Here is a 43,288-nt window from a genome sequence, read left to right as displayed (position 1 = left end):
GGATCCGCTGGGAACGACGTGACGACATGCACGAGGCCTTCCTCGGACTTGCCGTCTGTCTGATCACCCACCGGCACGTCCAGAGGCTTTGTTAGAGGCCGTTCTCTTTCCGAACCTCGTGTGCGGATTCCGCTGGTCAGACATTGGGATTGCGGCCGTTGCGGAAGCCTCGACTCGTTGCTGAGCGAGTTGCGGTGGAGGTGGCGGATGCCGTCGATGCGGGCGGTGTTGGAAGCGCGGCGGAAGGCCGCGGCCGTGCGAGTGGAGGAACTCGAAGCCGAACTGGTGCGGGTGCGGACGGATTTGGCGGAGGCGGAAGAGGTACTCAGGCGTCGGGTGATCGGCCTGGAGCAGTATCTGGAGGCGCTGGCCGAGGAGGAAGCGCCCGCCGTGGTGGCTGTCGGGTCGTCGTCCCGGAGGAAAGCGGTCGGGCCGCGACGCGCGGTGCCTCACCGGGAGAACGCGGCCGGGGTGGATGACCTGTCGGTGGACTACCAGGCGTTGATGGCCGCCGCCCTGGACGCCGGAACCGATGGGCTGGGTGCTCGGCGTGCGGCGGTGGTGCTGGGCTGGGACAGCGCGTCCGTCTCCCGCGTCGAGGGCGCGAGGGCCCGGCTGAAACGGCTGGTGGAACGGGGCTGGCTGGTCGAGGAGAAGCCGGGCAGGTTCATGCCGTCCGCGCTGGAGCAGGACGCTGCTGATGTTGGGCGGCCAGACGGCGGCTCATGAGTGTGGTCATCGACCACCGGATGACGGCTTCGCTGGTGTCGGTGCGCCGTTCGTAGTCACGGACCAGGCGCCGGCTGCGCAGGAACCAGGCAAAGGATCTTTCCACGACCCAACGGCGGGGCAGGACCTCAAAGCCGCTGACGTCGTCGCTTCGGCGGACGACGTCGAGAACGAGTCCGAGGTGCTGGGCAGCCCAGTCCTGGAGGTGGCCGCGGTAGCCGCCGTCGGCCCAGATCCGCGAAAGCCGCCGGAAGTGCTTCTTTGCCGCGGGCAGCAGGATGCGGGCGGCGTCCCGGTCGGTCGTGGACGCCGGCGTGACCAGCACGTCCAGCAGGAGCCCGAGCGTGTCGGTGAGCAGGTGCCGCTTGCGTCCGTTGATCTTCTTCCCGGCGTCGTAACCCCGTGAAGCGAAGGAAACGGTGGCGTCCGCCTTCACCGACTGCGAGTCCACGACCGCCGCACTCGCCTCCTCCTCACGGCTTTCTGCCTCACGGACGGCTCCGCGCAGCCGGTCGTGCAGCTCAGCCACCAGGCCCGCATCCCGCCAGCGGGCGAAGAAGGCATACACGCGAGGCCAGGGCGGGAAGTCCGCGGGCATCGCCCGCCACTTGATGCCGTTGTCGACGAGGTAGCGCACCGCGTCGATCATCTGCCGCTGGCAGTAGCTCTCCGGCCGCCCGCCCCTGCCCGCCAGCCATCCCGGCACCGGCAGCAGATCCCGCACCAGGGTCCATTCGGCATCGCTCATGTCGGAGTCGTACCGCGGCCGACGGCCCGGCCGGTCGGCCGCGTTCCCGAACCTGTGGGCGAGACAGTCACACCCAGGGGTGGACCGACTGGACCCGTCGGCCACCACCACGCAACACTTCAGCACCAGGGCCTCTTGCAACTCGCTGGATTCGACAACCGCGAGCTACCAAGAGGCCCTTCCTTCATGCCTCAACACCGCTCAACTCACCCGAACCAGGCCTCTGTTCGAACCCCACCGACCACACGAGCGGATAGAGAACAGCCAGTCAGGAGCCCACCGCCTGCCATATGCATTGCGACAGGACAGACAGCGAGACGGCAGTTGTGTCCTGTCGCACTCAAGCTGGCGGCGGCCTGTGGCGGTACCGATGGGCAGGCCAGGCCCACCTCGGTCCCGCCACCACGGCAGCCCTTCTCACAGGAGCTCCGCACCAGCCGCCCGAACAGCTACCGGGGCGTCAGCTCTCCGCCCAGTACAAGGTGGGGACGAGCGTCGGGTTACTCTGATAAAGCAGCTCCGTCACGGCGTCGTAGTCAAATTCACCCTGTTTGAAGTTCTTGACGATGAGCCCGGCATCCTGGGAGTACTTGGCGTCCTTGGAGCTGAACTCGGTGAGCCACCAGTTCTCATCCAGGATGAGCGGAAGATAGTTCTCCCCGCTGGCCGGGTCGGTTAGGGCTTCGAGGAGCGCCGAGCCTTCGCTGAAGTCTTTGCCGGGCAGAAGCCAGAAGACCTGCTTCTGATCTTCCTTGTGCCGGATGAGGGACTTGAAGTCCTCATCGAATTCGAGGTACTTGGCCGACTGCTTCCGGGCTTCGAGCATCTCTTCCCTGGTTGCCGGGAACAGCCAGCTCCTCTTCGACCCGAAGAAGAAGACCGCGTTTTCAAGCGCCTCGACAGGAATGGACTTGTACTGCTTCGAAAGGAAAGTTGCACTCAGGAAGACATAGCGCCGATTATCGTCGGTCACGACCGATCCCCTCATCCTTGGTTGGACTGCCGTCGCTCAGCTCTGCCCTGGGTGGCAGCAGGGAACCGTCCGAGCCCTGATGCCACCCGTTCGAGTGACTTCCGTTGCCTGCCGACTGTGGACATCAACACCCGAGCAGACGACCCTCCCACCCAGCTCGCCTGTACGGTGCTTCGCTGGGCGAGGCGTAGCGGAGCACGGCGCCGGCCGTTCGCGTCAGGCGCCGACGAACCGGTCGTGAATCCAGTCGGCGAGGGCGGGGGCGTCACGGTTGATGGTGGCGAAGTGCACGCCCAGCGGCTCGGTCAGGGGGACCTGCAGCGGGCCGTACCGCTTGTACTCGACCTCGATCCCGTGCTTCTTGTTGGTCTCGTTGAGCTCGTCCACGAGAACGTCGGTGCCCTTGAGCGGGAGCGGCAGTGCGGCGAACACCCGCATGTCGGCAGCGGCCTGGGCGATGCGTACCGGAACCCTGATCTCCACGTTGGGGTTCATCTTGGCGAGCTGATCGTCGAAGAGCTGCTGGTGCGGGTTGGGGTCCTCGGGGTACGTGCCCCTGAACTGGTCGGTGCCCTTGATGCCGCCCCAGGATTTGTCGTCGCTCAGCTCGGCCCGGGAGAGGTGCAGGGACTGCGGCCACAGCAGCAGCGCCGCGTCGGTGAGGACCTGGGCGGGTTCGATCGACGGGTTTCCGCCGATGGCGCCGGCCAGGAACAGCGGGGTGAACGCGAAGCCGTCCCCCGTCTTGTCGTCCTCGGCGCCGGCCTGCACCAGGTTGAGGGAGTGGTTGGCCGGGGCGATGGCGGCGACCCCGACCAGGCCGTTGATCCGGTCGTGGGCGTGGTGGGCGGCGAACAGCGCGGCCTGGCCGCCCTGCGAGTGCCCGACGATCGCGAACTTCTCCCCGATCGCGCCCCGGAAGATGCGCCGGGCGGCCAGGACGATGTCCAGTACCCCGTTCGCCTCCGAATGCCCGAGGAGGTAGGGGTGGATGTGCTCCTCGGTCCCTGTCCCGAGAGCCTCGTAGTCGGTCATGGCCACCGCCCAGCCGCGGCGCAGGAACGAGTTGAGCAGGTCGTTGGGGTAGGCGTTCATCGGGGAGGCCCCGGTGTCGCCCCGGTCCCGGGACGGCGCGACGCGGTTGGCGACGCCCACCGTGCCGTGGGCCCAGCTGATCAGCGGGTAGCCGCCCTTGGGCATCGTGTGCTGGGTGCGGTCCGGCAGCGCGATGATCCCGGAGGTCGCCACCTCCCCGCCGTGCGCGTCCTTCGAGCGGTAGAGGACCAGCCAGTTCTCGCCCGCCTCCAGCTCCGCCGCGGGGTTGTCCAGCCGCCGCACGTAGACCGGGTCCCCCGAAACCGCTCCAGGCCCGGGCAGCAGGGGCGGCGGGGTGTACAACGCGTCTCCGGCCGGGGCGTTCTCCACCGGGTCGATGACCGGCGAGGTGTCGTTCAAGGGCTTCCTTCCGTCGACTTCTCGAACACTGCAACGCCCATGCCACACTGCGTGCGGCACCCCGCGGCACACCCAACCTCCCCTGCCCAAAGGCCGGCCGGGGACAGCCGGGCCACCACCGGCCGAGCGCCGTACCGCCGGCCCAGGCCCACGGCAACGCCCGAGCAGCTACCCGCGCACATCCGAGGCCATGCACTCACGCCCGCCATGTCCCTCGAACGAGGCAACCAGCCAGCGCACGATGTGCGTGCCTAACGGTCACTGACCGGAGCCGAAGGGACAAGATCGTGAGACAGAGAATGCTGTGGCCCTTGAGTGAGACGGCTGATAGAGCCCAGGTCGCCAGAGCGGGATGGGACATTTCCAATGCGGGCCTACATACGCGCTGGACACGGTCCGGCTCTACAAGCACATCGTGGCGGCCGACACGCTGTACGCCTTGGAGATGACCACCGAGGTGTGCGAGACGCTCGGGCTGGCGACCGTGCCCCGGGAGGTGACGCCGGGCCTGCGCCCGGTGATGGAGATAGCCGGGGTCGACCAGGAGCTCATCGACTGGTCTTCCACCCGCCGCCGGCGGATCGAGGACGTCCTGGAGGGCATCACCGACCAGTACGTGAAGAAGCACGGTCATCTGCCCGGCGAGCGCGCCAGCCACGGTCTGGCGTGGTGGGCGGCGCAGGAGACCCGCCCGGAGAAGAAGACCCCGCGCCCGCTGGACCAACTGCTCGCGTGGTGGCGTGTCTCCGCGCTCCTGAGGTTCGGGCAGCGGATGGTCGACGGGCTACTGGAGCGGTGCCAGGCGGCCGGTGCCGCGATCCGGGCCCGGGTGGGGCCACGGGTGGACACCGCGCTCGCCATCGTTGATGTCGCGGCGGTCGTCTTCACCGTGCGCGGGGTCTTCTTCCGCCGCCATGTCCTGGCCGAAGCGCGACGGCATCTGATGGAGACCCTGCGCGGCCGCGCCTACGTGCCCGGTATCGACAGTCATATCGCCGACCGGGCACTGGAGCGCTACGGCCGTCAGCTGACCGTGCCGCAGAAGGGCCGGCGGATTCCGGCCCCGGATCAGCTCTCCTACACCGCGGACTTCGTCTGGCCCATCCGCTGCTCAGCGCGGCCGTGGGTTTCTGGGCGTTGGCGCTGGCTGTCCGGCGTAGGAAGTAGCGGGCCCGCGCAGGGCATGGGGATGGCCTCGACCGGTTCGCTGGTCGGGGCCATCGTCGTGTTCGACGACGGTGAACTCAGCCACGGACAAACCGTCCGGTCAAGGGGTGGTCAAGGGCCATAACGGACACCCGGGAGCGGTGGCCGTCAGGTCGCGGACAAGGGGTGCTTCCTCAGGGTGGCTTCGGCCCGTACGTCTCGTGCGTGCGGGCCGGACCTGTCACCGATTCGGCCGCGTGAGGCCGGAGAATCCCGAGGACGCGATGACCACCGCACCCCTCCCGCCCCTCCCACCGGCTCCGACGGCCGGGCCGGACGACGCTGCGACAACAAGCCCCGCGCCGAGCCCTGCACCAAGCCCCGCGCCCAGCCCCGCAACCTTCAGCCGCCGTCTGGCGGTTGTCGCTGATCAGACCCCCGATTCGTACGCCCGGGCCGGTTGCAACTCCTCTTCTCCCAGCACTGATGTGCCTGGAGAAGCGTCCCGGGCCCGGAAGGCCGTGGCGGTGAAGGCTGGGGCGGACATCTGCGGCGAGGTCCTGCTCACGCTCGCTCAGCTGCGCCTGGCCACACCCCGTCAGCTCAAGGCGCTGCTGCTGCCCCGCCAGCAGGGCACTGACCACGTCCGGCGTGCGCTGCGCAATCTGCTCGCTGAATCCCCGGCTCTGGTCGGCCGGGCCCACCGCAAACAGCAGAGCTACTGGTACTGCACCCCGGCCGGTCTCGCCGAAGCCGCCGCGTCCGGCGAACTCGCACCCAGGGCCGGCCGGACCACCGGGAAGCGCGTCGCCGCCGGCAAGACGGGTCTTCGGGAACACGGCCTCGCCCTGGTCGACACCGTCGTCGCCTTCCACGAGGCGCAGGCGGCCGACCATGCCGACTGGCAGGTGGAGGTCGCCCACCCCACCCCGGCCGGAAACCTGGTGCCCGACGGCGTGGTGCTCCTGGCTACCGGCTCCAGCGCGTTCGTGGAGATCGACCGCACCATGTCGTATGCCCGGCTGGTCGCCAAGCTGGAGCGCTACGACGCCTACCGCAACGCGCCGCCGTCCGGACGCGGCAACGCCGCCCGGGCCCCGCGCAGCCACTGGCAGGAGACCTACACCCGGTCGTCCATGGACCGGCCCTTCCCGCCGGTGCTGTTCGTCTTCGCCCCGGCCCCGCGCCGCGCGGCCCCGGCAACGAGGGAAGCCGCCTTCCACGAGCGAGCCCGCCGCGTCCACAGCGTGAACTACCGGATCATCGTGGCGACCACGACCCTGGCGCAGCTGACCGAGCACGGGCCCGATCAGCCGGTGTGGCGTGTCGTCGGCGACGGCGAGACCGCCTTGCCCTGGCTGCGCTGCCCAAAGCCCGCTGAGCCCAGGGACGGGACAGCGGCGGCTGGCCAAGGCTGCGCAGAACCCTTCGGTGAATCCGGCGATCGGTTGGCAGCCCTTGCTCGGCTGCCGGGAAGGGCGGGGGCTGTTGCTCACTTTCGGGTGACGGCCCGCGCGGCGCCAGGTGCGCGGTGCGGCGGCTGCGGGGGCGGGGGTCAACTCCTGCACGGGGCGGGATCATGACGGGTCGTCAACCTCGGGCATCAGCGGCATACATGGCTGAGGCAGGCGAGAGTCACAGGAATATGGGCAACAGGTAACACAGTCCATGTTTTCTACCCAAGTCCTGCGCGGGGTGGACAGGGTGTGGGTGTGCGGCCAGTCCGGCCGCCACCCGCACACCGCACCGACTCCCACGGCAGCCGCAAGGCCGCTCACGGGGGCAGGGTGCCTGCACTTCTGGGGGACTTCTTGTCCGCTTCTGCTTCTGTCACCGCCCGTCGTCTGGCCGCCGCGGCGCTCGCGGCCGGTGCTCTGGTTTCGGTGGCGGTGCTGCCGGCGTCCGCTGCCGGATCTGCCCGCCCGCAGCACCCGAAGGTGGAGATCTCGGCGGTCCAGTACGACTCCCCGGGACGCGACGACCGTTCCAACCGGTCGCTGAACAAGGAGTGGGTGGACCTCACCAACACGACCCGTCACACGGTCAACCTCGACGGCTGGACCCTCGAGGACGCCTCCGGCCACACCTACACGTTCGACCACTACCGCCTGGACGGCCGTGCCACGGTCCGTATCCACACCGGTGAGGGCCGCGACACCCGTACCGACCTCTACCAGGACCGCCGTAACTACGTGTGGAACAACGACCGTGACACGGCCACCCTGCGCAACGACCACGGCCGCTTCATCGACGACGAGTCCTGGGGCCGCGACCGTGACCGCGACCACCGCCACGGCGACGCCCGCCGCTGACACCACCCACCACCCGGGCGGCTGACCAAGCCACCCACCTCCGCAACTGAGATGACGGCGCGTCCGGCCTACAACGGCCCGGGCGCGCCGTCGGCGTGAGGCGTGACGCTCGCGCACCCGACCACGGCCTGAGGATCGCCGACCGCCCCGACCCCGGCCCGCTGCCGCACCAGACGTACACCGCACAGCTGGCCACCAGTTCCTCGGACGGCTACGGGGGGCCAGCGTCGCGTGCTGCCGGTGGCTGTCAGTGGCGTGTTGTAGCTTGATCGGTAGGTGCGGGGCCTGGGCGGTCGGGGTACGACCGCTGCAAGAGTCTGGGAGGACTCGTGCCTGTAGGCCGCGTCAACGCCGCGAAGTTCATCGCTCGCCTTCTACCGGAACCGCACGAGACGGATCTTGGCAGCGAGCCCGCCCACCACCTACTGGCCACGGTTCACGCCGACCGGGTGTGCCCGCCATCAGGCCACAGCATCGGCTGGACGGACTGTTACGCCAGCGCCGACATGCTGCCTCTGCCCCACAAAGCGGATCTGCTGCTTGAGCCGAACGACGAACCCAAACCGATTCCGGATCACCTGGTCGGCGAGGCACGTGAGCGGGCGGAGGAGGCCGGCAGCCAAGCGGCGTGGATCCGTCGGGAAGCTCACCGTCGCGGACTTCACTGAAGCCGCTTGTCGTCCAACGGCCGCCTCACCCGAGTACAAGCGGTACGGCCCGCTGCAGGTCCCCCTGAGCTCGCTGGCTTCGGGCGTCCTCACTCGCGCCTCTGATCAGAGTGCCATTGATGGCAATCCGTACTGGTAAGCCTCGTCAATGCTTCGATGCACTGACTCGCGTCGTGATCCACAGGAAACGGCCTATAAGGGTTGTCCCGTAACTGCTGGTCACGGAGTTGGCCAGGTGCGGAAACTGCGTAGCTGCCGAGTTCGCGGTGCCGGTATCGTCCGGTCTCCCGACCTGCCGTACCAGCGGCCAACGTTCAGAGAGCGATGCACATGACCAGCCAGCAAGCAACGACGACCCTGTGGCGCCCCACCGGCCCCAAGGAGCTGGATCTGGTTCGGGAGCTGAACTGGAGTGCGTGGCCGCCCCGGCTGCCCGAGCAGCCGATCTTCTACCCGGTCCTCAACGAGGACTACGCGGTCAGGATCGCGCGGGACTGGAACGTGAAGCACGATGGCGCAGGCTTCGTCACCCGGTTCGAGGTCGAGTCGGAGTTCTTGAGCCGGTATCCCATCCAACAAGCGGGCGGGCAGACGATTCTCGAGCTCTGGGTTCCGGCCGAGGAGCTGGATGACTTCAACGCCCACATTGTCGGCGAGATCCAGTTGGTCCACGAGTTCCGCTGAGGCGGGGAAGCTTGCCGACAGGGCAGGTCGGCCCAGTGCGATGATCCCGACGTGGCTGGTGTGATCACGGCGTCGGAGCCGTCCTGGATAGCCCCGTTCACCGGGCTGAGCCCGCGTGCCTTCGGGAAACTGGTGACCGTGCTGCGGCGCGAGGGTGCCGAAGCGGTCCGCAAGGGTCGGCCGTGGGGCCTGTCCCTGGAGGACCGTGCGCTGCTGGTTACGGCGTACTGGCGCACAAATCTGACGATGCGCCAGCTCGCCCCGTTGTTCGGGGTGTCGAAGTCCGCGGCAGATCGCGTAATTGACCATCTCGGGCCGATGCTCGCGCTCCAGCCCCGCAAGCGGTTTGCCAAGGACACCGTGCTCATCGTGGACGGCACCTTGGTCCCCACCCGCGACCACGCCATCGCCGAGCAGTCGAAGAACTACCGGTACTCCACCAACCACCAGGTCGTGATCGATGCCGACACCCGGCGAGTCGTCGTGGTCGGCCGACCGCTGCCCGGGAACCGCAATGACTGCAAGGCGTGGGAAGAATCCGGCGCCAAGACCGCCGTCGGCAGGACACTCACGATCGCCGACGGCGGCTATCCCGGCACGGGACTCGTCATGCCCCATCGTCGACGCAAAGGCGAAGAACTGCCCGACTGGAAGGAAGCACACAACAAGTCCCACAAGCAGGTCCGCGCCCGCGTCGAGCGCGTCTTCGCCCGCATGAAGACCTGGAAGATCCTCCGCGACTGCCGTCTCAAAGGCGACGGAGTTCACCACGCCATGCACGGCATCGCCCGTCGGCACAACCTCGCCCTCGCCGGATGAACGAACGAACCACACTGCGGCGAAGCGCACCCGAGGTGACCTAAAGATCGTTTACGGGACAGCCCATAGGTGAAGTCGAGGGCTTGCAGATCAGTCTGACTGGCGCCAACAACAAGCTCGCCCAGGTCGATGCATTCGTCAAGAGACGGTCAACTGCCGTCCAGCTCGGGATGCCGAGCTTTGGCCAGTCCGGAAGAACCGCGGAGGAGAGGAAACGAACGCCGTGATCGAAATCCGTGGCGAACGAAGGTCAAAAAGGAACCGACAGTCCTGCCTCGCGCAGCTTGGCCAGAGCGGCGGACATGCACTGCTGCACAGTCCTGCCATCGGCACGCATGCCATGCTCCAAGGGACCCCCACCGGCGGCAAATGTCCACGCCGGCACGTTGTCAGCCACCCTCTCGGCGTCCACCCTGATCATGGCATTCACGCCCTGCTCACCCAACCATTCCAGGATGAGTAGCGTCACGTCCTCGATGCCGCGATCTTGGTCGATCTTTGGCCAGCGGCCCCGGTTACCTGTCACTGGCCCGACTCTACCGAGGTCCCCGCGGCAGGCGGGACGCCCGGTGGTCAAGTTCAGAGAAGCTTGCATCCGATGCTCCATGCTCCGCCCCGACCCTGCCCAACGAGGCCGCCTGACGGAGATCCGCGACAACCTTCTCGCCCGGATCACCGAAGCCGAACGCGAAGGATGGCTCGGCGAGATGAAAGGACTCGAAATCAGCCTCGCCGGAGCCCAGGACAAACTCACCTTGCTCGATGCAGAGCAAGCCCGCGCACGACAGACCGTCAACCTGGGGATGCCCTCCTATGGCAACCTCGCCGGACGCACCTCTACGGCCGACCACCCATGACCACGACGCTCTTGGATCACTCGCCGCGCGAGCGCAGATGGAACACACTCATAGCGGCCGGTGAGCTGATCGCGGACGCACGAACAACAGCTGGCTGCCCGCCATATGAATCTGCCCGGGTAACGGGGCGTGACGCGCCACGTACAAAGAAGTGCCCTGAAAGGCTTGAAACGCTATGCGCTTCATCTCCAACACGTCGTTGGGCGGCGTGACCGAACAGCTCTTCACCCTCGACGAGATCCCCGGCGTGCTGTGGACGCCGCAAGCCGCCCACGGCACCCGCCCCCTGATCCTGATGGGACACGGCGGCGGGCAGCACAAGAAGGCCCCCGACATCCTGGCCCACGCGCATCGCTTCGCCGCCGAGGGCGGGTTCGCAGTCGCCGCGATCGACGTGCCCAACCACGGCGAGCGACTGACGGACGAGGAGTTCGACCGGATGGCGACCGAGTACCGGGCGCGTATGGCCGCCGGAGAGAATACGGCTGCGTTGAACACCGCCATGTACACGCTCTTGGCCGGGCAGACCGTCACGGAATGGCAGGCGGTCCTCACCGCAGTCCAGCAACTCGATCATATCGGCGGCAGATCGGTGGGCTATTGGGGCGTGTCGCTGGGCTGCGCGTTCGGTATACCGTTCGTCGCCGCAGAACCTCGAGTCCGCGCCGCGGTGTTGGGCCTGCAAGGAGCGCCCGTACTGGCCGGGACCGCCACGCAGATCACCGTACCGGTGCAATTTCTGGCCCAGTGGGACGATGAACTGATGCCCCGTGCACAGAGCCTGGCCTTGTTCGATGCCATCGGTTCAGCCGAGAAGACACTGCACGCCAGCCCCGGCAAGCACGGAGATCTGCCGCCGTTCGAGATGGACGACTCGCTGCGGTTCTTCGCCCGACATCTGGGCTGATACGTCTGCAGTCCACGCCGCCGACAAGCACCTACGCTGCATCGTCACCAGGACGAACCTTGCCTGACACGGCATGAGTTAGTTCAGAGAATTGACGAGGCCGAATGAAATCGAGCCTGTCCAAATGGTTCGGGGCATGGCTGACCTCCGCGACGTGCCCCGAGAAGGTCATTGTAGGATCTCAGATTTCGCTTCACAGGCTCAGATCCGACTGCACACCAGCAGCACTTATGCAGTGGTGCTGAGACTTGCTGGTCGGAGCGCTCACCCTTTGCGGTGACGGAGGGCCCAGGTCCGGTCGCTCGGCGTCGGCTCTGTCTGCCAACGAGCCCGTAGGACGCCGTCGTTGTCGGGCATGACAGCGGTGAACAGAGGAATACGTTCATCCGCATAAACGGACAAGAGCGCGGCGGCGGGGGCACTGGATATCCGGGCGGTCAGCTCCAGGAACTCGCCCTCGTCGGCGATGGCGCTGAAGATATGGCCGTCATTATCCTGCCAGACGCCTTCGATGAGACCCTCGGTGGGGAGGGCTCCCAGGACGGCATCGACGTCGGAGGACAAGGGAGGCCAAACAGCCAGGCGGGCCCGGGGAGCCAGACCGGTGCGAACCGTGTCGACGGTGTCGCGGGTGAGATGGTGCCATCGTGAGGCGCCTTCGAGATACGTCTCCTCCAGGATTCCGGCGCTGCCGTTGCCGACTGCCTCGTGCAAGTAGGCCCAGAAGTCATCGTCGCCGGGCCGCTGGACGCCTTCCCCCTCGACCTCGAAGGCGTACGGGGAGGTATCCAAGCGTTCCGGGAACAGACCGAGCTTGCGGGTCCGGGCCAGCGCCTCCGCGCAAGGCCGGCTGCTGCTGATGTAGAGGTACTGGTCCCACCCCACGTGGACCGCGAACATGTTTTCCGCCTCCAGTCGGCACCAGGCGCCGTTGTCGCGCAGCATGGCCCGCACCAGCTCCAGCGCGACATCAAGCGACACCTCAGCCCCGTCGTGGAAGCCGGTCGGGCCGAATGGGAAGAGCCCGTCCAGCCCAGAACCGTCCACCGGAGGCTCGACGCCGAAGTGCGCGAAGCACGGAACGTGCGGTTCGCGGACGGCCAGGTGATCGATGCCAGTGTCCCCGGCGAATGCTGCGACGGCCTGAAGATACGCCGCCTCGACCTCGCCATGGTCGCTGACGATGTCCTTGGGGCCGGTGTAGTGCCCGTGTCCATCGCGGTCGGCGGGGTCGTACTTGGTGACGCGGTAAACGTAGGTCGGCACAGCCCCATCTTTCAGCATGGGCCTGACACCACGCCGAGGAAATGCCAGGGGAGTTGAGATACAGGGGTAGAGACACCCTCTGAGAAACGTCAGAAACCTGCTGGTCAGCGCAATGCCGTATGCCACGAGTTGCGAGATCCTACACCACCAGCGTACGAGCGGCAGCCCAGTCCAGCACCTCGCTCAGCTCAGCCTGCGCCGCGTGGGGCGGCCCGTCCGGCTGCTGACCGTCCAGGGCGCTGGGGCAGAACCGATCTGTTCCTTGCCGATGCCGGCCCGGATGCCTGACGCAATGCGTCGCCCCAGGCATTCACCTTGCTTGCCTGAGCTGAGTGCGCTGCTGCGATCGTTCCTCGCGTCACTTTGACGGCACCTGCTGATGCGGCCGAATCGTGTCAGCAGCTCGCGACAGGGCTGTCACAGGTTCCAAGATTGCTTGACCTTGCCCCCAGGGGAAGGACGACAGTGTCTCCGTAGATCACAGGAGTGCGCTCGCTGGCCAGGCGGGACGAAGAGGGGGAGTTCGCGTGACCACGACCTGCATCATTCTCGACATCGGTGGCGTACTGGAGATCACGCCGGAAACCGGAGTGGTGCAACGGTGGGAAGAGCAGCTGGAGCTGCCGCCGGGCACCGTGGATGAGCGGATGCGCGACGTGTGGCGTGCTGGAAGCGTCGGGAGCATCAGCGAACACGACGTGCACCGGGAAGTGGCATCACGCTTGGGCCTCGACGTTCACCAGCTCGAAGCCTTCATGGCTGACCTTTGGGCGGATTATCTGGGAACGCCGAACGAGGAACTCATCGCCTATGTACGGGGGCTGCAGGGACGATGCAGGCTGGGCATCCTGAGCAACAGCTTCGTCGGGGCTCGGGAACGGGAGACGGCGCTGTACCACTTCGACGAACTGGTTGAGCAGATCGTCTACTCGCACGAGATCGGCATTGAGAAGCCTGACCTGCGCGCTTTCGAAGCTGCTTGCGCCAGCTTGGAGGTGGGGCCGCAGAGCTGTCTCTTCGTGGACGATGTCGCAGCCAACGTTGAGGCCGCCCAGGCGGCGGGCATGCAGGCACATCTGTTCGAGGACAACATCGGGACGATCACACGCATCGCAGCCCATCTGGACGCTGGGCCCTTGACTCCAGCACGCGTCCTGCACGGATGACGCGTCCGACCGGTCTCTCCCAGCCAGATCGAGTTGCTCGCCTTGCGAACCATCCGCCATGACACGGTCCTTCGCTCGCTGATCCGGGCCCTGCCGTCTGATCGGGAACGTCACCCGAGCCCACACACCAGCCAGTGGGCCAAGAAGCCTCCGGCGACCCGCCGAGCTGGAACGACTTCGACGCAAATCGTCTCGCCTCGCGGGTGAAATACCTGGTTATCGCCCGGATGAGGTGAGCATGCGGGGTTCTATGGGTTCCTCCACCGCCCTGGCTCCGTCGCTTTTGACTATGTAGGCGCCCTTACCGGGCGTTTCCGTCACCGCCTCTACCAATTCCGTTCCGCGGTACACCAGGCCGACTCCATCATCTGTGCAGTGCGTAGTGGGCATGGTGCCGTCTGCGACAAGCTGGTGAATCAACGGGCGCCGACCCTCATCCGAGTCGTAGTGCACTCCATTGCCATACGGCAGGAAACCGAGTGCGTCCGTGACCGGGCGTAGTTCCGGCCCGAACGAGTCGGTCGCGCCTCCCTGGAACCAGCAGAGGGAGCCCGCGCTGACTCCGCTGAGCACGACACCGGCCTGCCAGGCACGGTGCATGATGCGGTCCAGACCGTGCGCCCTCCACACCGCCAGCAGATTCACCACCGAGCCCCCCATGACCCAGACCACGTCGTGGTCGAGGACCGAGCCCTCGACATTGGGCATGGGGAACAGGTGCAGGGGCGTCAGATCGAATCCCGCCACCCGCGCAGCCTCGGTCATACGGGTCGTGAAGTGCTCGGCATCCCCGATAGCAGTACCGACATACATGATGCGCGGGCGCCGGCCATGTACCCCGGAGAGGTCAACCGCATGATGCACCAGGGCATCAAACATCACCCTGGTTCGTCCTCCGACTCGATGCCCGCCGGAAGTCGCGAGGATGGTCGGTTCCGATGCCGTCATGGCCATGATCGTATCGCTGGCATGCTGACGGACTTGGGCGCATCAGGTTGGGGGAGTGTAAATCTAACGGCGGATCCGACGATCATGGGAGAGACGTCAAGTGACTGACACCGCCGTGGAGTTGGAGACCGTGGAACCTGTCGAGAGCACCCTGTCCGGGCAGCCTGCGCCCGTGTCCGATGAGCAACTGGTCGCGATGCTGGTGGAGCGGGCCCGGTCGGAGGGACTGCAGCTGACCGGGCAGGGCGGGCTGCTGCAGCAGTTGACCAAGCGGGTCCTGGAATCTGCCCTGGAAGGCGAGATCACCGATCACCTCGGCTACGAACGCCACGATGCTGTCGGCCGGGGCAGCGGCAACTCCCGCAACGGGAGCCGGGCCAAGACCGTGCTGACCGACGTCGGGCCGGTCGAGGTCAAGGTCCCGCGTGACACCTCGGGCACGTTCGAGCCGCAGATCGTCAAGAAGCGGCAGCGGCGGCTGACGGGAGTGGACGAGATGGTCCTGTCGCTCTCGGCGAAGGGCTTCACCCATGGGGAGATCGCCGCTCACCTGGCCGAGGTCTACGGGGCGGAGGTCTCCAAGCAGACCATCTCCACCATCACCGACCAGGTCATGGACGGCATGGCCGAATGGCAGAACCGGCCGCTCGACCGCGTCTACCCCGTCCTGTTCGTGGACGCCATCAACGTCAAGATCAGGGACGGGAAGGTCGCGAACCGTCCCATCTACGTGGTGATGGCGGTGACCGTGGACGGCACCCGCGACATCCTCGGCATCTGGGCCGGCGACGGCGGCGAGGGCGCCAAGTACTGGCTGCACGTGTTCACGGAGCTGAAGAACCGCGGCCTGGACGACGTGTTGATGCTGGTCTGCGACGGGCTCAAAGGCCTACCGGAGGCCGTGGAGACCGTCTGGCCTCGCACGATCGTCCAGACGTGCGTGGTTCATCTTCTGCGCAATTCGTTCCGTTACGCGGCCGCCAGGACTGGGACAAGGTTGCCAAGGCACTCAAGCCCGTCTACACCGCACCCAGCGAGGACGCGGCGACGGAGCGGTTACTGGAGTTCCAGGAGTCCTGGGGCGTGAAGTATCCGGCGATCGTGAAGCTGTGGTCGGACGCCTGGGCCGAGTTCGTGCCCTTCCTCTCCTTCGACGTCGAGATCCGCAAGGTCATCTGCAGCACGAACGCGATCGAGAGCGTCAACGCCCGCATCCGCAGGTCCGTCCGCGCCCGCGGCCACTTCCCCAACGAGGCCGCCGCCCTCAAGTGCATCTACATGGCCCTGATGAGCCTGGACCCGACGGGCAAGGGCCGCAAGCGGTGGACCATGCGCTGGAAAGCACCCCTCAACGCGTTCCAGATCGCCTTCGAGGGTCGCCTGACCCCGAGCAACAACTGACCACTCAACAACCAAGATCAGCCGTTAAATTGACACACCCTGACCGGGTGGGCTAGGCCCGGTGCTTCTCCTACTCCTCGCCCGGCTCGGTGCCGGGGTCACTGGGCTCGCCGGGGTCGGTGCCAGGGTCGCCCGGCTCGGTGCCGGGTTCCTCGGGGGTGGGTACGGCCTCGAAGCGCCAGGTCACCACGGAGGCGTCCGCGGCCACGCGCTGCAATGAGGGGTTCCAGCCCACTGCGGTCAGGACGAGCCCTTCCTTGTACTCGATGCGGACCGCTTCCGAGGAACCGTTGAACATCCACCGGACGGCACGTCCCCCGCAGCCGTTGCCCACGACCACCGTGGTGTTGGAGGAGTTGGGGTCAGAGGGGCGCAGGCACCACGGGCTCTTGTGGCCCTCGGCGATCCCCACGCGGCCGTCCTTGTAGTTGGTGACGCGCCACGGTTCCTCGGTCCCTTTGCACGGGCCCGCGAGCAGGTCTTTGTACGTGCGGTTGTCGCCGCCGTAGGCGACCAGGCACGCGCCGTCGGGGAAGGTAGTGCCGGCGGTGCCTACGGGGTGGATGCGGTAGAGGCCGTCGGCCACGGCGGCGGCATCACCCTCGCGTGGTGCGGGGGCGGCGTGGGTGCGGGCGGGGCCGGTCAGGGCCAGGAGCGAGGCGCAGGTGGCTGCGGCCGTGAGCAGGCGGGTGTGTCGCACAGGGGACTCCGGGGAGCGGGGGTACGGCCCGGGCCAGCCGCCCGGGCACCACAGCTAGCCCACCACCCGTCGGTCACCAGCTATGAGCCGACACGACCTCACCGCCCCACACCCACTCGAACGAGGCTGGCCGCAGCAACCATCGGCTGAACGGTCACGATCACTTGTCAATCGGTCAAGATCGCATGTCAGAGGACATCCGCGCCGCAAACCGAGGCGCCTGTACGCCGACAGGGGCTACGACTTCGACAAGTACCGCCGCCTGCTGTGGAAGCGCGGCATCAAGCCGATGATCGCTCGACGCGGCGTAGCCCACGGCTCCGGACTGGGCAAGGTGCGCTGGGTGGTCGAGCGCACCTTCGCCTGGCTCCACCAGTTCAAGCGGCTCCGCACCCGCTACGAACGACGCGCCGATCTCCACCAGGGCCTACTCGAACTGGCATGCAGCCTGATCTGCATCCGGCGTCTTCCCGGAGTGATCGGCTAGGAGTCGGAGCGCAGCCCCAAGGCGCTGTGCTGAATCACGCTGGCTGGAGCATCGGAACCCGACCCCCGACGCGTCAACTCGACCAACTTCGTACGGAGGTCTGTCGCCGGCTCGCCAAGCACGATGGCGCTGATCACCAACTCAAGGGTGACGCAGTCGTAGGCATCGTCCGTTCCTCGATAGCGTTCGGAGTCACGTTCGACGACAGCACTGTCGATCCGCCATCCACAGCCGACAACGGGTACGAAGGTCGCTGCGAAGGTTCCGTTACCGGTCCAGCTTCGGTGCAGGAAGACGACCTCACCCTCCGTGAAGACGTCCCACTTTTCATCCATGTCCCGCGATGCGTAGCCGAGCTGGATCCACTTCCAGTCATCATCTGACCAGATCCGCTGAGGCAGCTCCGGCATCAGCTGAGGAGCTGATATCGGCTGGATACGACCGGAGAACGTGGACCGGGTTACGCGTTCGTCAGCAGGCATGGAGTGATCTTACGGACGAGGCTGAGTGTCTCGGTATCTCGTCCCTCACGGACCTCATTGTGAAACGAACTGTTAGTCCCCCCGGCTATTTTTGGTGCGGCCGAATGGTGGTCGAAGAAACTCCGCCACCCGCGCGCCTGGCTGCGAACTGCATGGGCGCGGTTCGTCGACTCCCGGCGCAAAACAATGCGCCAATGGCTGAGCGGAGGCGAGCGGTAGGCACTGCCTCTCCAGGCGCCGCGGGGCGCAGATGCAGCCCTCTCCTCGTCGAACGCCCCCGGCCGCGCCGGCGTCCTCGTCTGGCCCGACCCCCAACACGAGCCCGGCCGCGTACGACCCGGGTTCGTCCTCGTCGTCACCCGCTTGTCGTACGAATCCGGGTCGCCGAGTTACGATTGCGGCTCGTCGAGCTGCGACTCCGGGAACTACTGACCGGCATGCCGAGGGCCTCACGTCGATGATCCCGCGGGACCCTCATCATGTGACCCATGAAAGATCTCGAAGGAATCGGGGCGGCACTTCGGACTGTTCCTTTGGGCCGAGTGCGTCGAACCATTCGATGCCCTGCGACATCGGTGCAGTCCCTGCGCGAGTTCGTTGAGCATGATGTCGCGTTCGGTCACGACTGCGTCCTATCGGATATGCGGCGACTCTGCGCGGAGTCCAGTTCAGTGGAACCAGGCAACAAGCCGTACATGGTCGGCTCCGTGGAGTTCGCCGAGTGTCCGCATCACGCTCCACACCGGTCCCCAGTGGGTGTGGTCTCCGGCGACCGACTCCCGGCTTCGCTTGCCGGAGCTGTCTGTTTCCTGCCAGTCGGCGGAGGCGAGCTCGGCCCAGGTGATCCATGTTGTCCCGTGGGCATCGCCGGTGGCGTTGTAGAGGTCGTACTCGGCTCGTAGCGTCTTGGACGCATCGCCGGGAAAACCGCGGTCTTGCGCCAGGGCTCGGAAGCCGAAGGAGTTACGGATGCCGAAAAGGCAGGCGAGGGCGTCGTAGGCGTTGCCGTTGTTGAGCAGGAAGAGGTCGATGGTGGCGTGCCACCCCGAGTCCTCGTCATCGGGACCCCAGGAGCGGGCACTGGGCCGACATTCGATCATTCCGCTGACCTCGGTAGACATGCGGGCATCCTGCCTGCACGGCCCACGACTCAGCACCTGCGTTTCCTGACCAGGATGCGGGCCGATCAGCCCTCCATAGCCGTTCGTCGTCGCACTGGAACTGGAACCCAGCCTGCCAGGCCGGAGTCCGCCTGCTCGTAGGTGGACTCCGCCTCCTCGTGGGGTGCGTCGAAGCCGTTGCGGGCGGAGAGCGACATCGACTGTGAGGGCGGTACGCCTGGGCTGAGGGCCTTGTCCCACCGTGAGCCGATGGGGATCATGACCGGGTGCCGCACGAACAGAAACTCCACGAACTACTCGCACGCGCCGGACTCACGGTCGTCGAGGACGTGCTCCCGGGCAGCCTGTTCCCGCCGGAAGCCGGCTGGCGGATCGCGCGGGGGATCGCGGCACCGGACGGCGCCGCCCGGGAAGCGCTCGACCCCGCGTGGTGGCGCCGTCTTTGCGATGTTGACGGCGAGTTCCTGGTGGCCGTTCTCGGACACCGGATCGGCGGCAACGACTCCCGGTGGACCCGGGTCCGGTACACCGGGAGCGGTGTACCGGAGCTGACCGGCGACCCCGGGTTCGTGGCGCTCTCCCTCGACGGGCAGGTGCTGCTGACGGAGGTGCCCGGCGCGTACGGGCCTCGGGTGACGGCCCTCGACCGGCTGCCGGAGCGGCTGGAGGAAGCCGCTGCGGCCGCCGGGCGCGAGACGGAGGCCGAACGCGCCGAGGTGTGGGTGGCGGTGCCCGGCCCCCGTGCGTGGCCTCTCCACTGGGCCGAGGGCATCGGGTCCAATCCGGCCGCGACGGACGAACTCCTGATCCGACTGCTGGACGTGGAGGCGGGCTTCCTACACAACTGCGACCGGCCCGCCGTACTCGACGCCGCCCTGGCGCATCCCGATCCGCAAGTACGGTCCAGGCCCGCGGACACCTTCCGGCCCAAGCTCACATCCGATCAGTGGATACGCCTGGTCCGCGCCGAACCGTCGCCGAGCCGGCGCGTGCTCTGGGCCAAGCATGCCCGCGCCTGGGGCGTCGAACTCCCCGAGGACCTTTACGACGACCTCCTCGCAGGCCCATCCCGTACTCAGGCCGCCGAACTCCCGGGGATCCCCGCACACCACCTCCCCAGCCTCGCGGCCGACGCCGATCCCCGAGTGCGGGCGACTGCCTGCGCGCGGTGGGAAGACCTCGCCGCGCCGCTGCTGGCGCGACTGCTGGCCGACACCGACGACGCGGTGCGCACGGCGGCGCTGCTCGCCCACCACACCGCCGTCCCCATGCCCCGCACGGTCTTTGCCGCGCTGCCCGCGCCCCGGCGCGCACTCGAACAGTGCCGTCTCTCGCCCGAACTGGAGGCGGAACTGGTCCGGGACGATGACACGGAGGTACGCCGAGCGCTGGCCGCCAACCCGCAGCTCAGTGCCCACAGCGTCACCGTCCTGGCCCAGGACCCAAACGACGACATCCGCTCGGCGGTGGTACTGCGGCCCGACCTCAACGAAGAACAGCGTGCCGCGGTGCGCCACGACTTCGACCCGACGCTGATGTCGCACACTCTGCCCTGGGTCAAGGACCTGCACGATGACGCCGACGCGATGCGCCGCCTCGCCGTATCGTCCCATCCGCTCATCCGCCGAAGCGTGGCCCGTGCCCGGCATCTTCCACCGGACGTCGTGGAGCGTCTGGCCCGGGACGAGGACCGCACGGTCCGCCTGTTCCTCGCCGAATCGTGCGATGACGCCCCGGCCGAGATGCTGCTGGAGGTCTGGCGCTGGTGGGACGGCAGCTTCAGTCACCCCGGCCGCCCCCGCAGCCACCCCAACTTCCCCCGTACGGGACTGCTGCGCTACGCCGGCGACCCCGACGGGCGGATGCGCCGCCTGGCCCTGGACGATCCGCAGTCCACACCGGCCGACGTCGCACGTCTCGCCCGCGACCCGGAAGCCGAGGTGCGCCGCCGCGCGGCCGAGGATCCCCGGCTGTCAGCGGCCGACGCGGTGCGGCTGCTGAACGACCCGGCGGACTACGTCCGCGGCATCGCGATGCGCAATCCGCGGCTGCCGGCCCGCGTCCTTGCCGGGCTGCTGCACGACCGCGACACGGCATGCACAGCGGTCACCAATCCGGCGATCCCGGTCCCCGTCCTGCACCGCATCCTGGCCGCGACCGCGGCAGCCGTGGCAGCCCGGCGCTGAACACCGGCACTGCGCAGGGCGGCGGTGGCGGTCTGACGCTGAACTCCGGCACACCCTCGCCTGGGCGGCTCGAGTCGGGGTCCGGCACTTCACGGAGCTTGCGCCAGCGACGTCGTTGCCACCGCTGGCGTCCATCGCAGACCTAGGCGCTGTTTCTCGGACCTCCTGACGTGGGTGGGGTGTTGGGGTCAGGCTGGCGGTATGGGTCGTGGGGATCTGACGAATGCGGAGTGGGATCGGCTGGAGTCGTTCTTGCCTCGTGGTGGTGCGCGTGGGGGGCGGTGGAGTGATCACCGGCGGGTCATCAACGGGGTGCTGTATCGGGTGCGGACAGGGGTGCAGTGGCGGGACCTGCCGGAGCGGTTCGGGCCGTGGAAAACGGTCTATAAACGACATCGCCGCTGGTCAGCGGATGGAACGTGGAAGATGCTCCTGTCGCGTGTCCAAGCGGCCGAGGACGCTGTCGGCCAGATCGACTGGGATGTTTCGGTCGACTCGACAGTGGTCAGGGCCCATCAACATGCCGCCGGCGCGAGGAAGACCCCCCGGCCGCGGTCGCTCAAAAGGGGGCCGGTCCAGGGACGAACCAGGTCGATCCCGTTCTGCGGAAGTTGGCCATCCGATTGGAGGAGGTGGTCAGCTCGGCGAGTGCCTGGGACGTTCCCGCGGCGGGTTCACCACCAAGGTCCACCTCGTCGCCGCTGGACGATGCCGGCCCATTGCCTTCGTCCTGACGCCCGGGCACTACGGTGACGGCCCCCAGTTCGAACGCGTCCTGGAGCAGATCGCCGTGCCCCGCAGCGGAGTCGGACGGCCTCGCACGCGGCCCGACCATGTCCTGGCGGACAAGGCCTACACCTCCCGCAGCAACCGCCGTTATCTGCGACGACGCGGAATCCAGCACACCATCCCGGAACGACTCGACCAGCGAAAACATCGACACAATCGAGGTTCCCGAGGTGGCCGGCCCACCGGCTTCGACAGCGAGCGCTACAAGAAACGCAACACAGTCGAACGAGCCATCAACCGCCTGAAGGGCTTCCGCTCAGTCGCTACCCGCTACGAGAAACGCGCCTACATCTACCTCGGCACCGTCACCCTCGCAGCCCTCCTCATCTGGCTCCGCACATGATCCGAGAAACAGCGCCTAGGCCTCCGCGCCCCACGGCGGACGGTGGGTCACCCGGTTGGGGGAGGTGAACCATCGGGCACCGGCCGCACTGCCATCCACCAGGTGTCTGTTGAGTTCCCCAGTCGTTCGCCCGACCCGACTCCCTCCCCGCCGCACCAGCGCCCACATCGACCACGCCCTCGCTCAGGGCATGCTTGGTGAACGGCGCCTGATCCACGGCGGATGATGCTCCGCCGTCAGGCGGTGGTCGGATCCTTCTGCTTTGCCGGGGTGTCGGCTGCAGGGGTCTTGGACGTCGTGTAGAAGACGGAGTTGCCCTGCTTGGCGCGTTGCACCGATCCCTTGGCGACGAGTCCTTCCACCGTGACGCGCACGACCTTGGACTTGATGTCACGGTCGGGATGGGCCTGGGTGAGTCCGGTGGTGATCTCCGCGGCGGAGCGAGGCTCGGACTGCAGACCGAGATGGCGGCGGATGAGTTCCACGAGGGTCGGCTGCTTCGTTACGGCTGCCGCGGTGGGTGCCTTCGTGCCGTTCCTGGCGGCCGTTTCCGCCGGCTTGAGGGCAGCGGCGTTCCTCGACTTGGTCTTCCTTACCAAAGCCTGCCGCGGTACCGGGGCGGTAGCTGCGGCGCTTCCTGCGGGTTCCGCGCTGGTTGCTGCCGGGCTTTCCGCGCCCAGTGTCTGCTGGAGGTTTGCCAGCATTACCTGGTTGCTTTGCAGGGATGCCAACTGCTTCTGAAGTACGGCTACTTCGGTGCTGATACGTTCCTGCTCCTTGGTGTTGCGTTCGAGATCTGCAGCAACCTGTGCGGCGTACTGAGCTTTGAGTTCCGTGGCCGGTGTCTCGATGTCGGACATGACAGCTTCCTCTACAGGTGTGTTGTGTACTGCTGGAGCCGGATCGTACTCGCTTCATTCAAGCCATGATTTGCACACGCTGTGCTGGTGCAGGTGTGCGAGACCCGCTCCTGACCGGCGCTGGGGGCGCTATCTCGGCCTGCGCGCCCGCCGGTACGACACGTCCGGCGTGCGGATGTCCATGCCGGGCACCTCCGCACAAATCTGTAGCGCGTGACTTTGACCCGCGGTTCCGAAGCGGCACGGAGCGGGTGCACGGCTGGGCAACTTACCTTCTATGCCGTCGCGTTTGATGCACGCCGCTCCGGCATTCCGTAGGGTCCGGCAGCGTTCGACATCATGGGTGGACGTGAAGGCCGCAACTTGCCGCGCTTCGCCGCTGCTTGCAGGAGCTTGGGGTGCAGGAAATCGGCGAAGGAATGGAGCGGAAGAAGAATTGGAAGCGTGGCGGATCGTGGTCTTGACACCCTCGATTCATAGCTGCTGTGTCGTTGGTGCCCACCTCAACCGTTGGACCCTGCATGTAAGGGGAGGTGAGGTCAATGTGATGCGCCCCACTATTGACCTTCATGATCAATCAGCACATGATCCTCACAGCTATCTGTAAGGAAGATTTAAGGGGCGGGTGGGGGCGTGTTTACGCGAAGACGGTTGCACAGTTGGCGCCAGGGGGTGCGGCGTTGGGCGATAGCGGTCACGCTGTTGGGGATTGTGGTTCCGGCGGTCGGGGTGACTCCGGCGGCCGCGGATGAGGCGGCGGTCTCGGTAGCGGGGGCCAGTACTCCGGAATCGGAGGCGAGTGCTCTCGCGGCTGAGACCGGTGAGCGGGTGGTTGTGGATGCGGCCGTCACTGAGTCGTCCCAGGTTTTCGCGAACCCGGACGGCACGTTCACGCAGGAGATGAACGCGGCTCCGGTCCGCGCCCAGCAGGAAGACGGTCGCTGGGCCGCCATCGATACCACGCTGGTGCGCGATGGTGATGGTTCGGTGCGGGCAAAGAACACGACGGCGGACGTCACCTTCTCGGGCGGCGGCAGCGGCAGTGGTCTGGTCACGCTCGCGGACGACGGCCACGAGCTGAAGCTTGACTGGCCGGGTGCCCTCTCCGCACCCCGGCTCGACGGCGACACCGCCACCTACACCGGAGTCCTTCCGGACGTCGACCTCCAGCTCACCGCGCTCAGCACCGGCTATACCTCGGTGCTGGTGGTCAAGACCGCGGAGGCGTCGAAGAACCCAGCGCTCGCGACGATCAGGATGACCGTGTCCGGCATCGGCCTGGACATCGCCCCGACGGCCGACGGCGGTTTCATCGCGCGCAACGGCGACGGCACTCCTGTCTTCGAGAGCCCGGCGGGACGGATGTGGGATTCCGCCGGCGACACCGCAGGCGTGACCGCACAACTCGCCCGCACCGCCCCCGTGACGGCGGTCGACGGCGCGCCGGAAGCCACATCGGATGTCCCGTTGCCGGCGGCCGGAGGCGAGCCCGCTCCGACGGAGGGCCCAGGCAGCGGTGACGCCGCGGCCGAGGTCCCTCTCAAGGTGAGCGGGAGCACTCTGGAGATCACGCCCGATCCCGCTCTGCTGCACGGCGAGGACACCGTCTTCCCGCTCTACATCGACCCACCCACGAAGGGCATTTCCCTGGGTGACTGGACGGCTCTGGCCTCCAATGGCACCAAGTACTGGAAGTTCAGCGGGGACAAGGGAGTGGGGCGCTGCTCCAACTATGCCGGCTATCTCTGCTCGAACAGCCCGTACACGCAGCGCATGTACTTCGAGTACCCGCTCTCCTCGATCCACGGGAAGAAGGTCCTGGACGCGACGATGGAGGTGTACCAGGAGTGGACGTTCACCTGCGATCCGCACTGGTACGACCTGAGCCGCGTCGACAAGGGCATCTCCTCCAGCACCACCTGGTCGTCCCGCCCCACAGCGGTGGACCTGATGGGCGACCGGAATGTGGCCTACGGACGGGGCTCCCTGTGCAGCCCCTCGCAGCCCGCGAACTGGGTGCGGTTCAGCGACAACGTGGACGAGGAGACCAACGAGAACCTGACGACGACTCTCGCGTCCTACGCCACGAACAAGCAGTCGCAGATCACCTTCTCGCTGACCGCGCACGATGAGTCCGACGCCGGGGCCTGGGCGCGGTTCCGCAACGACGCCAAGCTGTCGGTCACCTACGTCTCCTACCCGGGCAAGCCGACCTCCTACGGTGTCCAGCAGGGCACCACCGGGCGGGCTTGTAATACCTCCGCGGTGCCGTTCGCGACCAGTGACACGACGCCGAAGATGCTGGCCGCGGTGCAGTCGGCGGACGGGAGCCAGGCTCAGCTGCGTGGCGCGTTCGAGGTGTGGAAGGCGGATGGCTCCAGCCGTGCCTGGTCGGCGGTCTCTCCGGACGGTGCCTGGGTGGCGGACAATGCCACCCGCGACGCGACCTCCAGTGCGCTGCCGCCGCAGACGGATTACCGGATGCGCGTCAAGACGCAGGCGTACTACAAGACGGACCGGGGCGCGACGGGTGTCCTGGACTCGGCCTGGTCGTCCTGGTGCTATTTCCGGGTGGACACCGACATGCCGCCGTCTCCCGTCGTGTCCAGCGCGGACGGCCTCTACAAACCGGCCGAGACAGACCCCGCGGACGGCGGTGTGGGCACAGCGGGCAGGTTCACCTTCACCCCTGGGGATGCCGACTCCACCAAGGCCGGCATCCAGTCGGACGTCATCAGCTACCGGTGGAAGCTGAACAGCGGCGCGCTCTCTCCTCCGATCAACGTCGCGAAGGGTGCGGCGACAACGCAGACGATCACGCCGAACCAGGCCGGTGAGAACACCATTCAGGTCTGGGGTTACGACGCCGCCGCACACAGCTCCTACACCGGCTACTACAGCTTCCTGGTGAAGGGCGCCGAGCTGCCCTCGGGGATCTGGCATTTGGACAACGGTCTCACCGACTCCACCACTGCGACTCAGCATCCGCTGACGTCCTCTGGAGCCACCTGGGACACGCTGGCCCGCAGCGGATCCGGCGCGGCGAAGTTCAACGGCACCAGCGCCTATCTCGCCACCTCCGGCGCGGTGCTGGACACCACCAAGTCCTTCACTGTCTCGGCATGGGCGCGTTTGGAGAAGAAGGACGCCAACTACACCGTCCTGTCCCAGGCGGGCACGAACGCCTCCGGGTTCCAGCTGTACTACTCCACCGCGTACAACGCCTGGGTCTTCAACCGGCACCAGACGGACGTCGCCAGTCCGGCGATCACCCGCTCGATCGGCACCAGACCACCGGTCGTGAAGGCATGGACCCACCTTGCCGGTGTTTACGATGCGGCGGCGCAAACGATCCAGCTCTACGTCAACGGCGTGCCTCAGGCAGATCCGGTGTCTTTCACCGTCACCCCGTGGAAGGCGTCCGGCGGATTGCAGGTCGGCCGGCTGTGGGCCTCGGCGGCGGGCAAGGAGAGCTTCGCCGGAACCATCGACGAGGTGCAGGTCTGGTCCCGCGCCCTCGCGGACACCGAGGTCGCTCATGCGGCCTGGCTGGAGGATGAGGTCGTCAGCGACGGCACTGCCGGCGATCCTGTGCCAGCGCTTGTGGCGAAGTGGGATGCCGCGGACACGGCGAACGCGACCGGCACGACGGTCAAGGACACCAGCGGCTTCGGCCGGAACCTCGCCCTCAACGGTGCCGCGCTCGCCCAGATCAGCACCGGCGACCCGGACAACGGTGAAGAGGTCACCACCCGGCAGACGATGAGCCTGAGCGGCACCAGCGCCTACGCCACCGCACCCGGTCCGCTTGTCGATGACTCCGGTTCGTTCACCGCGACCGGCTGGGTGACCCTGGATCCCGCCAAGCTCGCCGACACCAGCAAGTCGTACGCAGTACAGGTGTTCGGCCAGTCGGGGACGAGCCAGTCCTCCTGGGGCGTCTGGTATGAACAGCCGGCCGGCAGCACCCAGGGGCGGTGGACGTTCGGCCGTCCCGACAAGGACGGCACCGGAGCGGTCTGGACCGAGAGCGAGACCGCCGACCTCGCCACGGCCCAGCTCGGTGTCCCGGTCATGCTGACGGTCGTCTACGACGCCCAGACAGCAGCCGACCCCGACAGCGACACTTCCAAGCTCGGCGTACTCAAGCTCTACGTCGACAACGCCCTGATGGGTGACGAGGACGGCGTGCCGTACTCCGCCCCCTGGCAGGGCACGGGAGCCTTCGAGATCGGCCGGGCGAAGATCAACGGCGCCGCCGCGCGCTACTTCCCCGGACTGATCGACAGCGTCCGCGTCTGGGCCGGAGCCACCTCCACCGACACCATCGCCAACCGGTACAACGCCGAGCAGCGGTAGCAGCGAGGGCGGGACAGGGGCATGGCCCCTGTCCCGCCCTGGCCTGTCTCTTCGTGGGCGAGAGGCGCTCCGCTTCCGCCCCGTTTCCCTTCGACAAACCGGGAACTCACCGTGTCTTCAGCACTCTTCCGCAGACGTCTGCCAGGGGCGGTCATACGTCGCTGGCTGGGCCGTGGCGGACTCGTCCTCTCCCTCTCCCTGCTTCCGCAGGTGGTCATTCCCTCGGGTTACGACTTTGCCGCACAGGCGCAGTCTCCGGCGCACCGCGACCTGGAGGACCGGCCTGACGCGAAGATCGACAAGGTCGGCGTGCTCAAGCCCGGCACCTCCAAGGCGCCCAAGGACAAGGCCGCCCCCGCCGTCACCCAGACCCGCGAGCGGCTGGAGCGCGCCGCCTGGCCGAAGGCCGGGAAGGCTGCAGCCGATGTCCCGGCGGCCGGTGGGACATCCGTCACCGTCGGTGGTCTCGACGTCAAGCTGGCCCAGGTGCCAGCAGCCCCGACGGCCAAGGCCGGGAAGAAGATGGCGGCGGCCTCCGGCCCGGCTGAGCGGCTGACGATCGGTGTTCAGTCCCAGTCGGCCGCGCGGAAGGCGGGCGTCAACGGCGTTCTGCTCACCGTCGCTCCAGCGGCCCCCGCGTCGGGCAAGGGCGACACCGACAAGCTCCGGGTGTCCCTGGACTACTCCTCCTTCAACGACGTATACGGCGGCAACTTCGGCCCCCGTCTGAGCCTGGTGGCGCTCCCGGCCTGTGCGCTGACCACCCCGGAGAAGAAGTCCTGCCGCACCCAGACTCCGGTGGAGGGCGCGGGCAACGACGCGCAAGCCCAGACCCTGACCGGCACAGTCTCCGCCCGTACTCTCTCCTCCGGTGCCCCCATGCTGCTGGCGGCGGCGGCCGACAGTTCGGGCGGCGGAGGCGACTACGGCGCCACCTCACTGTCCCCGACCGCTACCTGGGAGGCCGGCGGCAGCACGGGTGACTTCGCCTGGAACTACCCGCTGCGGGTTCCCCCGGCAACGGCCGGCCCTTCGCCGAATCTGGCCATCTCCTACAACTCGGCTTCGGTGGACGGTCGTACGGCCGGGGAGAACAACCAGACCTCGGTGGTCGGCGAGGGCTTCTCGATCACCGAGTCCTACATCGAGCGCAAGTACAACTCCTGCAAAGATGACGGCCAGTCCGGCAAGGGCGACCTGTGCTGGAAGTACGCCAACGCCACCCTGGTCCTCAACGGCAAAGCGGTCGAACTGGTCAACGCCTGCACCGACAAGACGGCCTGTGACAATGCCGCCCTCTCGCAGGCATCAGGGGGCAGCTGGAAGGTGAAGAACGAGGACGGCACCCGGGTTGAGCACCTGACCGGAGCCACCGGCAACGGCGACGACAACACCGAGTACTGGAAGGTCACCGACGCCTCCGGCATCCAGTACTTCTTCGGCAAGGAGCGGATGCCCGAATGGAGCGACAAGGGCACCACCGCCACCACCGACGACGACCCGGTCACCAACTCCGTATGGACCGTCCCCGTCTTCGGCGATGACGCAGGCGAACCCTGCTACAAGTCCACCGGCTTCGCTAACTCCTCCTGCGAGCAGGCCTGGCGCTGGAACCTCGACTACGTCGTCGACCCCCACAACAACGCCTCCACCTACTGGTACACCAAGGAGAGCAACAACTACTCCAAGAATGCCGACACCACTGTCAACGGCACCGGCTACACCCGCGGGGGCTACCTCAACCGCATCGACTACGGCCTGCGCAGCGACCTGATCTACTCCAAGCCCGCAGCCCAGCAGGTGAACTTCTCCTACGCCGAGCGCTGCGTCGTCTCGGGCGGCTGCACCAGCTTGACCAAGGACACCAAGGCCAACTGGCCTGACGTGCCCTTCGACATGATCTGCGCGGCGAGCACCAAGTGCACCACCCAGATCGGACCGGCCTTCTTCACCCGCAAACGCCTCACCGACGTCACCACCTCGGTGTGGACCGGCACCGCCACCACCCGCAGAGACGTGGACACCTGGCACCTGGATCAGAGCTTCCCCGACACCGGCGACGCCTCCTCGGCGAGCCTGTGGCTGAAGTCCATCCAGAACACCGGCAAGGCCAACACCACCACCGCGGCCATGCCGGCGGTCACCTTCGGCGGCATCCAGCTGTCCAATCACGTCGAGGGCAGCGGCCCGGACACCCTGCGCTACATCAAGTGGCGGGTACGCACCATCAAGTCCGAGACCGGTTCCACCCTCACCGCCAACTACTCCGACCCCGACTGCATCTGGGGCACCAGCATGCCGGCGGACATCGACAGGAACACCCGCCGCTGCTACCCGGTCAAGTGGTCCCAGTCCGGGACGACCCCGGTTACCGACTGGTTCCACAAGTACGTGGTCACCTCCGTCTTCCAGGACGACCCCTACGGCCACGGCGACACCGGCGAGAAGTACTACGACTACCAGGGCGGCGCCGGCTGGGCCTACGCCGACGACGAGGGCCTGACCAAGCCGTCCAACCGCACCTGGTCACAGTGGCGCGGCTACGGCAAGGTCGTGGAGACCTCCGGCGACTCCGAGGGACCCCGCAGCAAGAAGTCCACCCTCTACATGCGCGGCCTCAACGGTGAGAAGGAACTCGACGGCACCGCCCGCGTCGAGAGGGTCACCGACTCCACCGGCACCGCCATCGACGACTCCCGCCAGTACGCCGGCTTCGTCCGCGAAACCATCGTCTACAACGTCGCCGAGGAACTCAGCGGCACCATCAACACCCCCTGGTCCCACAAGACCGGCAGCCACACCTACAGCTGGGGCACCACCGACTCCTGGATCGTCCAGGCCGGCGAGACCGCCACCCGCACGAAAACCTCCACCGGCACCCGCACCGGCACCCAGAAGACCACGTACGACCCCACCTACGGCATGCCGCTCACCGTGGAGGACAGCGGCGACGCCGCCAAGCCCGGCGACGAGACGTGCGTACGGACCAGCTACGCCCGCAACACCTCGGCCTGGCTGGTGAACGCGGTCTCGCGCACCGAGACCTACGCCGTTGCCTGCGCAACGACCCCGGTGATCCCCGGCGACGTCATCTCCGACATCACCACCGCCTACGACGGACAGGCTGTCGGCGCGGCGCCCACCAAGGGCGAAATCAGCGCCTCGTACCGGGTCGCGAGCTACGACGCGGACAAGAAGCCCGTCTACCAGCAGGTCTCCAGCTCCACCTACGACAAGCTGGGCCGCCCGCTCACCGCGACCAACGCCCTCAACCAGACGATCAAGACCACCTACGTCCCCGACGACACCGGCTACGGTCCGCTGACGTCCAAGACCACGATCGATCCCAAGCTCTACGCCTCCACCTCCATGGTCGACCCAGCCTGGGGAACGGCCACCAAGACGACCGACGCCAACGGCAATATCACCGAGTGGTCCTTCGACGCGCTCGGCCGCCTGAAGTCGCTCTGGAAGCCGGGCCGCTCCCGCAGCGATGCCGCCAGCATCGTCTACGCGTACAGCATCAACAACGATAAGGAGACCTGGGTCCGCACCGACGCCCTCAAGGCGGACGGCAAGACCTACAACAGCGCCTACGAGATCCTCGACGGCCTGCTCCGCTCCCGCCAGAAGCAGACTCCCGCGCCGAACGGCGGCCGGGTCATCTCCGAAACCCTCTACGACGACCGCGGCCTGGCCTACATCTCCAACAGCCAGGTACACGACGAGAATGCCCCCTCGGGCACTCTGGCCAACACCTTCCCCGGCTCCGTTCCTGCCTCCACCGAGACGGTCTTCGACGCCGCCGGCCGCGCCACCGAATCGATCTTCCGGGTCTACGACCAGGAGAAGTGGCGTACCAAGACCGATGAACAGGCCGACCGCACCGCCGTCACCGCCGCGGAAGGCGGCACCGGCATCCTGACGATCGTCGACGCTCGCGGGCGGGTGACCGAGCGTCGCGAATACGGCGGTCCGGTCCCGACCGGCAGCGACTACACCCGCACCCTGTACGACTACAGCCCCGGCGGCCAGCTCAAGAAGATGACCGGCCCGGACGGCGCCGTGTGGACGTACGACTACGACCTGCGCGGCCGCAAGACCACCTCAACCGATCCCGACAAGGGCAGGGTCGACACCACCTACAACGACGCCGACCAGCCGCTGACCGTCACCACCATGCTCGACGGCGTCTCCCGCACCGTGATCACCGACTACGACGATCTCGGCCGCACCACGGGCACCTGGGACGGGGTGAAGGACAACGCCCACCAGCTGACCAAGTTCACCTACGACTCCCTGGCCAAGGGACAGCCCACCGCCGCTATCCGCTATGTCGGCGGCACTACGGGCAAGATCTACTCCCAGGTCGTCACCGGCTACGACAGCCTCGGCCGCCCCAAGGGCACGAAGACCGTCATCGCCGTCACCGACGATCTGGTCGCCAACGGTGGTGCCCCGCAGACCTTCACCACCTCCACCGCCTACAACATCGACGGCACCGTCCAGTCCACATCGATGCCCGCCCTCGCTGGCTTGCCCGCCGAGTCCGTGGCCTACGGATACAACAGCCTCGGGATGGTCACCAGCACCGACGGCATGACCGACTACGTCCAGAACATCGGCTACTCCCCGTACGGCGAGATCGAAGAGACCCGCCTGGGCACCTCCACCGGCGCCAAGCAGCTCCAGATCCTCAACCGCTACGAGGACGGCACCCGCCGCCTGACCAACTCCCACACCGTCGACCAGACCAACACCGGCTATACCAGCGACGCCGATTACATCTACGACGCCACCGGCAACGTCAAGTCGATCACCGACAACGCCAACGGCAAAGACACCCAGTGCTTCACCTACGACGGCTACCGCCGCCTGACCCAAGCCTGGACCCCGTCCTCCAACGACTGCGCCACAGCAAGCTCGGCGACCACCCTTGGCGGACCGGCCCCGTACTGGACCAGCTGGACCTATAAGCCCGGCGGCCTGCGCGACACCCAGACCGAACACAACGCCACCGGTAACACCGAAACGGGCTACGGCTACCCCGCCCTCAACGCCTCCAGCGCCGGCCAGCCCCACACCCTGACCTCCGTCACCGTCGACGGCGGCACCGCCAAGAACTACACCTACGACGAGCAGGGCAACACCACCAAGCGCTACAGCCCCACCGGCACCGCGCAAAGCCTCACCTGGAACATCGAAGGAGAACTCACCCGCCTCACCGAAGGCACCAAGACCACCGATTACCTCTACGACGCCCACGGCGAACTCCTGATCCGCCGCGGCCCCGTCAAGACCGTCCTCTACCTGGCCGGCCAGGAACTCCACTACGACACCGCCGCCAAGAAGTTCACCGCCCAGCGCTACTACCCCGCTGGCGACGCCACCGCGGTCCGCACCGAGGCCGGCCTGTCCTGGATGATCGACGACCACCACGGCACCGCCTCGATGACCGTGGACGCCACCACCCAGGCCGTCACCCGCCGCTACACCAAGCCCTTCGGTGAGACGCGCGGCACGGCCCCATCGGCCTGGCCCGACGACAAGGGCTTCCTCGGCAAACCAGCCGACGCCGACACCGGACTCACCCACATCGGCGCTCGCGAATACGACCCGGCCACCGGACGCTTCCTCTCCGTCGACCCTGTCCTCGCCCCCGACGACCACGAGTCCCTCAACGGCTACGCCTACGCCAACAACACCCCCGTCACCAAATCCGACCCCACCGGCCTGCGCCCGATCACGGACTGCGAGCGCGGCTGCAGCGACGGCAAGGGCGGCACCTACCGCGACCACATGACCATGGGCCCCAACGGCACATGGGTTTACCACTCCACCCAGACCTACACCCAGACCTTCCAGTACCAGAAGACCGGCGGCGGCACCGGCAGCGGCACGATGACCGTCACCGTCCGCACAGACGCGGGCCACAAATCCGCGCAGGTCGTGTTCAAGAAGGGACCCGACCCGAAGCCCAAGAAGGACGACGGCTACTGCAACGCCTGCTGGGCGATGGGCACGAATCCGCACTACGATCCCAACGCCAACGACCTGCCAGACGCAGGAAAACTCGCAACTTGGCAGAAAGTTGTGCTGGGCGTCGTCACGGTCGTTGCGGTGGCCGTGGTCCTAGCTCCGGTCGCCGTGGCCCTCGGGGAAGGATGTCTGGCCACAGCCCCGGTATGCGCCGCAGAGATCGCAGAGATGGCGACCGGTGGGGCGTCCGGTGGAAGCGCGGTGGTCGGCAGCGGAGTGCTCGGAGCTGCGGCTCTCAAGGGAGGAGCCGACGACGCCGTCGATGCGGCGGCGACTCTGCCAGTTCCCTACAGCAAGGGCTGGGCTTTCCGGCAGGACAATAATTTTCACATTCCGAGCCTGATGACGCCGAACGGCAGGACCTTGAGTGCTCATGCCGCCGAACGAGTGGCAGGAAGCGGGCCTGGACGTCCCCCGACGACGCTGAATGCTCTCGACTACATTCTGGAAAACGGCAACAAGGTGAAATATGATGCGGTCCGCGACACAATCCAGGTCAGGGCGACTCAACTGCCGGGCAAGCCTTTCGTGGTCCTCTCCGGGAGTAATCCAAATCACATAGTCACCGCCATGATCCCGAAGGGATTTGACATTCCGTGAACCCAGGCGAGGAAATTCTAGCGATGGCCCGGAAATTCATTTCTGGTGACGATCGATCCATGGGCTTCATTGCGTCCATGGAAAAGGTCGTTGTAGAAAATCTCCCGGATTCCGATATGTTCGAATTTCTTGCGGAAGGTATATCGCTCTATCGCCCATGGGCCGGTGCTCCCTACTGGTCGGAGGGGGATATGGTTCAGCTTATGGAGGATTTCGTGCAAGAATTTGGAGGCTCTGAGAAATCTTAAGAATCGGCCTCTGTTGCAGCCGACCACTACGAGTGGACCTCAGCCCGACCGCCCCATTTCCACGCGGTGGTCGGGCTGAGGTCTTGTACCCGCTTCGAACACTTGGGTAAGGCTTACGAACCTGGCACTCGACGCAACGCTCAGCTCCGGCACATAGCGGGAGCGAGAGGTCGCCACGGCCTCTTCCAACCGGTGTTGCCACCACTGGTCGGTAAGGATTTCCGCATCAAACCAATAGCGAGTCCGCACCCCCTAGTGTCAACCGCTCTGAAGCGACTTATGAGGTTCGTTGCCCACTCGACTTGAAAGCGACCCGCATGCCTCGCTCGGCAGCCATCTGTTCCCAGCCCTCGCGCCATCCCTTCTCGCCCAAAACCTTCTCGTACAGTGACTTGCCCCTGCCACTTGTCGGCCCGGTGGGGTCCAGCAGTCGGGCGATGATGTGCCGCGCCAGCTTGGGGTGCTGTTTCAGAGCTGCAGTAACTGGCGTGTCCAGCTGGCCCTTGGCAGAATCCACTTGATTGCTGCTGAGCCAGAACTTCGCCTGCCAGCCCACTTCAGTGCCGTCGGGCAATGTCCGATGGGCCCGGCTTCCAGCGTCCTCAGCGACCCGTTCCCGAGGGATGTTGTGATGCCGAGCTGCGGCCCCCGTGCTGGCCGGAACGTCCCGCCGAGCCGGGACGTGTAGACGGAGACCGACGCCCCTCCGTGTGGCCAGCCGTCGGAATCAGTCTTGCCGCAGCATGGCCCGCACAGCGTGGACGTTCCATACCCACAGGTCGGGCATGGCTCGCCACACGGGCGATGAACTCGGGTCCGCGGGGCGAGGATCTTCTCCATGCAGCAGTTTCTGTAGCTTCTCGGTTTTCTCGCTCTTGTCCAGGGCGCTCTGGGCCTGTTGCACGGCTGATATTTGGCTGACAGCCTCACACCCCGTACAGGTAGTTCCGTGAACTGCGCAGGCACCGGTGGCCATCTCCGCGCCCACGGTGGTGAACCGACCGTACGGTCCGCGCGGGGTGATCCGTACGTGTCCTCTCCGCGTGAGCGGGAGCGAACCGGTCCACACGGACGGCGGCGCCTCCCTGCTCCAAGCGCGGATGGCGCGAAAGACACCCCGAGTCGTCGCTGTGAGTTTCCTCACGTGTACGCAATGTGTGTGACCAGGTGCAGATTGGCATGGTCCTGGCAAGATCGTGTGACTGCTTGATCACGGGGCCTGTGGGACCGCAGGCTGGGGGAGGGACTTGCTGTGCTGACCACACGGATAGCACGCTTTATTGCTGTTCTAGCGTTACCGGTGGCGCTGATATGCACGGAGACAACGCACGCAATCGCTATGCCGATCAGGCTCAAGCCGCCGGAGGCCGCGGCCACCGCAACTCTGGCTCAGAGTGCGGCGAAGCCCTTCACGCCTGTGAAGGCGATGACCCCCAAGCAACGCGAAGCGCAGCTCGCACGGGATGAGCAGCTGGACGCGGCACGACCCGCCCTGGGGCACAGCAAACCGGTACAGAAGGCGCTCAGCAGTGCCGCGGACCAGAGACGTGTGTCGGATCTGACCGCTCACGGAGAGCCTCAACTCTCCAAGGAGGCGGCTCCGGCCGCGGCTGCGGCCGATCCGGACTTCGAGGGAGCGCTCTGGGGCTCCACGTACATCGTTAACGACGAGTCCCAGCTGGATCCCGACGGTGTCGCGACGGCGCTGAAGGCCAATCCTCCGGTCAGTCCTCAGGTCTACCCGAACTACCGGCCGGGGCGGACGACCTGGTACGTGGAGGCGGGCTGGACGGAGGCCTCCAGCATTCCGCCGGCCATGCTGCGTATGCAGCTGTACCGGGCATCGGACAACCAGTTGGTTGCCACCCGGCTGACGAGCCGGGACACCGCCGCCAGCGCCGAAACGAGCAGTCTGTGCATGAGCTGGGTGGTGGGCAGCGCGCCGAAGACCTGCGTCTGGTCACTCCGCGACGGGCTGCTCGTAGGCAAGGCGGGTACGGCCTACTACGCGAAGCTCTCCTACGCGACGGAGATGACCAACCACTTCTACCAGGTTCCCAACCAGACGAAGCCGACCTACCGCGAGTACTGGCTGCCGACCAAGTGGACCACGGCGGTCACTTCTCCCGCCGCCCCGGCCGTCTACACGCCCGGCATCAGTGAGGGGCTGTCGGGCCAGTGCACCTGCTGGTATCAGACGCTCATCGCCGACCCGGTGAACACGGCCACAGGAGCAGTCAAGGAAACCGTCACCGACGCTGTCGTTCCCGGAAAAGGCCTTCCGCTGACCCTTTCCCGGTCCTACTCGTCAGCCGCGACCGACACCGGCGGGCTGCTGGGCAAGGGCTGGAAACTGCCGTACGAGGCCGGGCTGACCGTGGCGGCCAGCAGCGTGACGCTGGTGGAACCGGACGGCGCCAAAGTGGCGTTCGCCAAGCAGAGCGACGGGACGTTCACTGCGCCCAAGCCCGCGCGCTATGTGCTAACCCAGACGAGCAGCGGCTTCACCGTGACCCATCCCGATCACACGCGCCGCGTCTTCGACTCCTCGGGACGCTTGACCGGTTGGCTCGACGGCGCGGGGCAGGGACTGGCGCTCAGCTATTCCGACGACAGGCTGACGAAGATCACGGACGCGGCCGGTCGGGACACCGCACTTGACGTCGATGCGGCCACCGGCCGGCTCAGCTCCGTCACGCTGCCGGACGGCCGCAAGGTGGCGTACGGCTACGAGGCGGACCAGTTGGCGCGAGTGACAGGCACCGACGACGGCGTCACCCGCTACACGTACACTGGCGGACGGCTGGCCACCGTCGTTGACCCCAGAGGCAACGCCGTCACCCAGAACACCTACAACGAAACCACCGGGCGCATCCTCAGCCAGATCGATGCCAACGGCGGGACGTTCAGCTTCACCTGGAAAGCTACCGCGGACGCTCCGGCCGGCAGTGGCGAGTCGAATGTGACCGACCCGGCGGGAGGCATCTGGACGGATGTCTACGAGGCCGGGGTCCTCATGCGCAGTTACCGTCCGGAGGGCGGCGGCACCGACCGCGCCTACGACCAGAACCTCGGCCCCATCACGGAGTACGACTCCAACGCCAACAAGGTCACACGGACGTTCGACGCCCGTGGCAACGTCGCCTCGCAGGAAAAGGGCGGCGTGACGGAGAAATTCGTCTTCGACACCTCTGACCGCATCAAGTCCGTGACGAACGGCCGCGGATACAGCACAACTTACGAGTACGACGGAACCAGCGACCGGGTGAAGACCATCGCGGGTCCGGGCGGCACCACGGCCTACACCTACACAGCCGGCGGACAGATCGAGACGGAGACCGCGCCCGGCGGCGGTGTCACCCGCTACAGCTACAACGGTGCAGGGCTTGTGGCAGCGGTGACGGCCCCGGCAGGGGGAAAGACGACCTACCGGTATGACGCCGCCGACCGACTGACAGCCACGACGGATTCTCGGGGAAACACTGAGGGGGCCGACCCCGCCGCGTACACCACCGCCTACGCCTATGACGCCCAGGGGCGCCTGCAGAAGACCACAGACGCGGCCGGCCGGACCAGCATCTACGGCTACGACGCCAACGGCAACGTCAAGACCGTCACCGACGCGCTGGAGCAGGTCACCGCCTACGAGTACAACAAGTCCAACCAGCTGACCAAAGTCACCGGCGCTGACGGCACATACGCCACCACGGAGTACGACTCCCGGGGAAACCAGACGGCTGCCGTGGACGAAGCCGGTAGCCGGACGACCTACGGCTACGACGGCGCCGGCCGCCTTGCATCGATGACCACGCCACGCGGAAACGCCGCCGGTGCCGATGCGGCGAAATACACCACCACCTACGACTACGACGACAACGGCAACCTCACCAAGACCCTCGACCCGACAGGGGCCTTGACCAGCACCACCTACGACGCCTTCGACCGGCCCCTCAAGGTCACTGACCCACTGGGCCGCACCACTACCACCGCCTACGACGTCAACGGCAACGTCGCCCAGGTCACCGACCCGCTCAGCAAGGTCACCAAATACACCTACACGACGGCCGACCTGCTCCTGACGGAGACCGACCCGCTGGGCAAGGCCACGCTCTACGGCTACGACGCCGCCGGCAACCGCACCTCGGTCACCACACCCCTCGGATTCAAGACGACGTACTCCTACGACAGCGACGGCCGTCAGGTCAAGACGGTCAGCGCCCGCGGCAACGTCTCCGGCGCCGATGCGGCGAAATACACCTGGACCACCGGCTACGACGCAGCCGGCAACCCCAACAGCCTCACCGACCCCCTGGGCGACGTCGCGAAGAGAACCTACGACGCACGGGGCAACGTCACCTCCGTCACCGACCCGGCACAGCGCACCGTCGCCTACGCCTACGACGCTCTGAGCCGCCTCACCTCGGTGACCGCACCCGACGACGGAAAAACCTCCTACGCCTACGACACCTCCGGCAACCTCACCCGCCGCACCGACCCCAACGAGCACGTCACCGACTACGGATACGACGCCGGCCACCAGCTCACTTCGGTCACCGACCCCCTCAACCGCAAGACCTCCTACGCCTACGACGCGGACGGCAACCTCACCAAGAAGACCACCCCCCGCGGAACAACCAGCCAGACCTGGGACACCCGAAGCCTGCTGACCAAAGTCGACTACTCCGACTCCACACCGGACGTCACCTACCAGTACGACACGGCCGGACAACTCACCCTGCGCAACAACGGCGTCCTCTCAGAAGACTTCGTCTACGACAGCGCCGGACAGCTCATCAAGACCCGCGGCTTCTCCTACACCTATGACGCCGCCGGCCAGATACTCACCCGCAAGTACGCCGACGGCAACACCATCACCAACACCTACGACGCCGACGGCCGCACCACCACCATGGCCGCCGACTCCACCACCACCAGCTACCTCTACGACCCCGAAGACAACCTCACACGCACCACACTCCCCAACACCCTCATCGAGGACCGCGCCTACGACACCGCCGGCCGACTGACATCCGTCGCCTCCACCAAGGCCGGCGCCGTCATCACCAAAACCGCCCTCACCCTCTCGGCCGCCGGACAGCCCACCCACATCGACACCACCCGCACCGGAGTAGCCCAAGGCGGCTACGACCTCACCTACGACAAGGCCGGGCGCATCACCGCCGGCTGCTTCCCCCAGCCGACGGTCAGCGGCTGCGCCGACACCCGCACCACCACCTACAGCTACGACAAGGCCGGCAACCGCCTCACCGCCACCCTGGGCACGCGCAACACCAGCTACACCTACGACGGCGCCGACCAACTCATCTCCTCCACCACCGGCGCCACCACCACCGACTACGCCCACGACGGTGAAGGCAACCGGACCAAGGCCGGAGCCAACACCTACACCTACGACCTCGCCGGCCAGATCTCCGCCGCCAACGACGGCGGCATCGCCTACACCTACCAGCACGACGCCGAGGGCAACCTCGTCACCACCAGCCAAGCCGGCACCCTCACCAAACGCACCGAGTGGGACCCCAACGCCCCCCTCCCGACCCTGGCCACCGAGTACGACGCCGCCGGAGCGATCCAGCAGTCCTACCGCTACGACCCCCTCGGCCAGGTCGCCGCCGCCGAGACCGGCGCCGCCAAGGTGTACACCTACACCCACGACGCCCTGGGCTCACCCCTCGACGTCACCGGCAGCACCGGCAGCGTCTTCCAGCGCTGGGCCTACGACCCCTTCGGCACCCGCGTCCGCAGCACCGTGGCAGGCGGCGCCCCAGAATCCGCCCCCTCCTACGCCGGCGCCTACTTCGACACCACGACCAGTCACCTCGACCTGCGAGCCCGCCAGTACGACACCTTCACCGGCCGCTTCACCCGCCCCGACCCACTCACCCCCGACTCGGACACCCCCTACACACAGCCCTACGCCTACGTCGAGAACATGCCGACCAGCCGCGTCGACCCCAGCGGCCTGTGCAGCATCACGACACAGATGAAGGACCTGTTCTCCGGCAACTGGGGCTGGAACAACAACTGCGACAAGGAAGACCGGGAAACCGCAACGAAGGCCCCCGCGGTTCAGTCGGCAAAGAACCTTGCCGATAACGTGACCAAAGGAGCGGTCGAGGCTGCAGGTCAGGCGAGCCTCGGCTTCCTCGACGGCTTGACGTTCGGAAGCTTCAGCTACCTCAGCGACGCCCAGATCACCTGCCCAACGGCCTACAACTCCGGCCTGTACGGAAGCATGGTGCCATTCCCGATCGGGGGCGGCGGTAAACGCCTGGCGGCCGAGGGCGCGGAAGTCGCCGGGCGTGGCCTGTGGACCCTCACCGCAGGTGGCGCTTCGAAGATCATGAAAGGCGGACCATTCAAGACCACGTTCTACAAGAGTGCTTCGGACGGTACGTGGTGGACTCCAGACGTCACAGGGCACGGGGGGTCGGCATTCAAGGTATACCAAGAGACCAAGAAGGGTCTCGAATGGATTACCGACGCCGATAAGTATGGTAAATATATGCCAGACAAGTGGAAGGGTGGGACTGGTCGATTCATCCCCTGGGATAAATTGAACGGTGTAGGAAAATGATTGAGTCAGTCGAAGAATTTCTCAGGCTTCGCTTCAGTGACGACCCTGATGAGTACGGAAGGGCGAGTGCGGAGCCAGCCCCTCTGGAGGTTTGGACGGAAATTGTAGAAAAGCATCCGGAAGCCCGATTCTGGGTTGCACACAACAAGACCGTCCCGTTGGAGATCCTTCGGCTTCTCGCAGCCGATCCTGATCCTCGAGTGAGATCAATGGTGGCGATGAAGCGCAAGTTGACGCCTGACCTTCTGACTGGACTGGCGATCGACCAGCACGACCCCGTCAGGCTTTCGGTCGCACGTCACAAGCGAACCCCAAAGGCTGTACTCGAGAAACTCCAGTCGGATCCCTGGAGCGAAGTCCGGGACCTGGCGCGTGATCGGATAGAGAACGAATACTGATCACCTGTAGTAGGTCGTACATTCGCAGCAAGTGAGGCATCTCCCGTGTTATTCAGATGCGAGAGGTGCCTCATTTGTGCGAATAAGGCAAACCGTCACAAGCGGTAGGTGGCGACGGGGATCTCAAGGCCGTCGGCCTGCGTGACCTTGAAACGGGCTGTAGCCGGCTTTGTCCGCAGTCGGCGCCGTCCCCTCGCCGTCGTGCGTCCCGCACCTGGTCGGTAGGGTTTGCGTCTGGTCGACGATCGACAGCGGGTGGCCGGAGCGGGGCTGATGGGGGAGGGGCTGGTTGTGGGCAAGCTACCCGAAGTGTTCGCGCTGCCTCGGATGCTGCGGCATTTCGCGGCGACCGGTGATGGGCTGCCGCCGGACGGTGCGGTGGAGGTGGACGCACCGGACTCCGCTCTGCGGGCCGTGCTCTCCGCGGCCCGGTCGGGGATCTGGCTGCCGGCGGCGCAGTTGATGGCGCAGACGCGCACCGCCCGGGACTGGGACCGGCGCGACCAGTGCAGCGTCGGCCTGGCCGAACTCGCACTGCACCACACCGGATGGCTGGGCGACTGGAGAGGCGCGGTAGCACGAGATCACGGCTGTCCGGTGAAAGCGGCGGCGGGCGCCACCGTACCCGGCCCGAAACGCGCGTTCAGAGCGTCCACGACCGGCTCGACGCGCAGACGGGCCTCGCGGGCGCGGTCCAGCGTCAGCTGCGTATGAGCCTGCACAGAGTCAACGGCGTCGGCCACGAGGCCGATCCGCCGCAGTCGCGCGCGCTGCAGGCCGAACCCGTCCAGGACGCCGTACACGGCCAGGCGCAGATCGTCAGTATGCGCCGAGACCGCCGTCAGCGCCCGGGTCTTGGACAGATCCCGCCGGTCCGCCATCGACACGACAACCGTGATTGATCGCGCGGCCTGCCCGCGCGACCGCAGGCCGGCCGCGAGCTCCGTGGCCAGCCGCAGGGCCGCAGCGCGCACTTCCCACCCTTCCAGCATGTCCCTCGCGAAGTCGGCCCGAACGCTGAGCGTCTGCGCCGCCCGGCCCGGCACAACAACCCGCCGGTCGATCCCGCGAGCGCGTTCCTGCAGAGCGCGGCCCGCCCGGCCCAGGATGCGCACGACGGTCTCTCCGGGCAGATCAGCCAGGTGTCCGATCGTTTCAACGCCCAGGCGGTGGAGATCTTCTGCCTGCGTCCGTCGAATCCCGTACAACTCCCCGACAGGCAACGGACCGAGGAACCTCGCCGTATCGGACGGCGCCACTTCGAGAACGCCGCCGGACTGCGTACGAGAGGACGCCATAGCCGCGACCGTCCAGGACGATCCGATACCTACGGCTGTCTCCAGCCCGTACCAGGCGGCGGCCTGAAGGCGCAGCCGCTGTGCCAAGTCGACTGGACCGACGCCGAACAGGCGGAGAGAACCAGAGAGTTGAGCCACTACAGCCGACGGGGCCAAGGGCTGAACGACGGGGGTGAACCGCTCGATCACCTCGGTGAGCTCGGCGAGTCCGCCATCTTTCCGAAGTCGGACATGGAAGAACACCGGCGCTTTCACCGTCTCCCTCCTTCCCCGGGAGCAAGTGGTACCTGCCACGGACTCCTCAACCGGACGGTCAGTCGTCCTCTCAACTGCCATGGACGGTCGGGTTCGCTATCCCAGGACTGCAGGAATTCAGGAACCTGTCGGGTTCGGTTGCCCGCGCACCCCGCGGCACTGTTCAGGCCGAGGTGGGCGAGCGCGCGCAGCTGGACCAGTTCGGTCAGGCCGCGGGAGTCGCGGCGCCAGTAGGGGAGCGCACCGGTGAGGTCGAGCACGGCCGAGTCAGGTTCGATCATCTGCACGCGCGGCGTGATGTCCTCCAGCAGGCGGCGCAGCCGCTCGGGAAGGTCGGCCTCGTGGCCGGCCGGAACGTCGAAGCGCAGGTGCAGGATGTGGCGGCCCATGGCGGTCACCCCGGAGAACCCGGGCTGCGGTGGCCGAGCCGGCCCAGGTCGGCGGAG

At 66.8% G+C, this 43,288-nt stretch carries 30 protein-coding genes and 3 pseudogenes; 19 read left to right on the top strand and 14 right to left on the bottom strand.

The window, feature by feature from the left end; all coding sequences use genetic code 11:
• Nucleotides 1-216: 216 nt before the first annotated feature.
• Complete coding sequence (locus tag ACIBLC_RS40240) at nucleotides 217-729, top strand: hypothetical protein (protein ID WP_399216462.1); 513 nt, start codon at nucleotides 217-219, stop codon at nucleotides 727-729.
• On the opposite strand, the gene ACIBLC_RS40235 is transcribed toward ACIBLC_RS40240, so the two are convergent.
• The 3 genes from ACIBLC_RS40235 to ACIBLC_RS40225 all read right to left on the bottom strand — a co-directional run bounded on the left by ACIBLC_RS40235 (nucleotide 668) and on the right by ACIBLC_RS40225 (nucleotide 3,905).
• Complete coding sequence (locus tag ACIBLC_RS40235; RefSeq protein ID WP_399216459.1) at nucleotides 668-1,477, bottom strand: IS5 family transposase; 810 nt, start codon at nucleotides 1,475-1,477, stop codon at nucleotides 668-670. The genes ACIBLC_RS40240 and ACIBLC_RS40235 overlap by 62 nt on opposite strands.
• Before the next feature lie 460 nt (nucleotides 1,478-1,937).
• A complete protein-coding gene (locus tag ACIBLC_RS40230) occupies nucleotides 1,938-2,450 on the bottom strand; it encodes a hypothetical protein (protein WP_399216458.1) in 513 nt (170 codons plus the stop codon).
• 216 nt (nucleotides 2,451-2,666) lie between these two features.
• Nucleotides 2,667-3,905, bottom strand: coding sequence for an alpha/beta fold hydrolase (locus ACIBLC_RS40225; protein ID WP_399216457.1), 1,239 nt, complete (start codon nucleotides 3,903-3,905; stop codon nucleotides 2,667-2,669).
• A gap of 352 nt (nucleotides 3,906-4,257) precedes the next feature.
• Between ACIBLC_RS40225 and ACIBLC_RS40220 the strand changes: the two genes are divergently transcribed.
• From ACIBLC_RS40220 to ACIBLC_RS40195, 6 genes are all read left to right on the top strand, one after another.
• Nucleotides 4,258-5,196, top strand: coding sequence for a relaxase domain-containing protein (locus ACIBLC_RS40220; RefSeq protein ID WP_399216456.1), 939 nt, complete (start codon nucleotides 4,258-4,260; stop codon nucleotides 5,194-5,196).
• A 376-nt stretch (nucleotides 5,197-5,572) separates the two neighbouring features.
• Nucleotides 5,573-6,634: a replication-relaxation family protein gene (locus ACIBLC_RS40215; protein ID WP_399216455.1), complete on the top strand. Its 1,062-nt coding sequence runs from the start codon at nucleotides 5,573-5,575 to the stop codon at nucleotides 6,632-6,634.
• A 228-nt stretch (nucleotides 6,635-6,862) separates the two neighbouring features.
• On the top strand, nucleotides 6,863-7,363 hold the full coding sequence (locus ACIBLC_RS40210; protein WP_399216461.1) for a lamin tail domain-containing protein: 501 nt from the start codon (nucleotides 6,863-6,865) through the stop codon (nucleotides 7,361-7,363).
• Nucleotides 7,364-7,692: 329 nt separating this feature from the next.
• Entirely contained in the window at nucleotides 7,693-8,031 is a 339-nt protein-coding gene (locus ACIBLC_RS40205) for a hypothetical protein (RefSeq protein WP_399216454.1), read from the top strand.
• Between the two features lie 324 nt (nucleotides 8,032-8,355).
• Complete coding sequence (locus tag ACIBLC_RS40200) at nucleotides 8,356-8,715, top strand: hypothetical protein (RefSeq protein WP_399216453.1); 360 nt, start codon at nucleotides 8,356-8,358, stop codon at nucleotides 8,713-8,715.
• 51 nt (nucleotides 8,716-8,766) lie between these two features.
• Nucleotides 8,767-9,534: a transposase gene (locus ACIBLC_RS40195; protein ID WP_399216452.1), complete on the top strand. Its 768-nt coding sequence runs from the start codon at nucleotides 8,767-8,769 to the stop codon at nucleotides 9,532-9,534.
• A gap of 250 nt (nucleotides 9,535-9,784) precedes the next feature.
• On the opposite strand, the gene ACIBLC_RS40190 is transcribed toward ACIBLC_RS40195, so the two are convergent.
• The gene (locus tag ACIBLC_RS40190) at nucleotides 9,785-10,060 is read right to left on the bottom strand and encodes a hypothetical protein (RefSeq protein WP_399216451.1); all 276 of its coding nucleotides are present in this window, start codon (nucleotides 10,058-10,060) and stop codon (nucleotides 9,785-9,787) included.
• A gap of 79 nt (nucleotides 10,061-10,139) precedes the next feature.
• Between ACIBLC_RS40190 and ACIBLC_RS40185 the strand changes: the two genes are divergently transcribed.
• Both ACIBLC_RS40185 and ACIBLC_RS40180 read left to right on the top strand, forming a co-directional pair.
• Nucleotides 10,140-10,391 (top strand): hypothetical protein, encoded by a 252-nt coding sequence (locus ACIBLC_RS40185; protein ID WP_399216450.1) that lies wholly within the window; start codon nucleotides 10,140-10,142, stop codon nucleotides 10,389-10,391.
• Between the two features lie 175 nt (nucleotides 10,392-10,566).
• On the top strand, nucleotides 10,567-11,298 hold the full coding sequence (locus ACIBLC_RS40180; protein ID WP_399216449.1) for a dienelactone hydrolase family protein: 732 nt from the start codon (nucleotides 10,567-10,569) through the stop codon (nucleotides 11,296-11,298).
• Nucleotides 11,299-11,562: 264 nt separating this feature from the next.
• Here ACIBLC_RS40180 and ACIBLC_RS40175 read toward each other — a convergent pair whose 3' ends face one another.
• Nucleotides 11,563-12,564, bottom strand: a complete 1,002-nt coding sequence (locus ACIBLC_RS40175) for an RNA-binding protein (RefSeq protein ID WP_399216448.1) — start codon at nucleotides 12,562-12,564, stop codon at nucleotides 11,563-11,565.
• Nucleotides 12,565-13,091: 527 nt separating this feature from the next.
• On the opposite strand from ACIBLC_RS40175, the gene ACIBLC_RS40170 reads away from it, so the two are divergent.
• Nucleotides 13,092-13,730 (top strand): HAD-IA family hydrolase, encoded by a 639-nt coding sequence (locus tag ACIBLC_RS40170; RefSeq protein WP_399216447.1) that lies wholly within the window; start codon nucleotides 13,092-13,094, stop codon nucleotides 13,728-13,730.
• Nucleotides 13,731-13,946: 216 nt separating this feature from the next.
• Here ACIBLC_RS40170 and ACIBLC_RS40165 read toward each other — a convergent pair whose 3' ends face one another.
• Nucleotides 13,947-14,678, bottom strand: a complete 732-nt coding sequence (locus ACIBLC_RS40165; protein ID WP_399216446.1) for a Type 1 glutamine amidotransferase-like domain-containing protein — start codon at nucleotides 14,676-14,678, stop codon at nucleotides 13,947-13,949.
• A gap of 196 nt (nucleotides 14,679-14,874) precedes the next feature.
• Here ACIBLC_RS40165 and ACIBLC_RS40160 point away from each other — a divergent pair.
• Nucleotides 14,875-16,079, top strand: a pseudogene (locus ACIBLC_RS40160) (IS256 family transposase).
• A gap of 70 nt (nucleotides 16,080-16,149) precedes the next feature.
• Here ACIBLC_RS40160 and ACIBLC_RS40155 read toward each other — a convergent pair.
• Nucleotides 16,150-16,779, bottom strand: coding sequence for a hypothetical protein (locus ACIBLC_RS40155; RefSeq protein WP_399216445.1), 630 nt, complete (start codon nucleotides 16,777-16,779; stop codon nucleotides 16,150-16,152).
• Between the two features lie 187 nt (nucleotides 16,780-16,966).
• Here ACIBLC_RS40155 and ACIBLC_RS40150 point away from each other — a divergent pair.
• Nucleotides 16,967-17,266, top strand: a pseudogene (locus tag ACIBLC_RS40150) (transposase); the annotation flags it as partial.
• Here the strand turns inward: ACIBLC_RS40150 and ACIBLC_RS40145 are convergent.
• From ACIBLC_RS40145 to ACIBLC_RS40135, 3 genes are all read right to left on the bottom strand, one after another.
• Entirely contained in the window at nucleotides 17,263-17,676 is a 414-nt protein-coding gene (locus ACIBLC_RS40145) for a hypothetical protein (protein ID WP_399216460.1), read from the bottom strand. The pseudogene ACIBLC_RS40150 and the gene ACIBLC_RS40145 sit on opposite strands and share 4 nt — an antisense overlap.
• Nucleotides 17,677-18,416: 740 nt before the next feature.
• Nucleotides 18,417-18,869: a hypothetical protein gene (locus tag ACIBLC_RS40140; RefSeq protein WP_399216444.1), complete on the bottom strand. Its 453-nt coding sequence runs from the start codon at nucleotides 18,867-18,869 to the stop codon at nucleotides 18,417-18,419.
• Nucleotides 18,870-18,934: 65 nt separating this feature from the next.
• Nucleotides 18,935-19,144: a hypothetical protein gene (locus tag ACIBLC_RS40135; protein WP_399216443.1), complete on the bottom strand. Its 210-nt coding sequence runs from the start codon at nucleotides 19,142-19,144 to the stop codon at nucleotides 18,935-18,937.
• Between ACIBLC_RS40135 and ACIBLC_RS40130 the strand changes: the two genes are divergently transcribed.
• Together ACIBLC_RS40130 and ACIBLC_RS40125 are read left to right on the top strand one after the other, a co-directional pair.
• On the top strand, nucleotides 19,136-21,055 hold the full coding sequence (locus ACIBLC_RS40130; protein WP_399216442.1) for a hypothetical protein: 1,920 nt from the start codon (nucleotides 19,136-19,138) through the stop codon (nucleotides 21,053-21,055). The genes ACIBLC_RS40135 and ACIBLC_RS40130 overlap by 9 nt on opposite strands.
• Nucleotides 21,056-21,256: 201 nt before the next feature.
• Nucleotides 21,257-22,187, top strand: a protein-coding gene (locus ACIBLC_RS40125; protein WP_399216441.1) for an IS5 family transposase whose coding sequence is annotated in 2 segments (ribosomal slippage) — nucleotides 21,257-21,697 and nucleotides 21,699-22,187 — 930 coding nt in all. Because the reading frame shifts where the segments join, the coding sequence is not laid out codon by codon here.
• 236 nt (nucleotides 22,188-22,423) lie between these two features.
• On the opposite strand, the gene ACIBLC_RS40120 is transcribed toward ACIBLC_RS40125, so the two are convergent.
• On the bottom strand, nucleotides 22,424-23,047 hold the full coding sequence (locus ACIBLC_RS40120; protein WP_399216440.1) for a hypothetical protein: 624 nt from the start codon (nucleotides 23,045-23,047) through the stop codon (nucleotides 22,424-22,426).
• 900 nt (nucleotides 23,048-23,947) lie between these two features.
• On the opposite strand from ACIBLC_RS40120, the gene ACIBLC_RS40115 reads away from it, so the two are divergent.
• From ACIBLC_RS40115 to ACIBLC_RS40105, 3 genes are all read left to right on the top strand, one after another.
• Entirely contained in the window at nucleotides 23,948-27,406 is a 3,459-nt protein-coding gene (locus ACIBLC_RS40115) for a LamG-like jellyroll fold domain-containing protein (protein ID WP_399216439.1), read from the top strand.
• 111 nt (nucleotides 27,407-27,517) lie between these two features.
• The gene (locus tag ACIBLC_RS40110; RefSeq protein WP_399216438.1) at nucleotides 27,518-34,045 is read left to right on the top strand and encodes an RHS repeat-associated core domain-containing protein; all 6,528 of its coding nucleotides are present in this window, start codon (nucleotides 27,518-27,520) and stop codon (nucleotides 34,043-34,045) included.
• Nucleotides 34,042-34,293: a hypothetical protein gene (locus ACIBLC_RS40105; RefSeq protein WP_399216437.1), complete on the top strand. Its 252-nt coding sequence runs from the start codon at nucleotides 34,042-34,044 to the stop codon at nucleotides 34,291-34,293. Before ACIBLC_RS40110 ends, ACIBLC_RS40105 begins: the two co-directional genes overlap by 4 nt.
• Before the next feature lie 277 nt (nucleotides 34,294-34,570).
• Here ACIBLC_RS40105 and ACIBLC_RS40100 read toward each other — a convergent pair whose 3' ends face one another.
• Nucleotides 34,571-34,867 (bottom strand): hypothetical protein, encoded by a 297-nt coding sequence (locus ACIBLC_RS40100; protein ID WP_399216436.1) that lies wholly within the window; start codon nucleotides 34,865-34,867, stop codon nucleotides 34,571-34,573.
• Between the two features lie 765 nt (nucleotides 34,868-35,632).
• On the opposite strand from ACIBLC_RS40100, the gene ACIBLC_RS40095 reads away from it, so the two are divergent.
• Complete coding sequence (locus ACIBLC_RS40095) at nucleotides 35,633-40,891, top strand: DUF6531 domain-containing protein (protein ID WP_399216435.1); 5,259 nt, start codon at nucleotides 35,633-35,635, stop codon at nucleotides 40,889-40,891.
• Complete coding sequence (locus tag ACIBLC_RS40090; RefSeq protein ID WP_399216434.1) at nucleotides 40,888-41,289, top strand: hypothetical protein; 402 nt, start codon at nucleotides 40,888-40,890, stop codon at nucleotides 41,287-41,289. Before ACIBLC_RS40095 ends, ACIBLC_RS40090 begins: the two co-directional genes overlap by 4 nt.
• Nucleotides 41,290-41,873: 584 nt before the next feature.
• On the opposite strand, the gene ACIBLC_RS40085 is transcribed toward ACIBLC_RS40090, so the two are convergent.
• Nucleotides 41,874-42,842: a hypothetical protein gene (locus tag ACIBLC_RS40085; protein ID WP_399216433.1), complete on the bottom strand. Its 969-nt coding sequence runs from the start codon at nucleotides 42,840-42,842 to the stop codon at nucleotides 41,874-41,876.
• Nucleotides 42,839-43,288: pseudogene (locus ACIBLC_RS40080) on the bottom strand (hypothetical protein); the annotation flags it as partial. The pseudogene ACIBLC_RS40080 and the gene ACIBLC_RS40085, both read right to left, overlap by 4 nt.

This window comes from Streptomyces sp. NPDC050535 (assembly GCF_044457665.1).
GTDB lineage: Bacteria > Actinomycetota > Actinomycetes > Streptomycetales > Streptomycetaceae > Streptomyces.
Note: the sequence above shows the minus strand (reverse complement) of the source record. Positions and strands in the feature narration are given on the sequence as shown.

Bases quoted from the DNA above. Each gene is read 5' to 3' on its own strand.
- ACIBLC_RS40240 (WP_399216462.1), top strand. From the start codon at position 217: ATGCGGGCGGTGTTGGAAGCGCGGCGGAAGGCCGCGGCCGTGCGAGTG.
- ACIBLC_RS40235 (WP_399216459.1), bottom strand. From the start codon at position 1,477: ATGAGCGATGCCGAATGGACCCTGGTGCGGGATCTGCTGCCGGTGCCG.
- ACIBLC_RS40220 (WP_399216456.1), top strand. From the start codon at position 4,258: ATGGGACATTTCCAATGCGGGCCTACATACGCGCTGGACACGGTCCGG.
- ACIBLC_RS40200 (WP_399216453.1), top strand. From the start codon at position 8,356: ATGCACATGACCAGCCAGCAAGCAACGACGACCCTGTGGCGCCCCACC.
- ACIBLC_RS40185 (WP_399216450.1), top strand. From the start codon at position 10,140: ATGCTCCGCCCCGACCCTGCCCAACGAGGCCGCCTGACGGAGATCCGC.
- ACIBLC_RS40180 (WP_399216449.1), top strand. From the start codon at position 10,567: ATGCGCTTCATCTCCAACACGTCGTTGGGCGGCGTGACCGAACAGCTC.
- ACIBLC_RS40165 (WP_399216446.1), bottom strand. From the start codon at position 14,678: ATGACGGCATCGGAACCGACCATCCTCGCGACTTCCGGCGGGCATCGA.
- ACIBLC_RS40145 (WP_399216460.1), bottom strand. From the start codon at position 17,676: ATGCCGGAGCTGCCTCAGCGGATCTGGTCAGATGATGACTGGAAGTGG.
- ACIBLC_RS40140 (WP_399216444.1), bottom strand. From the start codon at position 18,869: ATGTCTACCGAGGTCAGCGGAATGATCGAATGTCGGCCCAGTGCCCGC.
- ACIBLC_RS40120 (WP_399216440.1), bottom strand. From the start codon at position 23,047: ATGTCCGACATCGAGACACCGGCCACGGAACTCAAAGCTCAGTACGCC.
- ACIBLC_RS40115 (WP_399216439.1), top strand. From the start codon at position 23,948: ATGAACGCGGCTCCGGTCCGCGCCCAGCAGGAAGACGGTCGCTGGGCC.
- ACIBLC_RS40095 (WP_399216435.1), top strand. From the start codon at position 35,633: ATGCCGATCAGGCTCAAGCCGCCGGAGGCCGCGGCCACCGCAACTCTG.
- ACIBLC_RS40090 (WP_399216434.1), top strand. From the start codon at position 40,888: ATGATTGAGTCAGTCGAAGAATTTCTCAGGCTTCGCTTCAGTGACGAC.